Below are 55,482 nucleotides of genomic sequence, written 5' to 3' on the forward strand. Positions count from 1 at the left end.
AACGCGCCGAGCTGCCGCCACCGCCCGCCGGTCGTCGCTCCCCCGGCGCCCGCCCCCTGGGTCCAGCCGGGCGGCTGACGCCCCGGCGGGGAGGCGCGGCGGCCGCGGCCCGGACCCGCCCGGGCCGCGACCGAATTCGCCTTCTCACGGCACCACCACCTCGGTACGGTCGTGCGGTGCTCTGCCTCGGACCGGACGACGACGTCGTCGCGCGCCTCGGGCACGTGCCGCGGCGGATCGCCGTGGCCGGGGTCTCGGGATCGGGCAAGACGACCCTCGCGCGCCGGCTCGGCGCGCGCCTGGGGCTCCCGTACACCGAGCTCGACGCGCTCCACCACGGCCCCGGCTGGACGCCGCGGCCGGACTTCCTCGACGACGTCCGCGCGCTCGTCGCGCAGGACACGTTCGTCACCGAGTGGCAGTACCGGGCGGCGCGACCGCTCGTCCTCGCGCGGGCGGAGGTCCTCGTCTGGCTCGACCTGCCGACGCACGTGACGATGCGCCAGGTCGTCGTGCGGACCGTGCGTCGGTCGGTCCGGCGCGAGGTGCTGTGGAACGGCAACGTCGAGCCGCCTCTGTGGCGCACGTGGTACCGGGCACCGGACGAGAACATCGTCCGGTGGGCCTGGACGACCCGGCACGCGTACCGCGACCTGCCCGCGCAGGTGGCCCACACCGCGCCGCACGTCACCGTGGTCAGGCTCCGGTCGCGCCGCGAGACCGCGCGCTGGCTCGCCGCCCTCCCGGCGGCCGACAGCGCCTGACGGGACGACGCGGCGTCAGACGGCCTCGGCCGCGACCTGCCGCGCGAGCTCCTCGACGATCCGGACGTCGGCGTCGAGCCAGTCCACGTCGAGCCAGGACCCGGCGTCGAGCCAGGTCAGCTCGTCGTGCTCGACGAGCGGCAGCGGCTCCCCGGCCGTGATCCGGGCGAACCACAGCCGCATGACGTGCCGGTCCGTGATGATCCACGTCCCGTGGTCGGGCCCCACGAGCTCGTCCCCGAGCTCGACGGTCACGCCCAGCTCCTCGCGCAGCTCCCGGTGCAGCGCCTGCGTCGGGGTCTCGCCGGGGTCGACCTTGCCCCCGGGGAACTCCCAGCGTCCGGCGAGGTGCGCCGGGCGCGACCTGCGCGCGCTCAGCAGGAACCGCGGAGCGACGAGGTCGTCGACGATCGCCGCGGCCACCACCAGTCTGCGCAGAGTCATACGCGGAGTGTCGCACGGCGACGTGACCCGCGGGTGACGGCGGCAGACCGTGGAACCGGCCGGGACGGCCGGCCCGGCGCGTCAGCGCAGGCCGGCGGCCCGTGCCCAGGCGACGGCCTCGGCACGCGTCGAGACGCCGAGCTTGCGGTACAGACTGCGGACCTGCGACTTGACCGTGTTGCGCGTGACGAAGAGCTTGGTGGCGATCTGCTCGAGCGTGACGTCCTCAGACAGGTTGGACAGGACGACCCGCTCACGACGGGTCAGCGGAGCGATCGGTGCGGCGATCGCGTCCGACGGGGCCGCAGCAGGGCGGACCAGCTCGATGGTGCTCATGTTCTCCTCCAGGTGCTCTCCGGTCACGTCATCCCCACGTGGCGAGTTCCGGTGTGTTGCTACAAGAAGAGACGGACCAAGGTCCCGTTCATGACGCGAGTTTTCACCCGAGGTTCAGGAGCACTTCAGCGGGCGCGTTCCGGCGGCGTGCGGTATGGCATCGTCGCAGGTCAGAGGCGTACACCGCACGAGAACGACCGGCGCCGGACGGCGTCGAGCGGGTGCCCGACACGCCGTCCAGCGCCGGTCGTTGAGTGTGATCTAGGTCACACTTTGACGGTCAGATCAGCTGGCGACGTGCGCCGCGTACTCCTCGGCGGAGAGCAGGTCGCCCGTGTCCGCGACGTCGACCTTGAAGAGCCAGCCGTCCGTGTAGGGGTCGGAGTTGACGACCGCCGGGTCGTCGATCGCGGCCTGGTTCACCTCGACGACCGTCCCCGTGACCGGCGAGAAGAGCTCGGACACCGACTTGGTCGACTCGACCTCGCCGACGACGCTCCCGGCCGTCACCTCCGTGCCGACCTCGGGCAGCTCCAGGTACACGATGTCCCCGAGCGCTTCGGCGGCCGTCGCGGTGATGCCGACGACGGCCGGGCTCGACCCGTCGATCCACTCGTGCTCCGCCGTGTACTGCAGGTGGGCCGGGAACTGGGCCTCGGTCATGGGGTTCTCCTTCGGGTCTTCGGGACGACTGCGCGGGTCAGGACTGCTGGGGACGACGGTAGAACGGGAGGGGCACGACCACCACGGGCTCGGCGCGGCCACGCACGTCGACCGCGAGGCGCGTGCCCTCGGCCGAGAGCTCGGGCGTCACGTACGCGAGCGCGATCGGGTGCCCGAGCGTGGGCGACGGCGCACCCGACGTCACGGTGCCCACGCGGCGCGCGGACTCCCCCACCGCTCCCCCGGGCTCGGCGTCGGGCAGCACGACGGCGTAACCCGCCCGGGCGGGACGGCGCCCCAGGCCCTGAAGGCCGACGAGCACGCGCGCGGGCTCCGACGTGCGTCGCGCCGCGAGCGCGGCGCGGCCGACGAACTCGAGCGGCGAGCCGTCGGCCTCGACCTTGTCGAGCTTCACGACGCGGCCGAGCCCCGCCTCGTACGGCGTCGTCGTCGTGTCGAGCTCGTGCCCGTACAGCGGCATGCCCGCCTCGAGGCGCAGCGAGTCGCGCGCGGACAGGCCCGCCGGGACGAGGCCGAGCGGCGCACCGGCGGCGAGCGTCGTGCGCCACAGGTCGGCGGCACGGTCCGCGGGCACGAACAGCTCGAAGCCGTCCTCCCCCGTGTACCCCGTGCGCGCGACGAGCGCGTCCACCGGGCCGGTGTCCGTCCGCAGCGCGAGCGGCACCGCCGCGTAGTACCTGAGGTCCCGGACCGCCTGCGCGGCCGCAGGGTCCGCCGGGTCCGTCAGACCCGCGACGATCTCCTCCGCCCGCGGGCCCTGCACCGCGACGAGCGCCGTCTCGGCGCCCTGGTCCGTCACCGTCGCGTCGAAGCCCTCCGCGCGCGCGACGAGCTCGCGCGCCACGAGGTCCGCGTTGCCCGCGTTCGCGACCACGAGGAACCGCTCCTGCGCGAGCCGGTACACGACGAGGTCGTCGAGGACCGCACCGTCCTCCTGGCAGATCATCGTGTAGCGCGCCCGGCCCGGCGCGACCGCCGAGAGGTTCCCGACGAGCGCGTGGTCCAGCGCCGCCGCCGCCTGCGGCCCCGCGACCTCGATCTCCCCCATGTGGGACAGGTCGAACAGCCCCGCGGCCTCGCGCACCGCGCGGTGCTCCGCGAGGTCCGACGTGTACCGCAGCGGCATGAGCCAGCCGCCGAACGTCGTGAGGTTCGCGCCGAGCGCGACGTGCTCGTCGTGCAGCGGGCTGCGGCGCCCGGCGTCGTCGCCGGCCGCGGCGCCGGTCTGCTGGTCGGTCATGCGAGGTCTCCTGTCACGTAGGACTCCAGGGGCGGGCACGAGCACACGAGGTTGCGGTCCCCGCGCGCTCCGTCGATGCGGCGCACCGGCGGCCAGTACTTGCCCGAGCGCAGGCTCGCGACCGGGTAGGCCGCGAGCTCGCGCGAGTACGGCTTGTCCCAGGTCTCCGCGACGAGCGCCGCCGCGGTGTGCGGCGCGCCGCGCAGCGGCGACTCCTCGACCGACCAGCGCCCCGAGGCGACCGCGTCGATCTCGCCGCGGATCGCGACGAGCGCGTCGACGAACCGGTCGAGCTCCGCGAGGTCCTCGCTCTCGGTCGGCTCCACCATGAGCGTGCCCGCGACGGGGAAGGACAGCGTCGGCGCGTGGAACCCGTAGTCCATGAGGCGCTTCGCCACGTCCTCGGCCGTCACGCCCGTCTCCGCGGTGATGCCCCGCAGGTCGAGGATGCACTCGTGCGCGACGAGCCCGTTCGGCCCCGTGTACAGGACCGGGTAGTGGTCGGCCAGGCGGCTCGCGACGTAGTTCGCCGTGAGGACCGCCGTCTTCGTCGCCTCCGTCAGCCCGTCCGGGCCCATGAGCGCGACGTACGCGTACGAGATGGGCAGGATCCCGGCCGACCCGTACCGCGTCGCCGACACGGGGGTGCCGCCGGTGGGGGTGGTCCCGGCCCCCGCGCCGGCCGCGTGCGCCGCTGCGCCCAGGGGGTCGCCCGGGAGGAACGGCACGAGGTGCTCGGCGACGGCGACGGGGCCGACGCCGGGCCCTCCCCCGCCGTGCGGGATGCAGAAGGTCTTGTGCAGGTTGAGGTGCGAGACGTCGCCCCCGAACTCGCCCGGCCGCGCGAGGCCGACGAGCGCGTTGAGGTTCGCCCCGTCGATGTACACCTGACCACCAGCCTCATGTACGAGGTCGCACACCTCGCGCACGTACTCCTCGTAGACACCGTGCGTCGACGGGTACGTGATCATGATCGCCGCGACGCGCGCGCCGTGGTCGGCGAGCTTCGCGCGCAGGTCGTCGAGGTCCACCTCGCCGCTCTCGGCCGTCTTCACGACGTCGACCCTGAGCCCGGCGAGCGCCGCCGACGCGGCGTTCGTGCCGTGCGCCGACGCCGGGATGAGGCACACGTCGCGCTCCGTGTCCCCGCGCGACACGTGGTAGTCGCGGATCGCCAGGAGGCCCGCGAACTCGCCCTGCGAGCCCGCGTTCGGCTGGACCGAGACTCCCGCGTACCCGGTGATCTCCGCCAGCGCCGACTCCAGCCCGCCGATGAGCTCCTCGTAGCCCCGGGCCTGGTCAGCGGGCACGAACGGGTGGACGTCCGCGAACTGCGGCCACGAGATGGCCTCCATCTCCGCCGTCGCGTTGAGCTTCATCGTGCACGAGCCCAGCGGGATCATCGTGCGGTCCAGGGCGAGGTCCTTGTCCGCGAGGCGGCGCAGGTAGCGCAGCATCGAGGTCTCGGAGCGGTGCAGGTGGAAGATCGGGTGCTGGAGGTAGCCGGTCTCGCGTCGGAGCTCGGCCGGCAGGGCGTCCACGGCTCCTGCCGCGGTGGCCGGCCCGTCGGCGGCGACGCCGAACGCGCTCAGCACGTCGGCGACGGTAGCGGGGGTCGTGGTCTCGTCGCAGGCGATCTGTACATGGTCCAAGTCCGGGTTGTACAGGTTGATGCCGGCGTCGGCGGCGGCCGCGACGATCGCGGCGGCGCGGCCCGGGACGACCGCGCGCACGGTGTCGAAGAAGGTGTCGTGCTCGACGGTGACGCCGCCGGCGCGGAGCGCCCACGCGAGCGTGCTCGCGTGGGCGTGGGTGCGCTCGGCGATCGCGCGCAGGCCGTCCGGGCCGTGGTACACCGCGTACATCGACGCGACGATCGCGAGGAGCGCCTGCGCGGTGCAGATGTTGCTCGTCGCCTTCTCGCGGCGGATGTGCTGCTCGCGCGTCTGGAGGGCGAGGCGGTAGGCGACGTCGCCGTCCGCGTCGACCGAGACGCCCACGAGGCGGCCCGGGAGCGACCGCTCGAGGCCCTTGCGGACCGCCATGAACGCGGCGTGCGGACCGCCGTAGAACAGGGGGACGCCGAACCGCTGGGCGGAGCCCACGGACACGTCCGCGCCGAGCTCGCCGGGGGAGACGAGCAGGGTCAGCGCGAGCAGGTCGCTCGCGACCGTGACCAGCGCGCCCGCGTCCTTCGCCTCCGCGACGACCGGACGCCAGTCCACGACGCGCCCCGACGCCCCGGACTGCTGGACGACGACGCCCACGAGCTGCGCGTCGTCGTCCAACCCGGCGGGGAAGGCCCCAGCGGCGCGGGCCGCCGCGAGCCCCGCGTCCAGGCCGCCCGACAGGTCGGCCACCACCACGGGCAGGCCGACGGCGTGCGCGCGACCGAGCGTCACCGCGAGCGTCTGGGGGAAGAGGTCGGCGTCGAGGGCCACGTAGCCGCTCTTCGCGCGCGACGCCCGCCACATGAGGGCGACGGCCTCGGCCACCGCGGTCGCCTCGTCGAGGAGCGACGCGTTCGCGACGTCCAGGCCCGTGAGGTCCTCGACGACCTGCTGGAAGTTGAGGAGCGCCTCCAGACGACCCTGCGAGATCTCCGGCTGGTACGGCGTGTACGCGGTGTACCAGGCGGGGGACTCGAGGACGTTGCGGCGGATCACCGGGGGAGTGACCGTGCCGTAGTAGCCGAGCCCGATCATCTGCGTCTTGACGACGTTCTTGCCGGCCAGCGCGCGCAGGTGCTCCAGCACCTCGGCCTCGGTGCGCGCCGCGGGCAGGTCGAGCGGACGCTCGGAGCGGATCGACGCCGGGACGGCCGCGTCGACGAGCGCGTCGAGCGAGGCGTAGCCGAGCTGGTCGAGCATCGCCCCGACCTCCCGCCCGCGAGGGCCGAGGTGGCGCGGCGCGAACGCGCCGAACGCGGCGTTGTGCCGTGAGCTGGGGTCGAAGGACTGCTGGGTCACGAGGGACTCCCGGTGGAGGGGACGACGGCGGGTCCCTCCCCGCTCTGTCATCGGACGCACGCGTCGACCTGAGAGTTTTGCCGGTCCGCCGTGCCACGAGGGCCGGGGCGCGCCGACTTGCACCGTCGGTGGGTCGTCCGCCCGGCGCCCGCGAGAGCACCGGCCGCACGACCGCTTTCCAGAGTTGCCTCACCCCGACGGTACGTGAGCCTGAGAGATTCCCGGGGAGGAGTTGCTCCTTCGGCGCCGGCGCCCGGTCGTGAGGACCGTGGTGCCGAGCTCTCCCGTCGTGGTTCGGGCGGCACGGCGGCCCCGTCGCCGACGACGGCGCGCAGGACCACCGGTGAAGCGTGAAGTTGTGAGGCTCATCGTACCGGTCGCCGACCTGAGCCAGCACCGCGTGGTCGTGGTCCTGCGGGTCGCGGAGCCTCGCCGTACATTCGGACGATGGGAGAGCGTCGCACGGTCGTCGTCACCGGTGCAGCAGGCCCGGCGGGGCGAGCCCTGGGGGCCCAGCTCGCCCGGCGGCCCGACGTGCGCGCCGTCGGCGTGGACCTCACGCCCCGAGCCGTCCCCGGCTTCGAGCGCGTCGACCCCGTCCCCGCCGCGGGCGAACCCGCCTACGATCGTGCGACCCTCGAGCTCGTCCGGCGGCACGAGGCCGACCTCCTCGTCCCGTCGGTCTCCGAGGAGCTGGCGCACCTCGCCGTGCTCGCCGAGGCTGCCGGCCTGACGGGCACGGTCGTCGTGGCCGGACCTGGCCCGACGGCGACCGCCGCCGACAAGCTCCTGACGATGCTCGCTCTCGACCGACAGGGTGTCGAGGTGCCCCGTCACGCCGCCGCGGACGCCCTGGGCTCCGCCGCCCAGGCTCTGGACTGGGCGGCGGGCCCGGTGGTCGTCAAGCCGCGGGTCGCGCGCGGAGGGCGGGGCGTCCACGTCGTGGAGGACGCGCGCGACCCGGTGTGGGCGACGCTCGACGCCTCGTGGATCGTCCAGTCGTTCGCGCCGGGACCGGAGTACTGCCCCCAGGTGTACCAGTCCCCGACGACCGGCGAGACACAGGTCGTCGTCCTCGAGAAGACCGGCCGCAAGCAGGGTCGGGTCGGCAACGCGACGACCGTCACGCGCCTCCCGGAGGGCGACGCCGCCGACGTCGCCGACGTCGCGCGCGCCGCGACCGAGGCACTCGGGCTCGTCGGGCCGCTCGACATGGACGTTCGTCGGCTGGGGGACGGGACGCCGGTCGTCCTGGAGGTGAACGCGCGCTTCGGCGCGGTGTCCGCGTCCGCGCCCGAGCTGCTCGACGCGGTGCTCGGCGAGTGGCCGGCCTGAGGGATGCCGACCGTCGTCACCGGTGTCGCCACCGCACTGGTGCTCGTCCTCGGCGCGACGCTCCTGGTCGTCGGGCTCGTCCGCCTCGTCCTCGTCCCGTTCGCGCTCGTCTTCGAGGCACGCCGCCGTCGCGAGGTGCCGGGCCCCGCCGGTCTGGGTCCCACGTGGCGCGAGCCCCCGCTCGTGTCCGTCGTGGTGCCCGCGTTCGACGAGGCCGTCGTCATCGACAACTGCATCCGCTCGTTGCTGCGGAGCGACTACCCCCGCTTCGAGGTCGTGTGCGTCGACGACGGGTCCCGCGACGACACGTACGACAGGATGCGGCGGCTGGCCGAGGCGCACGAACGCGTGCGCGCCGTGCGGCAGGAGAACGCGGGCAAGGGCGCCGCCCTCAACAGGGGCATCGCGCTCGCGCGCGGAGAGGTCGTGCTCCTCGTCGACGCCGACGGCGTCTTCCGCCCCGACACGATCACCCGGTTGCTGCGCGGGTTCCGCGGCCCGACCGTCGGCGCCGTCTGCGGGAACGACCGACCCGTCAACCTCGACCACGTGCTGACCCGGTTCCTCGCCCTCGTCAGCCATGTCGGCACCGGGCTCATGCGGCGTGCGCTCGACGTGGTCGACTGCCTCCCGGTCGTGTCGGGGAACGTGGGTGCCTTCCGCCGAGAGGTGCTCGAGCGCACGGGCCCCCTGCGGACCGACACCCTGGGGGAGGACCTCGAGCTGACGTGGCGCGTGCACGGGGCGGGCTACCGCGTGACCTTCGCACCCGACGCCCTCGTCCACGCCGAGTCGCCGTCGACCGTGCGCGGGCTGTGGCGACAGCGCGTGCGGTGGGCACGCGGCCTGCTCCAGGTGTCGGCGCTGCACCGGCGGATGATCGGCAACCTCCGGTACGGGCGCTTCGGGGCGTACCTCCTCTACAACACCGTCGCGCAGGTGTCGGGCCCCTTCCTCCAGATCCTCGCCCTGCTCGCGCTCTGCGTCCTGGTCGTGGTCGAGGGCACAGGCTGGCTGCCCCCGTCGTGGTGGGAGTGGATCCTGTTCCTGGGGATCCCGCTGTCCTTGGCGCTCCTGCTGCTCGCGGTCCTCCTCGACCGCGCACCACGGGACCTCCGGTACCTGTGGACGGTGCCGCTCTGGCCGATCTACTCCTCGCTGATGACACTGGTCATGATGGAGGCGACGCGCCTCGAGGCGTCCGACGCGGAGGGACGATGGGACAAGCTGGAGAGGACCGGCACCGTGTCGGTCCCCGGGCTGCGCGCCGACGACGACCCTGGCTCGTGCTGATCGCGGTCCCGGTGGTCGCGGTGCTCGTGCTCGCGGTGGTCCTGGCGCGCCCGTGGGAGGCGTCCGTCCCGCCGATGCGAGCCGCGGTCCCGCCCGAGGACCTGCGTTCGGTCAGCGTCGACTTCGGCATCGTCGCCGACCCGGACACGGACTGGTCGTCGATCGACCAGCACCTCGACCGAGCCGGCGTGAACGCCGTCGAGCTCAACGCCGGCCGGGTGGAGTACACCGCGTTCGACTGGGACGACCACCCGGACGCTGCGGCCGAGCCGGGCACGGACCACCTCGCGGTGGCTGCACGCGCCCTGGGGCAGGGTCCTGACGGAGCGCGCCGGGACGTCGGCCTCATCGTCGACGCGTACGTCCCGCGCTGGCTCGAGCAGGACCCGTCGCTCGCGGGCAGGTCGCCGGACGGCCAGCCGGCGGAGTACCAGGCCTCGGCGAGCGCTCTCGCGAAGGGACCCGTGGGTGACAGGCTCGTCGACTACGTCGTCGAGCTGGGGCGGCGGTACGAGCCCGCGCAGATCTCCGTGACCGAGCTCTTCCTCGACCGTTACACCTTCGGGGACGACGACCTGGCGCTCTACCGCGAGATGACCGGAGCGCAGGACTGGCCTCGCGACGAGTCGGGAGCGGTCGAGGAGGACGCGCCGGCGCTCGGGAGCTGGAGGTCCGACGTGCTCGCCGGGCTCCTGACGCGCATGCGGACGGGGCTCGACGAGGTCCAGCGAGGCGACACGGCACGGGTCGCGCTCTCCATGGAGGTCCGCGTCGACTGGGACGACCTCGCCCGCGGCGTCCCGAGCAGCGGACACGACTACGAGGTGCTGCTGACGGCCGTCGACCGGCTGACCGTCTGGGCGTACTTCCAGCCCAGCGGGCGGGACGTCAGCAGCGTCGAGGCGTTGACCGCGGCGCTCGCGGGAGCCGGGTTCGACATGTCACGCATCACGGTGTCGGTCGGCCTGTGGGCGGGGAGCTCCGCGAGCACCGCGCGCATCTCGCCGGAGGTCATGGCGCGAGCCGCCACGCTCGCGGCCACGAACGGGGTGCGGGCGGTCAACGTGACCCCGCTGTCCTTCATGACGGACGAGCACTGGAGCGCGCTGGCCTCGGTCTGGCACCCGGACGCGGGCGAGGACGAGACGCCGTAGCGCCTCCTACGGCGCATCCGGTCCCGGCGGAAGGTCCGGCAGGAGCACGTCCACCTGGGTCCCGCGGCCCGGCTCGCTGGCGATGGTCAGGCTGCCGCCGTGCTCGTCGACGACGGTCTGCACGAGGGACAGGCCGAGACCCACGCCGCGCACGCGGCGGCGGACCGTGTCCCGCGTCCGGTAGAAGCGCTCGGTGAGGTGCGCGAGCTCGTCCGCCGGGATGCCCGTCCCGTGGTCGACGACCCGGACGCGGGCGCGGCGGGTGGGTCCGTCGTCGTGCTCGCGCGTGACGCTCACGCGCACCTGGCTACCGGGCGGGCTGTGCTTCACGGCGTTGGTGAGCAGGTTCTCCACGACCTGCCCCAGCCGGCGCGCGTCGGACCGCAGGGGGACCTCGGGGTCGCCGTCCGCGACGATCTCGACCTCCGCCTGGTCCGCGACGGGCCGGTCGGCCACGACGACGTCACGGACCACGCGGACCACGTCCAGCTCCGTGGGCAGGAGGGAGAAGGCTCCGGAGACCACCTGTGCGCTGGTGAGCAGGTCCTCGACCAGCGTCTGGAGCTGGTGGGCGTTGCGCCCGACGACCTGGAGGTAGCGCTGCTGCTCGTCGTCCAGGGCCTCGGGACGCATGCCGAGCAGCTCGACGTACCCGAGGATCGACGCCAGCGGCGTCCGCAGCTCGTGGCTGACCAGGCCGATGAACGCGTCCTGCTCCTGCTCCGACTCGTAGCGCCGCGTGATGTCCGTCGCGACGAACAGGTAGCCCGCCGGGAGCTCGGGCGCGGCACCCGCGAGCGCCGGCCTCCGGGTCACGACCACCTCGAGCCGACGACGTGCGCCGTCGGGCAGCGTGTAGTCGCGCTCGTGCACCTCGGTACCGCCGTGCACGGCGGCACCGACGGTCGTCGCGAGAACCGGTGGTGCGGCGCCGTCCGGGGCCCCGCCCCCGCTCGTCGCGGCCGGTTCCGCGCCGAGGAGGCCGACGACGTCCCGCCCGACGAGCGTGCTCGCACCCAGGCCGAGGATGCGCTCGGCGCCCGTGTTGGCGGACACCACCCGTCCCGCGACGTCGGTGGCGAGGAAGGCCTGCTCGGTCGCAGCGGCGAGGATCCCGGCCAGGGTGTCACGCGAGTCGCGGAGCCGCTCTGCCGTCGCGACCAGGTCGTCCCGGGCGTGCGCCAGCTGGACGGCCTGGCCCCGCGCGAGCGTCACGATGCCGTGGATGCCGAGCGCGAGCGTCGCGAGGATGAGGAACGTGACGACGGCGTGCAGGACCGGCTGCACCCGGCCGATGTCCGCGACGACCGGCACGAGGAGGACCACGGCGGCGCCCGCGAGCCCGATGGTGGGGCCGACCGATCCGAGCCGGAGCGCCAGGCTCGCGAGGGGGAGGACGAGCAGGATGTCGAGGGTCGCCGCCGGCAACCCGGCCCCGGCGTCGAGCAGGGCGATCGCGAGCATCTGGGCGAGCGAGCACGCGAAGCGCCACGAGACGGGCCACGTCTCCCAGCGACCGAGCGCCGCGACCACGAGCACCCCGGCCGAGAGCACGACCGCCGCGACCAGCAGCGCCGGGCGGGCCGGCTCCACCATCCACCACAGCGCCACGGCGGCGATCACCACGGAGAGCGTGATCGGCAGCTGGCGCAGCGCGACGGCGTCCTCGTCCGCCCAGCCGAGCCGCAGGACCGGGTACCTCTCGCCGAGCTCCGTGGGCGGCGCGCTCACCGTCCGCCGCCCACCCCATGACCCGAGTCGGCCCCCTGCCCGTCGACCGCCGGTGCGGCGTGGACCGCGTCAGGGTGCGCGAGCGTCTCGCTGGCGCGGACGGTCTCGAGCGGCTCTGCGTCGCGGGCCGGGCTGAACCTCGACCAGTACCGCGCGGTGGCCCGCACCACGTCCGGCTGCATGTACTCGCGGTGCGACTGGGACGCGAACGCGGCCAGCATCTCCAGCTTCGTGTCGACGAACCCGTCGACGTCGACGAAGCGGTTGGGTGCGAACTCGACCGTCGAGGAGGGGATCTGGAAGCACCACAGCCCCGGGACCGCTCGCGCGGCGATCTGGACCGCCTCGTGCACGGCCCGGTGGTCCTGGTGGCGGTCGTGGATGCCGTGGGTGTAGATCCGGGTCGGGCTGACGTCACGGACGACGTCCTCGATCGCGGTGATCATCCCGGCCGCGGGGTCGAGCCTCGTGTCCGGGAAGTCGAGGTGCACGAGGCGCGCACCGACGACGGCGGCCGCCGCGGCCGCCTCGGAGCGCCGAGCCGAGGTCTCGCCGCCGACCGCGCCGCCGGAGAGGACGAGGGTCACGATCTGGTCGCCCGCGGCGGCGTGCGCGGCGAGCGTGGCCCCCACCCCGATCTCGACGTCGTCCGGGTGCGCTCCGACGGCCAGGACGCGTTGCCGGGTCGCGGAGCGCAGGGCCCGGGCCTGCTGCGCGAGCCGGGTCGCACGCGAGACGAGCTCCTCCGTGACCACGGGCTTCACGAGGAAGTCGTCCGCGGACTCGCGCAGCGCGCTGATCGCGTGGTCGACGGTGGGGTAGGCGGTGACGATCATGACGCGCATCGCCGGGTCGATCGCCCGGGCCTCGGGCAGGAGGTCGAGCCCGGAACGGCCCGGCAGCTGGATGTCGCTGACGAGCACGTCGTAGCGCTGCCGCCGTAGCGCCTCGACGGCCTCGTCGACCGAATCGACGGAGTCCGCCGACATCTTGCCGTAGCGCTCGAGCGCGATCCGCAGGAACTCCGCCGTGTCGCGGTCGTCCTCGAGGATGAGCACGCGGTACTGGTCTTCGGACACGCTTCCCCCTCTGCCGTGGCGGCCTTCCGTCGACGCTACGCGTCAATCGGCGGCGTCGCTCGCCACGGTCCCGGCCGAGCGCGGGGGCCGTCAGCGGCGCGCGGGAGGGTCTGACGGCTCCACGACGACGCAGCGCACCGTCGCGAGGCGCCGGACGGCGCGCTCAAGGGCCCGCGTGCGGCGCGGCGTCGCACGGAACGTCACGACGATCCGGCCGGCCCGGCCGTCGCCGTCCACGGGTCCGGTCGCCAGCGAGTCGAAGCTCACGCCGCGCGTCGAGAACACGCCCGTGAGCGCGGTGAGCGTGCCCGGCTGGTCGAGCCCGTGCACGGTCGCGACCCACGACGTCTCCGCGCCCCGGACCCCGCCCGACGCCGCCCGGTCGCGCGGGTCCGTCCGGTCGGCCCGGTCCGTCCCGTCGCCCGCGTCGTCCCCGTCCCCCGAGCCGCCCTGCGGACCGTCGAGTCGTGCCGACGGCACAGGCACGGCGCTCCGCGCCGACCCGGACGCGGCGACGGTCGCAGCGATGCCGTCCGCCGCCTGCGCGAGGCGGCGCGCCTCGTCGTCGGGCAGCTCGTCGAGGAGGACCCGCGTCCAGCCGCCGGGGCCGAGCACGACGGGGACGCCGAGCACGCCGCGGTGCGGGTCGCCGTCAGGACCCGAGCGCGTCCCGTCGAGCCGTCCGTCGAGCTCGCCGTCGAGGGCCACCTGCCCGGCGACGACGATCTCGCGCCCGTCGAGGATGACCTCGAGCAGGTCGACGGTCGCGCTGGCCGTCCCGGCAGGCGTCTTGGCGCCCGACTGGTGCGTCATCCAGGGCCGCGTGACGAGCCGTAGGTCCGCAGGCCACGTGTCGATGAGGTCGAACGCGGCACCCATGTCCGCCGCGGCGACGCGTGCGAGCTCGTCCTTCGCGGCCGCGATCTCGGCGGGCAGCGCGTCGAGCGTGCGACCCCTCCGCAGCGCCGCGACGGCGCGGGCCCGCTCGTCGGCGTCCAGACCGCTCACGCGGACCGTCGACCACAGCGGCACGGCGTCCTCGCCGTGCTGACCCCCGACGAACCCGCCGACGCGGTGCCGCCGCACGCCCAGCTCGACCGCGAGCTCGCGCCGGAACCGCAACGTGTCGAGCCACGCGCCCATCCCGAGCACACGGTGCCGCCCGAGACGCTCCGCCATGACGGCGACGCCGAGCTCCACGGGGTTGGTCACCACGACGACCACCTCGTGCCCCGACCCGTGGCGCGCGATGGCGTCGGCGTACTCCGCGAGCACGGCGCCGTTCGTGGCGGCGAGGACCCGGCGGTCGGGGTCGGCTCCCGTCCGGGCCGGGGGCGTGAGGCCCGCGGCGACGACGATCACGTCGGCCGTGACGTCCTCGGGGGAGTGCGCGACGTCGAGCAGGGGCGCGTGCTCGTCGTACGCGTCGACGAGGTCGGCGCGCAGCCCGTGCACGGCCCGTCCGGACGCCCCGCCCGCGCGTCCCACGAGCTGGAGCCGCGCCGTCGGCGGGAGCACCCGTCGCTCGACGATCTGCGTGCACACCTGCCGGCCGACGTCTCCCGTCGCCCCCACCACCGCTACGTCCACCCCGGCAGGCTACGTCCGGACCGACGAGCCCGGGAGATCTTCCTGTGCTCGGGCGAGGGCGCGCGCAAGAACCGCAACCTCGGCGTCAGGCGAAGGCGATGTCCGCCGCGGCGGCGACCATCTCGTCGAGGACCGCGGAGACGACCGGACGGGGCTCGTGGCGGGTCGCGCGGTGGCGCGCGACGAGGCGACGTGATCCGAGGCCGGGCAGTCCGACGACCGTGACGCCGGCGGGCACGTCGTCGGACGCGCCGCCCTCGACCGCGAGCGCCGGGAGCATCGCGACCCCGAGGCCCGCCGCGACGAGCGAGAGCGCGACGTCGAAGTCGTAGTAGTTGTGCCGCGTGCGCAGCGACCCGCCGAGGCCGCGCGCGAGCCGGCGCAGGGCGCGCGCCGCGGCGGTGCCGGGCTCGGGTCCCAGCCAGACGGCGTCGCGCACGTCGTCGAGCCGGGCGGGCGTCGGCATGCTCGCGGGGACGACGAGGCGCCACGGCTCGTCGAGCAGCACGATCTCGCGCGTGCCGCGGGGGGCGGGGGAGTCGGCCTCGTAGTCGCGCTCGAGGAGCACGACGTCGAGCTCGCCCGCGCGCAGGAGGCGCAGGGCCTCGGTGGGCTCGCGCTCCTGCACGTCGAGCTCGATCCCGGGCGCGGTCTCGGCGAGCCTGCCCGCGACGGGCGCGACGACGGCGCGGATCGCCGTCTGGAACGACCCCACCGCGACGCGCCCGCTCACCTCGTCGCCGAGGGCCGCGAGCGCCTTGCGCGCCTCGACGAGCTCGGCCTCGATGCGCTCGGCCGTCTCCGCGAGGACGCGGCCCGCGGGCGTGAGGGTCACGCCGCGCGGTCCGCGGTCGAGCACGGCCACGCCCTCCTCGGCCTCCAGCCTCTGGATCTGCTGGGAGACCGCGGACGGGGTGACGTGCAGAAGGTCCGCTGCCGCGAGAATGCCCCCGCCGCGGTGCACGGCAAGGAGGAAACCAAGCCTGCGTGGGTCCGTCGCCATGTAGGGATATTAAACGACCGGTGCAGAATCCTTCGATTGTGCTGAACCTCGAAAGGCCTCACACTTGTCGAGGCGCCGGTCGGTTCACCTCCTCCTCCTGACGGGTCGGCGCCCGAGCTTCGCACCACCCGCGCCACCAGCCATCGGCCCGGAGCGCACAGCCACCGCAGCGTCGCGGTACCCCCCTCCACCCCTTCTTCGTCACCGGAGTACCGCTGTGCCCGTCACCCTCGACGCGATCGTCATGTTCCTCGGATGGATCGGCGCCGCCGCCGGCGTCGTCGCCTACGCCATGGTCAGCCGCGGCCGCTGGGCCGCGTCGTCCGCGCCGTTCCAGCTCACCAACCTCACCGCCGCCGGCCTCATGGGCATGGTCGCCGCCGCGAACGGCGTCTGGCCGTCGGTGGCCGCCAACCTCGTGTGGATCGTCATCGGCACCCAGGCGATCGTCGTGCTCGTGCGGGCGCGGGCGCGCCGCCGCACCGCGGCCGAGGCGGTCGCGGCCGTGACGCCGACGGTCGCCGCGGTGGCGCCCGCGGTCGCGGTGGGCACGGTCACCGCGCCGGCACCCGCCCCCGAGGCCGTCCTGGCCGACGCCGACACGTCGCCGCGCGAGGTCGGGCTCGCCGCCTGACGCCGGGACGCCCCCGGGGTGAGGTCTGTGGGCGTCGCCGTCAGACGCCGGCGGGCGTGATGAGGCCGATCAGCAGGCCCATGACGACAAGGGTCACCAGCTCGTGCACCACGTTGAGCACGGTGAGGCCGGCGGGCCGGCCCTCGAACGCGTCGTGCGTGACGAAGCGGGCCGCGGTGAACCCCGCCCACAGCACGAGGGCCGTCAGGAGCGCGTTGCTCAGGTAGCCGCCGCCGTAGAACGACCAGGACAGGTACGTCGCGCCGGCGAGCACCCACGCGGTGACGAAGCTGACCACGAGCGTGAGCACGATCGGGCGGACGGCGTCGCGCGCCTCGCCGGACGGGTCGACATTCGCGACGCGCATCCAGTACGTCCCGAACACCTTCGGGGTGTGCCAGACCGAGCCCACGACCATGCTCGACACGGTGGCCGCGAGCACCGCCCAGTAGTTGATCTCCGGAACCATCGGACCGCTCCTTCGCGTCGACGCCGTTGCTCGGAGCGTAGCGCTCAGGCGCCCCGGAGGGTCGGAGGGTCGACGACGACGTCCACGACGACCGCGCGGTGGTCCGACAGGCCCGTGTCGACGGCGGTCGCCGGGCCGAGCGCACGCACCCGCGCACCGCCCGGCCGTGCGTCGGCCAGGACGTGGTCGATCTGCCGCACGGGCCGGTCGGACGGGTGCGTGAGCACGTCGGCGAGGGACGCGAAGCCGGTGATCTCCGCGGGCTCGGGCGCGCGCAGGTTGAGGTCGCCCAGCAGCACGAGCGGCCGGGGGAGCCCCGCGCACGACCGCACGAAGGACCGGAGCTGTTCGGCGGTGAACTCGGGGCGCGACGTCGTATGGGTCGTCACGACCGTGAGGGGCCCCCAGGGCGTGGTCACGGCCGCGGCGAGCGCCGCGCGCGGCTCGTCGGGCACCACGCGGAACGGGACGAGGCGCGCCGCGCCCGTCGCCGCACCCGGCGCGCGCCGCCGCACGCGCGACCGCCACGGCATGCGGTCGAGCTCGAGCCGCGACCAGCGCGTGACGGGGAACCTGCTGACGATCCCGATCCCGTAGGACGCGACGCCACGCACGCGGCGCACGCCGGAGCCCGGCCGGGCCGCGCGGACCCACGCGCCCCCGACGCCGTGCAGCGTGGGGGACAGGTGCCGGTGCTCGGCGCGCAGCGCCTCCGCCGCGACGGCGACGAGGTCGGCGCGACCCGAGCGTGGCGAGTCGCGCTCGACCTCCTGGAGCGCGAGCACGTCCGCGTCGAGGTGCGCGACGGCGCGCGCGAACCGCTCGACGTCGACCGTCCCGTCGAGCGCGGCGCCGTGCAGCGTGTTGAACGTCGCGAGGCGCAGCGCGCCCTCGGGCCGTGGCGGGGAGGGGGAGGGGGAGGCGGCGGTGTCGGTCGGCACCGCACGATCCTCGCGCGGCCCGCCCGGCGTCGCGACCAGGGACGCCGTCCGTGGGGCCGACCGGTGCCGGCGCGACCGGAGCCGGCGCGACCGCCACCCGAGCGCGAGGCGTCAGGCGTGCGGCGTCAGAGCGTGCGGCGCCAGGCGACGATCCGCTCGACCGCCTCCGCGACGGTCGCGGGCGCGGCCGCGAACGACAGGCGCACCCAGTCGCCGCCGTGCACCCCGTCGAAGTCCGTGCCCGGGGTGAGCGCGACGCCCGCCTCGGCGAGCAGCCGCTCGCACCACGTGACCGAGTCGAGGCCGTCCGCGGAGACGTCGGCGTAGACGTAGAACGCGCCGTCGGCGGGGGCCACGCGCGACCACCCGAGGTCGTCGAGGCGGGACAGCACGAGCTCGCGCGACGCGGCGTACCGCGCCACGTTCTCGGCGGCCGCGGCGTACCCCTCGGGCGAGAACGCCGCGACGCCCGCGTGCTGCGCGAGCGCGGGCGGCGAGAGCGCGACGTTCCCGGCGAGCGCGTCGACGGGGCCGACGAGCTCGTCGGGCAGCACGAGCCACCCCAGGCGCCAGCCCGTCATGGCCCAGTACTTGGAGAACGAGTTCACGACGACGGCCCCGTCGCCGACGTGCCGCGCCGCCGTCGGCAGGGGCGCGGGCGCGCCGTCCGCCGGGTCGCCGTAGACGATGCCGTGATAGATCTCGTCGCTGACGAGACGCACGTCGTGGTCCGCGCACCACGTCGCGACGGCGTCGAGCTCGGCCGGGAGGATCATCGTCCCCGTGGGGTTGGCGGGGCTCGCGACGACGAGCCCGTCGAGGCCGCCGTCGTAGTACGCCTCCATGAGCTGGGAGACCGTGGGCTGGTACCGGGTCTCGGGCCCGCAGTCGAGCTCGACGACCTCGCAGCCCAGCGCGCGCAGGATGTTCTTGTACGCCGGGTAGCCGGGGCGGGCGAGCGCGACGCGGTCGCCCACGTCGAACGCGGCGAGGAACGCGAGCACGAACCCGCCCGACGACCCCGTCGTCACGGCGACGCGCGCGGGGTCGAGCTCGACGCCGTACCAGCGGTCGTAGTGCTCGGCGATCGCGCGGCGCAGGGCCGGGACGCCGAGGGACTCGGTGTAGCCGAGGTCGCCGTGCTCGAGGAGCTCGATCGCGCGGCGCCGCACGACGTCGGACGCGCCGGTGGACGGCTCGCCCGCGCACAGGTTGAGCACGGACGCGCCCGCGTCGCGCAGGCGGTTCGCCTCCGCGAGGACCTCCATCACCGCGAACGGCGGCACGTGCGAGCGGCGCGAGACCTTCATCGACCCAGACATGGGGCCATCATGCCGGGTCGGGCACGGGCCGGGTCATCCGTTCGAGGGACGTCCACCTCGCACGCGGCGCAGCGTCGGTCGTCCGGCCGACGCGCGGGTCGCGCGACCCGGGTTGCGATGGGGTCATGACCGACGACGTGTGGGACGAGGGGGCCGACCGGAGCGCGGGGGACGGCCGCGCGGGCGACGGCCGGGCGGACGGCGCCGCGTTCCGGCCCGTGCGGGGCTGGGACGTGCTGTGGCGCAGCGCGTTCGTGCTGCACCACGGCGGGCACGAGTACGTCGTGGGCGTCGACTTCCTCGACTGGGACGAGCGCATCCGCCTCTACCGCGACCGCCGCCTCGTCGACGAGCAGCGGTCCCGGGCCCGCTTCGACCTCGGCGGCGCTGTCCTGGAGGCGCGCATGAGCCTCTACGGGATGCGCTACGTGCGCGTCGTCGACGCCGTGGGCGACGTCCGGGACGTCCCGCCGATGCGCGGGACGGCCGAGGCGTGGCGCGACCGCATGGACCGCGAGCACCCGACGGCCAGCCGCGTCGTCGGCGTCGCCGCGTGGGTCGTGCTCGCGGTCGCGCTCGTCACGCAGGTGCCGCAGCTCCTCGACCTCGTCTCCGGGCTCACGGGCTGGTCGCCGCCGTTCGTGCCCGACCTCCCCGCGCCCGTCAACACCGTGCTGTCCGTCGCGGGCGGCCTGGCCGCCCTCGACCGCGCACTGCGCCGGCGCTACCACCCGCTCCTCGACGGCTGACGGCCGACCGCTCGATCCGCCGCGTCCCGTCTGCCTAGGGTGGACGGACCGGCGACGAAGGAGGCACTCGTGTTCCGACGACGTTCGCGCACCCCGGACGTGGACCCCGTCCGCCGTGCCGCGCAGTACCGGGTCGACCGCGAGATCGCGCGCGAGGAGGCGGAGCGCCAGGACGCCGAGCGCGGCGACGGGCCCGACGCGAGCCGGGCGGACCTGCCGGGCGTCGGGGACGAGGCCCGCGCGGACGGGCGCCGGTCGGACGAGCGCGAGCCGGACGAGGGCGAGCCGGACGAGGGCGACGCGCTGCGGGGCCCGCGCCGTGTACGACAGGAGGACCGCGCGATGTACGTCGACACGGTGATCGACCAGGCCATCCGGCGCGGCGAGTTCGACGACCTCCCGCTCGCGGGCAAGCCCATCCCCGGCCTGACGGGCACGCACGACCCGGACTGGTGGCTCAAGTCCGTCATCGAGCGCGAACGGCTCACCGGCCTCGGCCCTCCCGCGATGCTGCTCAAGCAGGAGGACCGCGAGCTCGACGACCGCCTCGACCGGGAGCTCGACGAGCAGGCCGTGCGCGAGATCCTCGCCGACTTCAACGCACGCGTCGTCGACGCCCGGCGCCAGCTCCTCGGCGGGCCGCCCGTCGTCACCCCGACGCGCGACGTCGAGCGCGAGGTCGCACGCTGGCGGGCGCGCCGCGCCGCCCGTTGACACCCGCCCGGGACGCACCCGCGCCCGCACCGTGCGCGGCGCCGCCCGCGCGCACGCGGCGCCGCGCGCCTATCGTCGCGGCATGGCCGCGTGGGAGCCCGACGTGCTCGGGGACGACTACGAGCAGCTGACGCTGCCCCTCGCGCCCGACGCCGAGGGCGACGTCGTCGCGACGCTCGTGCGCCGCCGTCGGGCCGGCGACGACCCGTACCTCGACGTGCTCTACGTCCACGGCTGGTCCGACTACTTCTTCCAGACCGACCTGGCGGACTTCTGGGAGGCGCACGGCGCGCGGTTCCACGCGCTCGACCTGCGCAAGTACGGTCGCAGCCTGCGCCCCGGGCAGACGCCGGGCTACGTCACGGACCTGTCCACGTACGACGAGGACATCGAGGCCGCGCTCGCCGCGATGGGGCACGACGGCGCCGAGGGCTCCGGACGCGCGCTCGTGCTCATGGGGCACTCCACGGGCGGGCTCACGCTGAGCCTGTGGCTCGCGCGGCACCCGGGACGGGCCGCGGCGCTCGTGCTCAACAGCCCCTGGCTGGAGTTCCAGACGCGCGAGGTCGGGCGGCTCCTGCTCGAACCCGTCATCGGGGCCCGCGCCCGCCTCACGCCGACCCGCCGGCTGCCGAGCGTCGACCTCGGCTTCTACACGCGCTCCGTGAGCAAGGACTTCGGCGGCGAGTGGACCTACGACCTCGCGTGGCGACCGCAGCACGGCTTCCCGACGACGCCCGCGTGGCTCGCCGCGATCTTCCGCGGGCAGCAGACCGTGGCCCTCGGCCTGTCGCTCGGCGCCCCCGTGCTCGTGCTGCTCTCCGCGCGGAGCACGCTCCTGCCCCGGTGGTCGCCCGAGATGCTGCGCACGGACACGGCGATCGACGTCGACGGCGTCGCGCGACGGTGCGTCCAGCTCGGCGACCTCGTCACCCTCGCGCGCCTCGACGGCGCGCTCCACGACGTGCTGCTCTCCGCACGGCCCGTCCGCGCGCTCGCGTACGGGCGGATCGCGCAGTGGGCCGCGGCGTACCTGCCCCGCCCCGCACCCGCCGTCGAGCCGGACCCGCGGGCGCGCCGCTGAGCCGGCTCAGCCGCCGAGCTCGGCGCGCACGACGTCGACGATCCCGTCGGCCGCGGCCTCGACCTCCGCGAGGCACTCCTCGAAGTCCTGCCGGCCCCCGTACCAGGGGTCGGCGATGTCGAGCACGTGCTCGGACCCGCCTGCCTCGACGCGCGGCGCCGCCGGGTCGAACGACCGGTACATCCGCACGGGCGCCTCCGGGTCGAGGCGCCGCAGGGCGCGCGCGTGCTGGGCCGTCATCGCGAGCACGAGGTCGCGCGCGGCGAGGTCGCGCGCCGTGACCTGGCGAGCGCGGTGCGTCCCGTCGACGACGTACCCGTGCTCCGCGAGCACGGCGCCCGCCCGGCGGTCGATCGGGTTGCCGCGCTCCTCGTCGCTCACGCCGGTCGAGTCCACGACGACGCGGTCGCCGAGGCCCGCCGCCTCGAAGCGGTCGCGCAGCACGATCTCGGCCATGGGGGAGCGGCAGATGTTGCCGGTGCAGACGGTCATGACGCGGTAGGGGCCCGGGCGGGTCTCGGCACTGGTCATGGGCCCATTCTCGCCGGATCCGCAGCGCGGAGCGGACGTCGTCCGCCGCCGGGCGGCGCGTGGTCGGCGCGTCTACCGTGAGGACATGATGATCGGGGCGAGGTCGGGGCGCGTCGCCGTGACGGGCGCGAGCGGTCTGCTGGGGTCGAAGCTCGCGTTCCGCCTCGCCGCCGAGGGCGCTCCGCAGCGCCTCGTCGTGCGCGACGCCGCGCGTGCCCCCCGCCTCGGCGACGACCCGCTCCCGGAGTCGGACGTCGCCGTCGTCGGCGGGTACACGGACACGCGCGGCATGGTCGAGGCCTTCACGGGGGTCGACACCGTCGTGCTCGTCTCGGCGCGCGAGAGCGCCGACCGCGTCGCGCAGCACCGCGCCGCGGTGGACGCCGCGATCGCGGCGGGCGTCGGGCACCTCGTCTACGTCTCGTTCGTCGGCGCCGCTCCGGACGCCACGTTCACGTTCGCGCGCGACCACTGGCGCACCGAGGAGTACATCCGCGCGACGGGCGTGCGGCACACGTTCCTGCGCGACAACCTCTACCACCGGGGCCTCGCGCTCATGGTCGGGGAGGACGGCGTGATCCGCGGGCCGGCGGGCGACGGGCGGGTCGCGTCCGTGTCGCACGACGACATCGCCGACGTCGCGAGCGTCGTCCTGCTCGACACCGACCCGGGCCGGCACGACGGCGTGACGTACGACGTCACGGGCCCCGAGGCCCTCACGCTCGCCGAGGTCGCGGACGTGCTGTCCGCGGTCACGGGCCGCGAGATCGCGTACCACCCCGAGACGCTCGAGGAGGCGTACGCCTCGCGCGAGCGCTTCAGGGCGCCGCGGTTCGAGGTCGACGGCTGGGTGTCGTCGTACACGGCGATCGCCGCGGGCGAGCTCGCTCGCGTGAGCGACACCGTGCCCCGGCTCGTCGAGCGCCCCGCGCAGTCGTTCGCCGCGTGGCTCGACGACTACCCCGAGGAGTGGGCGCACCTGCGACCCGCGTGACGACCCGCCCCGGCGCCACGCCGTGGGCGAAAAGCCCTGGCGCCGTGGTCGCGGGCGGACGTACCGTCGTCGTACACGCGAAAGGAGGTGGTCCTGGAAGTGAATACTCTTCGGACTCGTGAGGTGGCTGCGCGCTAGTCGTCGCGCAACCGATCCAGCAACGGACCGGATGCGGTGAGCCCGTTCATCGGGCGGGGTCTCCCGAGGGGAGGCGCCCGACGACGAGCGAGTACCACGCAGCCACCGGAGCCCGCGGGTGTCGTGCCCTCGTCCAGCACGACAGGAGGAGATCTCCAGCCCGCGGGCTTCTCGCTGCCCGCCCTCAGGCGTCGAGCGTCGCGGGGGCCGGCGCCGGCTCGGCCCGCGGGGTCGTGGCGGCCTCGGCCGGCGGGGCCGTGGCGGCCTCGGGAGCCGTCGGGCCCGACGACGACGCCCGGCCCGGACGCCGCGTCCCCATCGCCACCGCGGCGAGGGCGAACGCCGCGACCGGCACCCACAGCGCCGTGTGGAACGCGCGCAGCCCCGCCTCCGGGCCGGTCGCGTCCCCGAGCGCCAGGACGCTCACCGCCGTCGCCGCGGAGATGCCCAGCGCCGCCCCGAGCTGGAACCCCGTGTTGAGCACCCCGCCCGCCACGCCCTGCTCCGCGTCGCCCACGCCCGTCGTGGCGGCGATCGCGAGCGGGCCGTAGACCAGCGCGAACGCGACCCCGACCAGCGCGAGACCCGGCACCATGAGCGCGTACGTCCAGCCGAGCCCCGACGCGAGGAACCACCCGGCCGCCGCGGTCGCCGCGACGAGACCGCCGACGATGACGCGCGGCACCCCGAAGCGCTCGACGAGGCGGGGCGTGAGCGCGGGCGCGAGCACCACGTCGATCGCCATGACGAGCATCGCGAGACCCGTCTGCCACGGCGTCCACCCCAGCAGTTCCTGCAGGTAGAGCGTGAGCAGCACCTGGAAGCCGTAGAACCCGCCCGCGAACAGCACCGCCGAGACGTTCGCGCGCACGAGCGCACGCGAGCGGAAGAGGCGCAGCGGCAGGAGCGGGTGGGCCACGCGACGCTGCCGCGCGACGAACGCCACGAGCAGGACGGCGCCGCCCACGAGCGCGGCGACCGTCCACACGGTCCCGACGCCCGGGTGCTCGAGGCGCACGACGCCCGTCGCGAGCAGCACCATCGCGGACGTCGCGAGCACGGCGCCCACGACGTCGAGCGCGCCGCGGACGCGCGTCGTCACGTCGCGCGGGATCGTCGAGAGCGCGAGGACGAGGAGCACGACGGCGAGCATGACGGGCGCGAAGAAGACCCACCGCCAGCCGATCGCGGCGAGCAGGCCGCCGACGACGAGCCCGAGCGAGAAGCCGGCCGCTCCCGCGGCGCCGTAGACGACGAGCGCGCGGTTGCGCCGCGGCCCCTCGGCGAACGACGTCGTGATGAGCGACATCCCGGCCGGCGTGAGGAACCCGGCGGCCACGCCGGTGACGAACCGCGAGACGAGGAGCATCCAGCCCTCCGTCGCGAACCCGCCGAGACCCGAGAAGAGGAGGAAGACGAGGAGCCAGACGACGAACATCCGGCGCCGCCCGTACAGGTCGGCGGCCCGACCGCCGAGCAGCATGAACCCGCCGTACCCGACGACGTACGCCGTCACGACCCCGCCGAGCTCGCCCGTGGCGAGCCCGAGGTCGGCCCGGATGCCGGGGAGCGCGACCGAGAGCATCGCGATGTCGCTGCCCTCGAGGAAGATCGCGCCGCACAGCACGAGCAGCAGCGCCGCGTCACGGAGCGTCAGGCGCCCCTCCCGGGCGGCACTCCCGCCGCCCTTCCTGGTCCCGTCGGTCATCGCGTCCCCTTCCCTCCTGCGCACCCACCGGTACTCGGTTACCTCTTGATACCGAGCCCATCGTGGGTCAGGATCGGGAGGCATGGAAGACGGCACATCCGACGTACCTGGTATCACCGCGGATACCACGACGGCGCGGGCCCCGGGCCCCGAGGCGCAGGACTGCGACACGCGGTCACGGTGGGAGTGCGACGCCGAGGTCTGGCAGTGGGACGCGCGCGAGGACTGCGAGGTGCGCCAGATCCTCGACCGGATCGCGGACAAGTGGTCGCTGCTCGCCATCGCGCTGCTCGACCGGCGCGTCATGCGCTTCACCGAGCTCAAGCGCGAGATCGACGGGATCAGCCAGCGCATGCTGTCCCGCACGCTGCGCCAGCTCGAGCGCGACGGCATCGTCGAGCGCACCGTCCACCCGACCGTGCCCCCGCGCGTCGACTACGCGCTCACCGAGATGGGGCGGTCGCTGCACGCGACGACCAAGGCGCTCGTCGTGTGGACCGAGGCGCACCAGGAGCGCATCGCCGCCGCGCGCAGCGCGTACGACGAGCGCGAGGCGGCGCTCCGGGAGCTCTGAGAGGCCGGCCCCGGGTCAGGCGACCGCGGTCGCGAGCACCGCGAACGTCGGGTCGGGCGTGATCGGCGACGGCGTGGGCTCCTCGCCCGCGGGACCGCTCGTCATCTCCCACGTCCCGTCGCCCTCGACGCGCACGGCCGCGGTCCGGGCGCCCGACGCGTCGACGACCTTGATGCTGCCGCCGAACGGGCGGCCCGGGAGCTGCGCGAACGCCGCCCGGACGAACCGCGAGGCCGCGTCCGCGAGCGGGTCGCCCATCTGGAGCGGGCGCACGTGCCAGATGCCGAACGGCCGGGGCTCGAGCACGACCGCGCCGCCCTGCGCGCCCACGAGCAGCGCCGCGTTGGTGCGCTCGTCCGCGATCGCGGCGGCCTCGACCCACTCCGTCGCGGTCGTGAGGACGCGCGTCAGCGGGACGACGTTCCCGACCGGCGCGAGGTTCTCCCCCTCGACGGCCGCGAGCCGGCGCACGACGAGCGAGCTCACGCCCGCCGCGAGCAGCGGCGAGTCGGCGGGGAGGTCGGGCAGGCGCAGGCTCTCGCGCGTGCGCGTCGCCGCCGGGCCCTCGTTGAGGGAGAGGAGCACGAGCAGCTCCGGCCCCGTGAGCTCGATGAGCCCGTCGTCCGGACGGTTCGCCGTCTCGGTCTGCGTGGTCATCGGTCGTCCCTCTCCTCGTGCGGCGTGCTGCCGCGGTCGTGCGTGCGCGCCGTGGTCACCACGGCCAGGCCTTCTTCAGCGTCTCGGTCGCCCCGTCGAGGAAGTCCCCGCCCGCGTCCCAGACGTCGCTCGCGACGCTGGCGGCGCCGGACGCGAGGTCGCCCCCACGATCCCACAGCCAGCCCGCGCCGTCGGCGATGCGCTTGGTCACCGGGACGTCACCGGACAGGAGGGTCGCGATGCCCCACACGGCACCCGCGCCCGCGATCGCCCAGCCCACGGGATTGCTCGCGAGGAAGATCGCCGCGCCGATGCCCGCGGCGCCGAGACCGGCCGTGATGACGCCGTCGGTGCCCTTGAAGCCGTCACCCTCCGCGAAGCCCTCCCAGGCCTGCATCGTGCCGCTGTACACCGAGTAGCCGTCGAACAGGAACCCGGCGCCCTTGAGCACCTTCCCGGCGGAGGCCAGGTTGTCGGCGAGCCCGAGCGCGTTGAGCGGGTCGTCGAGCTTGTTCATCGTGGCCCAGGCGTCGACGCCCTCGGACGCGATCCAGTTGAGCACGCCGCCCTGCGTCATGTCGGTCGACAGCCACGACGGCGGGACGAGCCAGTCCGGGGGACCGCCGTCGCCCGACTGGCTCGTCGGGTCGCCGGGGCCGCCGGGAGAACCGGGGCCGCCGGGGGAGCCCGGACCCCCGGGACCGCCCGGGCCGCCGGGACCTCCCGGTCCGCCGTCGCGGCTCGCGGAGTCCTGCTGGTCGGCGTTGCCGCGCAGGAGGTCGGCCGCGTCGGTGAGGAGCGCGGCGGTGCCGGTCAGGCTCGGCCGGAGGGTCGACGTCCACGCGGAGCGGAACTCCGCGGCGTCCGACCCCTCCCAGCGCGCCCCGCCGACCGCCGTCTCGATCGCGGACGCGGCCAGCTCGAGCGCCTGCGCGCCGTCCGCCACCCTGCCCGCGAGCGAGCGCAGGGCCTCGACGTCGGCCCCGTACATCCCGCTGCTCATGTGTCGCCTCTCCGCGTCCTCGCCCACGTCCGCCCGGTCGGGACGGCTCGGCGGCCCCACCCGCCCGGCGCCGCCCACAGCGTACGGACCCGGTCCGGGGGCCGTCGATGGTGACCGCTCCCCATGCCCCTCAGGACGGTCGCACGCCGCGACGGCGGTCGTCGGCGACGAGCTCGCGGTACCGGCGCCACTGCCGGACGGCGAAGCGGGCGAGGAACGCGCAGCCGAGCACGCCCACGGCGACCCACCCCCACGGGAACGGGTCCCCCACGTGGTAGCTGCGCAGGCTGTCGGTCCAGCCGTACACCTGGGCGCGGTACCAGCCGAGCACGAACACCGCGACGACGGCCGGCGGCACGGCGGCCGCGAACGTGAGGAACCACGCGTACGTGCGCGCCTGCTGGGTGTCGCCCGCGAACCGCGTGCGCGGTGCCCCGCTCATCCTGTCCACCTCCGTGCTCCGAGCCTCCGGGGCACCCTACCCGGCGCCGGCGCGCCGCCCCGCGCGCCGGCGACCGGTCGTCAGGGCGCCAGGTAGGGCTCGACGAGCTCGACGTAGCGGCGTGCGAGCGTCGCGACGACGTCGGCGCCCGGCGCGGCCCACACGTCGGCGTGGAAGATCTCGACCTCGACGTCGCCCGTGTAGCCCGCCGCGGCGACGGACCGCGTGAACGCCGGGAAGTCGACGTGCCCGTCGCCCATCATCCCGCGCCCGAGCAGGGTGTCCGCGGGGAGCGGGGTGATCCAGTCGCACACCTGGTAGCTGACGATGCGGCCCGCGGCGCCCGCGCGCGCGATCTGCTCGTGCACCTTGGGCTCCCACCACACGTGGTACGTGTCGACGACGACGCCCACCTCCGCGGGCGCGAACGGCTCGGCGAGGTCGAGGGCCTGCTCGAGCGTCGAGACCACGCCCCGGTCGGCCGCGAAGATCGGGTTCATGGGCTCGATCCCGAGCGTCACGCCCGCGTCGCGCGCCGCCGGGACGAGCGCCGCGATCGCCTCCGCCGCGCGCTCGCGCGCCCCGACGAGGTCGCGGTCGCCGTCCGGCAGCCCGCCCGGGACGAGCACGAGCGTCGGGGCGCCGAGCGCGGCGGTCTCCGCGATCGCCGCGAGGTTGCTCGCGTGGGCTGCCGCGCGCGCGTCCGGGTCGCTCGCGGTGAAGAAGCCGCCGCGGCACACGGACGAGACGCGCAGCCCGGCGTCGCGCACCCAGCGCACCGCCGTGTCGAGCCCGACCTCGGCCACGGGCTCGCGCCACACGCCGATCGCCGGGAGCCCCGCGGCGACGCACCCGTCGACCGCCTCGCGCAGCGACCAGCCCGCCGTCGTGCGCTGGTTGAGCGAGAGGCGAGCGAGCCGCGGGTCCCCGGGCTGCGGCGTCGGGACCCGCGCGGGGAGCCCGCTCGGCACGTCCACCTCCCCGCCGACCATGCGGTCGTCTCCCGTCCCGAGCCCCGGACGGTCTACAGCCGCATGCTCGGCTGGCCCCGGGCTCGACGGGAACTCCGAGATCTCGGTGCTCATGCGACCCCCTGCCCGACGGCGACCGGCACGTCCGCGCTGGCGCCCGCCTCGAACCCCGCCGCCGCGAGCACGAGCCCGAGGCGGTGCGCGGCGAGGTCCGGGTCGGGCAGGAGCCGCGCCTCGTTCGCGAGCTCGAACGCGCGCGCGAGGTGCACGACGCTCCGAGCGGACTGCAGCCCGCCGACCATCGTGAACCCGGGCTGGTGGCCCGAGAGCCACGCGAGGAACGCGATGCCGGTCTTGTAGTAGTACGTCGGCGCCTCGAACACGTGCCGCGAGAGCGCGAGCGTCGGCGCCATCTCGGCGTCGTACCGGTCGAGGTCGCCGTCGTCGAGCGCGGCGAGCGCCGCGGAGGCGGCAGGGGCGACGGCCGCGAACGCGCCGAGGAGCGCGTCCGAGTGCCGTTCGCCGTCGCCCCGGATCAGCTCGGGGTAGTGGAAGTCGTCGCCCGTGTACAACCGGACACCCTCGGGAAGTACAGCGCGCAGACCGACCTCGTGCGATGCCGACAGCAGCGACACCTTGACCCCGTCGACCTTCGCCGCGTGCGCGCGCACGAGGTCGACGAACGTCGCCGTCGCCGCGGCGACGTCCGTCGAGCCCCAGTACCCGCGCAGGTTCGGGTCGAACGCCTCACCGAGCCAGTGCAGGACCACCGGCTCACCCACCTGGGACAGGATCGCGTCGTAGACGCGCAGGTAGTCGTCCGCCGACGTCGCGACGCGCGCGAGGTGCCGCGACGCCATGAGGATCACCTGCGACCCGGTGCCCTCGACGAACGCGACCTGCTCCGCGTACGCGGCGACCACGTCGTCCACGGTCCGCAGCTCGTCCGGGCCGCGGTGGTCGGTCCCGGCGCCCGACGCGATGCGCGCGCCGACCTCGCGGGCCTGCGCGGCGCTGCGCGACACGAGCTCCTGCACCGCGGGCCAGTCGAGGCCCATGTTGCGCTGCGCGGTGTCCATGGCCTCCGCGACGCCGAGCCCGTACCGGAACAGGTGCCGCCGGAACGCGAGCGTCGAGTCCCAGTCGACGACGGCCGGCGCGCCCGGCACGTTCTCGCCGCGCGGGTCGGCCACGACGTGCGCCGCGGCGAACGCGACGCGCGACGCGTACGGCCCGGGGTGGTCCGCCCACTCGCGGGGCGGGTGGAGCTCGACGAGCCGGGTCCCGCCGTCGGCGAGCGGGATCCGCACCCCGCGCGCGCCGCTCACGCGCCCGTCCCGTCGGCCGGCCGGCCGGTCAGCTCCACGCGGCGCCCCTCGCGCGACGACGCGTAGCCCGCGTCCACGAGCCGCAGCCCGCGCACCCCGGCGTCGAAGTCGTACGGGTGCGGGCGGCCGGCGTGCACGTCGCGCAGGAACTCCTCCCACTGCGCGCGGAAGCCGTTGACGAACTCCTGGTTGTCCGGCACCTGCTCCCACTGGGCGCGGAAGTCCTGGTCCGTCGGCAGGTCCGGGTTCCACACCGGCTTGGGCGTGCGGGCGCGCGGCTGGATGCGGCACCCGAACAGCCCCGCGACCGCCGAGCCGTGCGTCCCGTCGACCTGGAACTCGACGAGCTCGCCCCGGTCCACGCGCACCGCCCACGAGGAGTTGATCTGCGCGAGGACCGGGCCGTCCGCGCCGGCGAGCTCGAAGATCCCGTAGGCGGCGTCGTCGGCCGTCGCGGTGTACGGCCGGCCGTGCTCGTCCCACCGCCGGGGGATGTGGGTCACGGCCTTCGCCATGACCGCCTCGACCGGGCCGAACAGGTTCTCGAGCACGTAGTTCCAGTGGCAGAACATGTCGAGCACCATCCCGCCGCCGTCCTCGGCGCGGTAGTTCCAGCTCGGCCGCTGCGCCGGCTGCCAGTCGCCCTCGAACACCCAGTACCCGAACTCGCCGCGCACCGACAGGATGCGGCCGAAGAAGCCGCCGTCGATCAGCCGCTTGAGCTTGAGCAGGCCCGGGAGGTAGAGCTTGTCGTGCACGACGCCGTGGATCACCCCCGCGGCGCGCGCCGCGTCCGCGAGCTCCTCGCCGTCCGCGACGGACTCCGCGATCGGCTTCTCCGTGTACACGTGCTTGCCCGCCGCGATCGCCTTGAGGATCGCCTTGGTGCGCTCCGACGTCACCTGGGCGTCGAAGTAGACCGTGGCGGTCGGGTCCGCGAGCGCCGCGTCGAGGTCGGTCGTGAACTCGGCGACGTCGTGGCGCGCGGCGAGCTCGGCGAGCTTCGCGCGGTTGCGGCCCACGAGCACGGGCTCCACCTGGAGGCGTGTGCCGTCGTCGAGCTCCACCCCGCCGGCGTCCCGGATGGCGAGGATCGAGCGCACGAGGTGCTGGCGGTACCCCATGCGTCCGGTGACGCCGTTCATGACGATGCGGACGGTGTGGTCGGGCGCGAGCGCGCCGGTGGTCTGGCTGGTCATGCTGCGGGTCATCCGTTCTGCGAGAGCGAGCGCTCGGCGGGGCGGCCGCCGAGGTAGAGCTCGGAGAGCTGGGGGTCGGCGAGGAGCTCGGGCGCGGGCCCGGTGATGTGCACGCGCCCGAGGTCGAGCACGCAGCCGATGTCGGCCGTCTCGAGCGCGCGGCGCGCGTTCTGCTCGACGAGCAGGACCGCGACGCCCGCGTCGCGCATGCGCACGACCTGCTCGAACACGGTCGACGTCGTCTTGGGGTCGAGGCCCATCGACGGCTCGTCGAGCAGCACGACGTCCGGGCTCACCATGAGCGAGCGCGCGAACTCGACCTGCTTCTGCTGCCCGCCGGACAGCAGGCCCGCGAGCTGCTTCCACCGCTCGCCCACGATGGGGAAGAGGTTCTGCACGAACGCGACGCGCTCCGCGACCTTCTGCTTGTCGCGCAGGGTGTACGCGCCGAGGAGCACGTTCTCCGCGACGGTCATCTCGCGGAACACGCTGTGGCCCTGGAGCACGTGCGCGAGGCCGGACTGCAGCATCTCCTGCGGCCCCTGGCCCGTGACGTCGCGCCCGCCGACGAGGATGCGGCCCGAGCGCGGCTTGAGCAGCCCGCTCGCGACCTTGAGCACCGTCGACTTGCCGGCGCCGTTCGGCCCGACGAGGCACACGACCGTCGCGGCCGGCACGCGGATCGTCAGGCCGCGCAGCACCATCGCCGCGCGTCCGTACCCGGCCTGGACGTCGTCCAGCTCGAGGAGGTACTCCTGCGTCGCCCCCGCTCCGGGGGTCGGGTCAGACACCAAGGTAAGCCTCCAGGACTCGCGGGTCGGACTGCACGACGGCGGGGGTCCCCTCGGCGATCGGCCGGCCCCGGTCGAACACGATGACGTGGTGGGACAGGCTCATGACCATGTCCATGTTGTGCTCGACGACGAGGAACGTGCGCCCCTCCGCGTTGAGCTCCTGCACGAGCGTCCCGATGCGCCCGATGAGGGCGGGGTTCACGCCGCCCGCGGGCTCGTCGAGCATGATCGTGTCCGGGTCGCCCATGAGCACGCCCGCGAGCTCGAGCAGCTTCTGCTGCCCGTAGGACAGGTTGCGCGCCTCGACGTTCTCGAGGTGGTCGATGCCGACGCGCACGAGCAGCGCGCGCGCCTTGTCGATCTCCTCCGGGTTGCGCGCCCCGGCGAGCAGCTCGCGCACCTTCGTGCGCCGGACCGCGACGAGCATGTTCTCGAGCACGGTCATGCGGGGGAACACGCGGCAGAGCTGGAAGCTCCGCCCGATCCCGGCGCGCGCGATCTTGTGGGGCGCCCGGCGCGTGATGTCCTCGCCGCGGAACGTGACCGTGCCGGAGTCCGGCTTGATCATGCCCGTCACACAGTTGAAGAAGGTCGTCTTGCCCGAGCCGTTCGGCCCGATGAGCGCGTTGATCTTGCCGTGCTGGAACGTGACCGTCGCGTCGCGGACGGCGTGGACGCCGCCGAACGACTTGGTGAGGCCGACCGTCTCCAGGTTGCGCGTCGTCTGGTGCATGGTCGTGGTCATCGGTCCTCCTCCGGGCCCGTCCGAGGACGAGGGGCCGCGTCTTCCATCCGCTCGCTCGTTCCTCGCGAGCTCCCGCCAGGCCCGCCACGACGCGGCCCCTCGTCCTCTCCCGGGCCCTCGGTGGCGGCGGCACCTTCGCGCGTCTCCTGCCCGACGGCGGTCGTTCGCTCCGCGGTCGGGTCGCCGGCGCGTCGTCCCGAGGGGCCGCCGGCGTCGGTGGTCGCCTCGGCCGGCGCGGTCGTGGCGGGGGCGGCGGCGCGGTTGCGCTCGAGGAGCTCGGCCGCGGTCATCTCGCGGATCGAGGAGTCCTGCGGGCCGAAGCGCTTCACGAGCGCCTGGGCCGCGGGGATGATGCCGTCGGGCATGAAGAGGACCACGACGCCGAGCAGCAGGGCGGTGGCGACGAGGTGGAACTGGGTGTCGCCGAACTCGAGCTTGAAGTACTCGAGGCCGGTGCCGACGATGACCGCGCCGAGGAGCGGGCCGAACAGGTGGCGCACGCCGCCGAGCAGGGCCATGAGGACCATGTAGGCGCCGAGCATGATGGAGAACTGGAAGATCGGGTCCAGGTCGCCGAACCACAGCGCGTACATGCCGCCCGCGAGGCCGGTGAAGGTCGCGGAGACGACGTAGGCGACGAGCTTGTAGTTGCGCGTCGGGACGCCGAGCGCCTGGGCCTTGTCCTCGTCCTCGCGCACGGCCTTGAGGCCGGTGCCGAACCGCGAGCGGTCGATCGCCCACCACGCGAGCAGCATGACCGCGAGGAGCCCGGCGAACAGGTAGAAGAACGTGCGGTGGTGCTCCGGCCGCAGCATGTCCGGGAACGGGCGCGGCACGACGAGGCCGTCGGAGCCGCCCGTGAACGTGCCCCACGCCTGGAACACGAGCAGCAGGATGAGGACGAACGAGATCGACACGATGACGAACGACGCGCCGCGCACGCGCAGCGCGGCGATCCCGACGGGGATCGTCACGAGCAGCACGATCGCACCGGCCGCGAGCCACGCGACGAAGCTCGGGAGCCCGAGGTCGCGGATGAGCAGGCCCGTCCCGTAGGCGCCGAGCCCGAAGAACGCGGCGTGGCCGAGCGAGACGTAGCCGGTGAACCCGCCCATGAAGTTCCAGGCGGTCGCGGTGCACGCGTAGCTGAGCACGACGATGCCGGCGGACAGGATGTAGGCGTTGGGCGCCGCGGTCGGGAAGGCCAGGACCACGACGGCCAGGACGACGAGCGCCGCGAGGCGGGCCACGCGGCCCCACGGGCGCCGTGCGGGAGGCGCGGCGGGAGCGGCGGCCGTGCCTGCGCCGTCGGGCACCGGGCGGGCGGCCGCGCGGCGGCTCGCGGGTCGGGTGTCAGAAGCGTTGGGCAAGGCGACCTCCGAAGAATCCCTGGGGCCGCAGCATCAGCGTCGCGAACAGCGCGACGTAGAAGATGGTCTGCGCCCACGTGGTGCCGAGCGGCACCTGGAGCAGGCTCTGGCCGATGCCGAGCACCATGGCGGCGATCGCGGCGCCCGGGATGGACCCCAGGCCGCCGACGACGATGATCGCCATGAGCGGGCCGATCCAGTGCCAGTGCAGCGACGGGTAGATCGTCGCGTCGAGCGACAGCGCGGTCCCGCCGATCGCGGCGGTCGCGAGGCCGAGGCCGAAGCCGTACCCGGCGACGCGGTCGGTCTTGATGCCGACGAGCTGCGCGGCCTCGCGGTGCTGGATCGTGGCGCGCAGCGCCTGCCCGAACCGGCTGTGCTTCATGAGCAGGTAGAGCAGCGCGAGCGAGAGCGCCGCGAGGCCGAACGCGACGAGCTTGACGACGGCGATCCGCGCCCCGAAGAACTCGATGCTCGCGCCCGAGTACGGGAGCTGGATGCGCCGCTGCGTGCCGCTCCAGACGAAGCCGATCATGCCCTCGATGAAGAGCGCGACGGCGAACGTCAGCAGGACGGACATCATCGTCAGGGTCGCGGGCCGCAGGCGCGTGATGAGCAGGCGCTGCATGCCCACGCCGACGAGGAAGAACAGCGGCACGGTGATGACGAGCGACAGCAGCGGGTCCATCCCGGTCTGCTGGTTGAAGAACCAGGCGAGGTACGCGGCGAGGATGAGGAACGCCGAGTGGGCGATCATCACGACGCGCATCACGCCGAAGTACAGGGTGAGGCCCGCTGCCAGGAGGGCGTAGAGCCCTCCCAGCAGCACGCCGAGCACGAGGCTCTGGAAGAGGAGCGTTCCCGTCACGAGGCGATCACCACGCCGGCTTGGGGAAGACGAACTCGGCCTCCTGGGCGTCCTCCGGCAGGACGATCTGGATCTCGCCGTCCACGTACTGCTGGATGAGGTGGGCGCCCTGGGGCTTGCCCGTCTCGTCCCAGGTCAGCGGGCCGACGACGGTCTCGACCTCGTTGGAGCGCAGCCAGTCGACGAGCTCCTGCTGGCACTCGCCCTGCTCGGCGCAGCCCACGGCCTCGACGGCGGCGGCGACGACCTGGCCGGTCGTGTACGCGTTGGCCTCGTCCTCGCCGGGCGGGTTGCCGTGGAGCTCGGTGTAGCGCTCGACGAACTCGACGTTGGACGGCCAGCTCGCGGTCTCGGTGTACCCGGTGGGCGACAGGATGCCCTCGGTCTTCGAGCCGATCGCCGCGGCGAACTCGGGGTTGGTCGGCGCGGTCGAGAACGCGGCGAGCGTGGGCTGGTAGTCGAGCTGCTGCAGCGCCACGATGAGGTTGACCGCGTCCTGGTACTGCGTGCCGCCGATGACCATGTCCGCGCCGGAGTCGCTGATCTTCGCGGCGATGGACGAGAAGTCGGTCGTGTTGGGCGGGTAGACCTCGTCGACGACGACGTCGAGCCCGGCGTCGGCGAGCTTGTCGCGCAGGCCGTAGGCGGTGCCCTGCGCGAACGGGTCGTCCATCGCGGCGACGGCGACCGTCTGCGGGCGCTCGCCCTCGGGCATCGCGAGGATGTGGTCGGCGAGGTAGTTGTAGTGGTCGTCCGCGACCGCGGGGGCCGCGTAGAAGAGGTTGTCGAAGCCCTGCTCGAACACCTCGGCGGCGGCGCCGGCCGGCTCGACGAAGAGCATCCCGTACTCCTGCGCGACGCGGGCGCTGGGGACGACGAGGCGCGTGGAGAACGGCCCGAACACGAGGTCGACCTCGTCCTGGGCGATGAGCGCCTCGTAGTCCTGCACGACGCGGTCGGCGTTGGACTGGTCGTCGAGGATCTTGAGCTCGACCTGCCGTCCGAGGAGGCCGCCGTCCTCGTTGACGAACTGCGCCCAGGCCTCGTAGCCGCGCTGGACGCCCTTGCCGGGCTCGGAGAAGTCGCCGGTGAGCGGGAGGGAGATGCCGATGACGATCGGGTCGTCGGACCCGCCGCCCCCGCCCTCGCCGTCGGACCCTCCGGAGCACGCCGTGAGGACGAGCGCGGTCGCGGTCACCCCGGCCGCGAGCGCGAGCGCACGCCGGGACGGGGTGCGGGTGGACATCCGTGGAGTCGACCGAGAATGCATGGACGTGACTCTCCCTACTTCGTCGTAGTGAAGACCTGAGGTCGTACTGCTCCGTACGAGACCGCTGCTTTGCGAAAGCGCTTTCGTAAGCGCTTCCGCTAGAGTACGGTGCGGACAGCGGATGTGGCAAGCGTCACGTCGGGGAGGGCTCTCGGGCCGCCGACCGGGCGACGCACGAAGGAGTGGAGCACGGGTGCGTCGAGAGGGCCGGACCACGAGGGGGCGCAGCGCGCTGCGCCTGGTCGACGTCGCCGAGCGGGCCGGCGTCTCGCTCGCCACCGCGTCGCGCGCGCTGTCGGGCAGCGACGGCGTCTCGGAGGTGCTCGCCGAGCACGTGCGCGAGGTCGCGGCCGAGATGGGCTACATCGCCAACCCGCACGCGCGCACGCTCGCCGGCGGCACCACGTCCGTCGCGGGCCTGCTCGTCTACGAGATCGGCGACCCGTACTTCTCCGAGATCGCGAGCGGCGTCGTGCGCGTCGCGACCGAGCACGGGTGGAGCGTGCAGATCAGCCACACCGAGCGCGAGCCCAGCGCCGAGGTCACGCAGATCCGCCTCATGCGCGCGCACCGCGTCGGCGCGATCCTCGTCGCCGGGTCCGGGTACGTCGAGCCCGCGATGGAGGCCGACGCCGCGCGCGAGCTCGAGGCGTTCCAGGAGTCGGGCGGGCGCGTCGCCGTCATCGGACGCCACCACCTGCACAGCGACGCCGTGCTCCCCGACAACGAGGCCGCCGCCGCGAGCATCACCGCGCACGTCCTGGCGCTCGGGCACCGCCGTCTCGCCGTCGCGGCGGGCCCCGAGCGCCTGACGACCGTCGCCGACCGCACGGCGGGCGTGCGCAGCGCCGTCGCCGCGCACGGGCTCGACCCCGACGACCTCCTCGTGGTGCACGCGCCGTTCACGCGCGAGGGCGGTCGCGACGCCACCGCGCGCATCCTCGCGGAGCGACCCGAGACGACGGCGATCCTCGCGCTCAACGACGCGATGGCCACGGGCGTGCTGTCGCTGCTGCGCGAGCGCGGCGTCGTCGTCCCGCGCGACCTGTCCGTCACGGGGTTCGACGACATCCAGGTCGCGCAGGACCTCGCGCCGGCCCTCACCACGGTGCGGCTGCCGATGAGCGAGATGGGTGCGGCGGCGTTCGAGATGGCGCTGCGGCCGCCGTCGGCGCGTCCGCGGCGCCGGCGCACCGACCACGAGCTCGTGGTCCGCGACTCGACCGCGCCGCCCCGCGCCTGATTCCGCCCGCCCCGCCCGGCGCCGACACGACGCCGGCGCGACCGGGTCGCCCCGCCGAGCGGGCGGCCCGGTCAGAAGGGCTTGCGCGCCACGACGAGGAAGCGCGGCGCCTCGTCGACGAACTCGTGGCCCGCCGCGAGGTGCAGGTGCAGCGCGCGCAGCGGCGCCTCGTACCGCGCGACCGCCTCGGGGGACAGGGACGCGAGGTCGGGCACCTGCCACGCGACGAGCCTGAGGTACCAGAGCGCGGAGGACAGGTCCCGGAAGCGGCGCAGCCCCTCGTGCTCGCGCGCGACGTCGACGACGAACCCGGCGTCGCGCAGCACCTCGACGGCGGCGCCGAGCGTCACGGAGTCCGGGTCCCACGGCAGCGGGGCGCCGAGCGCCGTGCTGAGGCGCACCCCGTCGCGCGAGTCGGCCTGCTCGGTGAGGAACACCCCGCCCGGCTCGAGCACGCGCAGGACCTCGTCCGGGTCGAACTCCTCGTGCCGGTCGAGCACGACCGCGAACTGCCCGTCGAAGAACGGCAGGAGCTGCTCGTCGTCGTCGCTCTCGACCGGGCGCACGTCCACGCCCAGGGGCTCGAGCCGACGCCGGGCCACCGGCAGGTTGGACGGGCGCCCCTCGGTCGCGGCCGAGCCCGCCGGGAACGGCGCGAGGGTCGACAGGAGCTCGCCGCCGCCCGTCCCCAGGTCGAGCACCGGACCGCGCCCGCTCGCGACGAGCTCGCGCGCGAGCGCGGCGTAGTCCCACGGCAGCGGGTCCTCGACGACGCGGCCCTCGACGGGCGCCAGGTCGAGACCCACGACGGGCACCGAGCGCGCCCACGCCACGTGCTCCTCGAACGGCGCGTCCCGCGCGGGGACGGGCACGGCGGCCGTCCGGTCGGACGTGGCGGGGGTGTCGGGTACCGCGGCAGGCATGCGTCGATTGTCACCCGCCGGGGCGCCGACCTCGACCGCGCGCGCCGCGACCGCCGGGCCGGGACGGGAAGTGCTCCCCATCGCTCGCGCGACGGCCCGCGCGGTAGCCTCCCGGATGCCCGAACCGTGCGTCGTCGACGACGCCGGCCGGGGCAGGGGACTTCGAGGGACGAGGGGACGGCACACGGCGTGAGCGGTATGTGGGGCGCGGACGTCACCGAGCTGAGGAGGCTGGCGCGGTCGCTGCAGTCCGCGTCGGACCAGCTCGTGAGCACGACGTCCGAGGTGAGCGGGCTCGTGGAGGCGGCCGGGCGCTGGCAGGGCGGCGACGCCGACCAGTTCCGCAGCGAGTGGACGGGCACGTCGGTCGCGCTGCTGCGCGGGGTGAGCCAGACGCTCTCCCAGGCGTCCGAGGCGGTGCTGCGCAACGCCGACGAGCAGTTCATGACGAGCACCGAGGGCGGCAGCATCCCGTCGCCCGGCGTGCCCGGCCCGGGCGTGCCCACGGGTCCCGGGGGCGGACCGCTCGGCCGCGACGACCCGCTCGACGGCTCGATCTGGGACGTCGGCGAGACCGCGTGGAGCGCGATCTCGTTCGGCCTCGCCGGGTGGAAGACGTGGAAGGTGGGCCAGTCGCTCACCGCGTTCCTCCAGGCCAGCCGCCTCGCCGACCTGTCCGACGCCGCGGCGAGCGCGTCGGTCTTCGCGCGTGGCATGGTGCTCGACGACGCGATGGGACTGCTCGGGGGCCTCGGCACCGCGGGACGCATCGCGGGCGGCGTCGGCGGGCTGTTCGGCGTCATCGGCGGCGTCAACCAGATGTTCAACACCCAGTACGACGGCTGGCGCGGGGGCGTCGACCGCGTCATGGGCGGCCTGTCGGTCGTCGGCGGCGCGGGGACGATGCTCATGATGGCCGGCATGCTCACCAACCCCGTGGGGATCGGCATCGTCGTCGGCGCGGGCGTCGTCGCGGGCGCGTGGGCGCTCGGGAACCTCGTCGTCGACAACTGGGACTCGATCACGGGCTTCGTCTCGAACCCGGGTCCGTACCTCGCGGACGGCTGGGGGCACGTCACCGACTTCGCGAGCAGCGCGGCCGATACGATCGGGAACGCCGTGTCCGACGTCGGGGACGCGATCGGCGACGGGCTCTCCGCCGCCGGTGACTTCATCGGAGGGCTCTTCTCGTGACCCAGGAGACCATGCGCTGGTCCGCGTCCGACATCGCCGCGGCGGAGCGCACGCTGGAGCGCGCGACCGCGGGGGAGGTCACCCACGTCGTGACGCTCACGGACGAGGAGATCGTCATCCTCGACGGGCTCCAGAACCCGCAGATCGTCGCCGTGCCGTGGCTCGACGCGCAGGAGGGCGCCGACCGCGCGCTCGTGGGCCGCGTCGCGCTCCGCTCGCTGCTCGCGCGCGGCCTCGTCGTGCCCGCCGAGAACACGGGCGGCGAGCCCGCGGCCGCCGGCTCCGGCGACGAGCGCCCGGCCGTCGGCATCGAGGCGGTCCCCGAGATCACCGGACCGCTCGTGCTGCGTCGCACCGCGACCGCCATCCTCTCCGCGGAGCGCACCACGGCCCTCGGCCGGCACTGGGTCTACGTCTACCTCCACGAGGACGACCGCGTGCTCGAGGAGGAGGTCGCGCCGAGCGGCCACCACGCCTTCAGCGTCTACCCGCTCGCCGAGCTCGCCGGGCGGCTCGCGGTGTTCCTCGACCCGGGCGGCAAGGCGCTCCTGGACGGCCGCACGCAGACGTTCACGACCGAGGAGTTCTCCGCCCGGGCGCCCGAGCTGCCCGAGCTCGCCGGGGCCCTCGCCGTGACGACGCTCGGCGCGGTGCACGCCGGTTCCGACGTGCTCGTGCAGGTCAGCGTGTACGCGACGCCCGACGGCGTCTACGTGGTCCGGGGCGGCGAGCACGGTGCCGACGGCGCCCCGACGACGCTCACGCTCTCCGAGGTCGGGGCGGCCACCGTGCGCCGGCTCCCGGTCGAGCTCCTGGGTCGATGAGCGGCGCGGCGGCTCCCGCGGCGCCGACGGGCGCGCGCGCCACGCGCAAGGTGCGCCACCACGCGGCGGCGTCGGGCCTCGGGGCGGTGCGCCACGTGTCGGCCTCGACGCCCAACGCGCCCGCGTGGACGGTCGTCGTCGTCCTCGTGCTCGTGTTCTCGGTGGGCCCCGCGCTCGTGGGCAACGCCGGCGTCGGCGCGATCGGGTACCTGCTGCCGTCGTTCGTGGCGATCGCCGCCCTGATCCTGTGGTTCCTCGCGTCGGAGAAGCTCGTCGTGCTGGACCACGGGATCCTCGTCGGGTCGTTCGCCCCGTTCCAGCGCCCGGTGGCGGTGCCGTTCGCCGCGCTCGACGTGACGTCGGTGCGGGCCGTCGTCGCGAGCCAGCGCACCCTCGGCCTCCTGCTCGCGGACCGCGGCGTCTCCACGGCGTCGCGCACCGTGCTGTGGTCGCGGCGCGCGGTGACGTTCGTCGGCGTGGCGCCGCGAGCCCTTCGGCAGGCCCGGGCGCGGGGCGAGCACGTCGACCTCGCGACGGCGTCGGCCGTGGACCTCTGGGTGTTCTCCGCGCGCGACCCGCGCCGTCAGGAGCAGGTCGTCCGCGCGCTCGGCGACGCGGCGCGTGCGGCCGGGGTGCCCGGGGCGGAGCACGTCGAGGCGCTCGCGCTGCCCGCGCAGCCCGTGCCGGTCTCGCCGCAAGGGGCGGACCGCCTCGCGATCCCCGAGCGCTTCCGCAGCGCGCGCGCCCGGCAGTCGGCACGCTGACCCGCCCTGCGGGTCCGCGGGGGACGACGGTGCCGGGTCGCCCCGGCGTCAGACCGTCGCGGTCCCGAACGCCGCGGCCAGACGGGCCGTCGCCCCGCCGCCCGCGGACGTGGCGCCCGCGAGCGCCCCGACCTGCAGCACCATCCACGGGCTGAACGCCCACGGGGTCGCGGCGACCGAGCGCGCGACGTCCTGCGGGTCGGCCCACGCGACCTCGACGACCTCGTCGGGGTTCGGCTCGACCGGTCCCGCGGCGCGCGCGGTGTAGACGGGGCAGATCTCGTTCTCGACGACGCCGGACGCGTCCACCGCGCGGTACCGGAACCCGGGCACGGCGACCTCGAGGTCGGCGATCTCCAGGCCGAGCTCGTGGCGCCCGTGCCGGACGATCGACTCCTCGGTCGTCTCCGTCCACCGCGGGTGCCCGCAGAACGAGTTGGTCCACACGCCCGGCCACGTGCGCTTGACGAGCGCGCGCCGCGTGAGGAGCAGGCGCCCGGCGTCGTCGAGCACGTAGCAGGAGAAGGCGAGGTGCAGCGGCGTCTCGGTCGTGTGGACCGCGGCGCGCTCGAAGGTGCCGGTCCGGCGTCCCTCGTCGTCGACGGTGACGACGTGGTCGGCGGCCACGGGAACGTGCGAGGTCATGCGGCCACTCTCGCACACGGCGGTCCCGGACGGGCAACCCCCGCGGGCGCCACGTATAAGGTGAGGGTTGCCTCACCACGCCCTCCGGGCGATCGCCCCTCGACCAGATCCGAGCACCATGACCCCGTCCGCGACCGCCGACGCACCGGCCCGTACCGCCGACGGCGTGACCGGCCGCGACGACCACCCGGCAGGGGTCGCGCGCACGAACGCGCGGCGCGGCCTCGGGCTCGTCGTCGCCCTCGTGGCCCTCGTCCTCGCGGTCGTGCTGAGCCTCGTGGTCGGGTCGAAGCCGGTCCCGCTCGGCACGGTGTGGGACGCCCTCACCGCGTACGACGGGTCGAGCGACCACGTGGTCGTGCGCGACCTGCGCGTGCCGCGCACGCTCGTCGGTCTGCTCGTGGGCACGGCGCTCGGCGTCGCCGGTGCGCTCATCCAGGCGATGACGCGCAACCCGCTCGCGGACCCGGGCATCCTCGGCGTCAACGCCGGCGCCGCGTTCGCCGTCGTGCTCGCCGTCGCGCTGCTCGGGCTCACCGACGTCGGGTCGTTCGTCTGGTTCGCGTTCCTGGGCGCAGTCGTCGCGACGGTCGCGGTGTACGCGATCGGGTCGCAGGGGCGCGGGGGAGCGACGCCCGTGCGCCTCACGCTCGCCGGCGTCGCGCTCGGCGCCGTGCTCACCGGGCTGTCGCAGGGCGTCACCCTGCTCGACCCGGCCGCGTTCGACCGCCTGCGCTTCTGGACCTCCGGCTCGCTCGCGGGCCGCACCACGGAGACGGCCGCGACGATCGCGCCGTTCGTCCTCGCCGGGCTCGTCCTCGCCCTGGTCGTCGCGCGCCCCCTCAACAGCGTCGCGCTCGGCGACGACCTCGCGCGCTCGCTCGGGGCCCACGTGGGGCGCACGCGCGTGCTCGTCGGGGTCGCCGTGATGCTCCTGTGCGGCGCGGCGACCGCGGCGGCGGGGCCGATCGCGTTCGTCGGCCTCATGGTGCCGCACGTCGCGCGGTGGGCCGTCGGGCCCGACCAGCGCTGGATCCTGCCGTACGCGGCGGTGCTCGCGCCCGTCCTGCTGCTCGTGTCCGACGTCGTCGGGCGGGTGGTCGTCTCGCCGGGCGAGCTGCAGGTCGGCATCGTCACGGCGTTCGTCGGCGCCCCCGTGCTCGTCGCGCTCGTGCGCCGCTCCTCGGCGAGCGGGCTGTGAGCGCGCCCGTCCGGGACCCGGTGCCCACGAGCCCGGGCGTGCCCGACGGCGGAGGGCACCGCCGCGGCTTCGGCCGCCCCACGCGCGTCGTCCGGGCGCTCGGCGGGCGCGTGAGCCTCCGGCTCGACGTGCGGACGCTCGCGGTGTGCGCGGCGCTCGCGCTCGTCGGGCTCGCGCTCGGCGTCGTCGCGCTGACGACGGGCGACTACCCGCTCAGCGTGCCGCAGGTGCTCGACGCGCTCGTGGGCGCCGCGGACGGACCGGTGCGCCTCGTCGTCGTGGAGTGGCGCCTGCCGCGCGCCCTCCTCGCTCTCGTGCTCGGCGCGGCGCTCGGCACGAGCGGCGCGATCTTCCAGTCGATCACCCGCAACCCGCTCGGCAGCCCCGACGTCATCGGGTTCAGCACCGGCGCCTACACGGGCGCGCTCGTCGTGATCCTCGTGGTCGGCGGCGGGTACGCGGGCGTCGCGGCGGGCGCGCTCGTCGGGGGCGTCCTCACCGCCGCCGCCGTGTACCTGCTCGCGTACCGGCGCGGGGTCCAGGGGTTCCGCCTCGTCGTCGTGGGCATCGCCGTGTCCGCGATGCTCGCGTCCGTCAACCAGTGGCTCGTCGTCACGGCCGACCTCGAGACCGCGATGGCGGCCGCGGTGTGGGGCGCCGGGTCGCTCCACGGCGCGACGTGGGCGCAGGCGGCGCCCGCGAGCGTGCTCGCCGTCCTCCTCGTGCTCCCGCTCGCGTGGCTCGCGCCGCGCATGGGGCTGCTCGAGCTCGGGGACGACGCCGCGACCGCCCTCGGCCTGCGCACCGAGCGGGTGCGGCTCGCGCTCGTCGTCGTCGGCGTCGCGCTCACGGCCCTCGCCACGGCCGCGGCCGGACCCATCGCGTTCGTCGCGCTCGCCGCGCCGCAGCTCGCGCGACGCCTCACGGGCGCGCCGGGCGTGCGCCTCCTCCCCGCCGCCGTCATGGGAGCCGTGCTGCTCGCCGCGAGCGACCTCGTCGCGCAGCGCGCGTTCGCGCCCACCCAGCTCCCCGTGGGCGTCGTCACCGTGAGCCTCGGCGGCGTCTACCTCGTGTGGCTCCTCGTGCGCGAGGCCCGGACGTGACCACGAACCCGCAGACCGGAAGGACCCCGGTGCCACCCAGCTCCCTCGCGGGGACGCCCGCCGACGTCCCCGTCACCGACGCCGCCCCGCGCGCCGACCGCCTGCACGCGGACGGCATCACCGTCGGCTACGACGACCGCGTCATCGCGCGCGACCTCGACGTGAGCGTCCCCGACGGCTCGTTCACCGTGATCGTCGGGCCGAACGCGTGCGGCAAGTCGACGCTCCTGCGCGCGCTGTCGCGCCTGCTCAAGCCGTCGCGCGGCCAGGTCGTGCTCGACGGCCGCTCGATCTCGTCGATCCCCGCGAAGGAGGTCGCGCGGCGCCTGGGGCTCCTGCCGCAGTCGTCGATCGCGCCCGAGGGCATCACCGTCGCGGACCTCGTGGCCCGCGGGCGCTACCCGCACCAGACGCTGCTGCGGCAGTGGTCGCGCGAGGACGAGGCCGCCGTGCTCGGCGCGCTCGCGGCGACGGGGACGACCGGGCTCGCGGACCGCCTCGTGGACGAGCTGTCCGGCGGGCAGCGCCAGCGCGTGTGGGTCGCGATGGTGCTCGCCCAGGAGACGCCGATCCTCCTGCTCGACGAGCCGACGACGTTCCTCGACATCGCGCACCAGATCGAGCTGCTCGAGCTGTGCGCGGACCTCAACCGCGACCGCGGGCACACGCTCGTCGCCGTGCTGCACGACCTCAACCACGCGTGCCGGTACGCGACGCACCTCATCGCGATGAAGGACGGCGCGATCGTCGCCGAGGGCGCGCCGGGCGACGTCGTGACGGCCGCGCTCGTCGAGGACGTGTTCGGGCTCCCGTGCCGGATCATCCCCGACCCGGTGACGGGCACGCCGCTCGTCGTGCCCGAGGGGCGGCCGCGCCGCGCCTGACGACGCGGCCGCGGCACGCGCTTCTCAGACGAAGCCGAACACGGGCGGGAAGACGACGGCGACGAGGACCGCCCACCCGGCGTAGGCGGGCAGGAACCGGGTCTGCCACGCGACGAGGTCGGCGAGCGGGCGCCGTCCGCGCAGGAACGCCGTCGCGAGGACGGCCGACCACGCGAGGTGGACGAGCAGGAGCAGGTTGAGCCCGAGCGCCGCGGTCTTGTTGGGGCTCAGCCCGAACTCCGCGATGCGCGTGAGCATCGCCGTGAGCGCGACCGCGTCGACCGCGAGCGCCGCGACGACGAGCAGCACCTGGAGGCCGTCGAAGAACGACGGCGGCGCGAGCGGGTCGCGCGCCGACACCGAGTACAGGAGCAGGCACAGGACGAGCACGAGGATCGCGTCCATGAGGATGAGCAGCTCGCGGTCGACGTCCGCGAGGTCGCCCGCGGTCGCGAGGACGACGAACGCGGCGAGCAGCATGACGAGCGTCAGCGGGGTGAACACGCGCGTGAGGACGGGCGCGATGTTCTCGACGACGTTCTGCTTGGCCTCGACGAGCCACGCGGCCACGATGAGCGCGGCCGGGACGCACAGGGGCAGGATCCAGGTGTCTAGGTAGGGCTCGAGGTCGACGCCGGCGAGCGAGAAGGTCACGGTCGTCAGGCCGAGCAGGACGCCGCCCCCGATCGCGATGAGCGTGTAGTACACGGCGAGCTCGCCCGTGAACCGCACGAAGTCCATGCGTCGCGCGTCCGAGCGCCACCGCCCGCCCACGTACGCGACACCGACGACGGCCCACACCACGGCGGGCGCCGCGAGGACCGCGAGGACGAGGGTCGAGCCCGTGGGCTCGAACGGGTAGAGGTTGAGGACGAGGCCCAGCGCGACGAACGGCGCGACGAGCGCCCCGACCACGCGCGCCGTGACCTGGCGCTTCCACGCGAGGTAGGCCGTGAGGAACGGCAGCACGAGGAGCGCCGCGTTGAGCGCCACGACGTCCTCGTCGAGGACGCTCGTCGCGATCTTCGTCGCGACGCCGGCGCCCGCGGCGAGCCCGAGCACGACGGCGAGCTCGCGCCACGAGCGCGTGCGGCCCGGCTGCTCGCCCACGAGCACGAGCTGCTTCCACAGCCGCTCGGAGTGCTCCTGCGCGAACTCGCGCGACAGGTCGTCGAGCGTGCCCATGCGCTTCACGGCGACGAGGAACGCCTCGTCGTCGTCGAGGCCCGTCGCGCGCAGGTCCTCGACGCGCTCGCGCAGGTGGTCCTCCATCTCGTCGACGTCCGACGCGGAGATCGCCTCACGGCGGCGGACGTACCCGCGCCACTGGTCGATCTGCGCCTCGAGCGCGGCGTGCGGGCCGGGGCTCGCGGCGTCGGGCGCCGTCGTGCCGGGCGCCATCAGGCCCACCCCTCCGCGACGCGCGGCGGGTTCTGCAGCCCGTCCTGGGCGGAGCGCCACACCTGCTGGAGCGCGTGCGCGACGACGTCCCACTGGGCCTGGCGCTCGACGAGCGCCTCGCGCCCCGCGGCCGTGATCGCGTAGTGCTTGCGCCGTCGGCCGACGTCGGACGTGCCCCACGACGCCTCGACGAGCCCGAGCCGCTCCAGCCGGTGCAGCAGCGGGTAGAGCATGCCGTCGGTCCACTGCATGCGGCCGCCCGAGAGCTCGTCCACGCGCTTGAGGATCGCGTAGCCGTACGACTCGCCGTCCGCGAGGATCCCGAGCACGAGCGGCGTGGCCGACGCGGCCACGAGGTCCTTGTCGATACGCATGGCACTCCTATGCCTAGTTGTTCTAGGGGTACCGACCCTAGCAGATCTAGGGTTGGATGCGAACGACGACGGGGCGGGCCATGGCACGACGACGGGCTTACAAGCGGGACTGGGGGACGACGGTCGTCTCCGTCCTCGCCGCGCTGCTCGGGGCCGCCGCGCTGGTCACCCCGCAGATCCTGCGGCTCCATGACCGCGCCGCGCTCACCGTGGCGAGCCTCCTGTGGACCGGCGCCGCGGTCGTCGCCACGGTCATCGTCGTAGGGGTCGTCGTGCGGTCACGGATCCGACGCGAGCTCGGCCGGGCCGTCGCCGCCAACCCTGGAGCGACGGTCGCCCGCGTCCTCCCGGTCCGTCGCTCCAGGGCTCTGCTCGAACAGATCCCGCCGAAGCAGCGCGAGCGGCACATGCCGTGCCTACTCGTCGTCCGCCGTGACGAGGTGGATCTCTGGAGCACCGCGGACCCACCGACCCTTCTCCTCCGGATGGAGCGCGAGGACCTCGCCGTCGAGCTCGTGGCCCTCGACCTCCACGACGTGGAGGAGCTGTTGACGCTCCGGCTCACGCGCGGTGACGCCCACCTCGAAGTCGCCGTCCAGGGGCTCGTGGGCTCACGCGCGTGGGGTCACCGCGGTGCTCTCGAAGGGCTCGACGAGGTGCTCCGCAGCCTCGGCTACGCGATCCGGCCCGCGACCGACGCGAATCCGGGTCGTCCGGGCCGCGTCGCGGAGCAGGCTCAGGGCTAGCGTGGTCCACGGACGGGCTTCGCCCGATCGGCCCGCGGAACGACGGGGAGGGCTCGGCTCATGCCTCGCACGTACCTCTTCGCCCTGACCGACGGCGGAGGGACGGTCCCGCCGGAGGTGGGGGCCGCCCGTCGGCTCGTGGAGCGGGGGCACCGCGCCCGGGTGCTCGCCGAGGACTCGATGGCTCCCGAGGTGCGCGCCACGGGCGCGACGTTCGTGCCGTGGCCCACCGCGCCGAACCGGCCCGACCGCGACCCCGCGAACGACCCCCTGCGGGACTGGGAGGCGCCGAGCCTGCTCGCGCAGGCACGCGACTTGGGCGACCGCCTGATCGCCGGGCCCGCACCCCGCTACGCCCGCGACGTGCTCGCGGCCGTCGACGACGAGCGGCCCGACCTCGTCGTCACGTCGGTCTTCGCGTTCGGCGCCATGGCCGCGGCGCAGTCGCGCGGCATCCCGTTCGACGTGCTCGTCCCCAACGTCTACGCGCTGCCCGCACCGGGCCGGACGCCGTTCGGGGCCGGGCTGAAGCCCGCCCGCGGACCCCTCGGCCGTGTGCGCGACCGGGCGGTCACCGCGCTGTCGACGCGCGTGTTCGACCGGTACACGCGCGACGGTCTCAACGCCCTCCGCGCCGACCTCGGGCTCGCGCCCCTCGACCGGTCGTGGGAGCAGCTCGGCGCCGCGCGCCGCCAGCTCGTCATGACGAGCCCCGCGTTCGACCTCCCCGGCCCGCTCCCGCCGAACGCACGCTACGTGGGGCCGGTGCTCGACGACCCCGCCTGGGCCGACGACGCCCCGTGGACCGCGCCCCCGGGCGACGACCCGCTCGTCCTCGTCGCGCTGTCGTCCACGTTCCAGGACCAGGCCGCGCTCCTGCGGCGCGTCGTCGCCGCGCTCGCGACGCTCCCCGTCCGCGGCGTCGTCACGACCGGGCCGAGCCTCGACCCCGGCGCCGTGCCGGGCGCGCCGAACGTCTCCGTCGTCGCGTCCGCGCCGCACCGCGCCGTGCTGCGCGAGGCGGCGCTCGTCGTCACGCACGGCGGGCACGGGACGCTCCTCAAGGCCCTCGCCGCGGACGTGCCCGTCGTCGTGCTGCCGCACGGGCGCGACCAGGGGGACAACGCCGTGCGCGTCACCCTGCGCGGCGCGGGCGTCGCGCTCCGGCGCACGGCCTCGACCGACCAGGTCGCACGCGCGGTCCGCCGCGTGCTCGAGGACCCCGCCTACGCGCGACGCGCCGCGGTGCTCGGCGCCGCCGTCCGGCACGACGCCGAGCACAGCACGCTCGTCGCGGAGCTCGAGGCGGTCGAGGGCTGACCCGGGCGACGCCGCGCCCGACCGCCCCGACGACGCCGGGCACCGCGTCAGGCGACCGCGGTCGCCTCGAGCTCGACCATCTGCCCGGCGATCGCCAGGCGCGTCACGCCCAGCATCGTCGTCGGCGGGGCCGCGCCCGCCCCTCCCAGCCGCGCCGCGAGCACCCCGTAGTGCCGGAGCAGCTCGTCGACGTCGGTGGTGTAGACCGTGAGCCGGACGACGTCCGCCCACGTCGTGCCCGCCTCGCCGAGCACGGCCTCCACGTTGTCGAGGCTCAGCGCGAGCTGCGCCGCCATGTCGCCGTCGTGCCGAGGTGCTCCGTCGGGTCCCGTCGCCGTCTGCCCCGAGCACCACACGGTCCGGGTGTGCCCGGACACGACCACCCCCTGGTGGAAGCCCAGGTCCAGGGACCAGGTCACCGGGTCGACCGCCGTTCGTTCGACTGCCACGTCGTCTCCTTCGTGTCGTCCTTCCCGCGCGCCCGTCGGATCGTCCGCCGACGTCCTCGACGCCCGTGCCGACGAGCCTGGCGACGAATCACGACACCGAGTGTCATGTATCCGATACGTTCCTCCGGTGCGCGCCGACCGCCTCGTCTCGCTCGTCCTGCTGCTGCGCCAGCGCGGCCGGACGTCCGCCGCGACGCTCGCCCGCGAGCTCGAGGTCTCCACGCGCACCGTGCTGCGCGACGTCGAGGCCCTGTCCGCCGCCGGCGTCCCGGTCTACGCGGAACGCGGGCGTCACGGCGGGTTCGCGCTGCTCCCCGGGTTCCGGACGGAGCTCACCGGCCTCACCCACGACGAGGCGCTGGCCGTGCTGACTGCCGCGGCCGCGCGCGACGCCCGGGCGTTCGGCCTCGGGCCCGCCCTCGCGTCCGCCGTGCGCAAGGTGGCCGACGCCCTGCCCGAGACCCACCGCACCGCCGCGAGCGACGCCGCCCGGCGCATCCTCGTCGAACCGGACTCCGACCTGCTCTCGCGCCGCGAGGTCGTGGAGGAGGTCCCCGCGGACGTCATGGCGGAGGTCCGGCGTGCGGTCCTCGACGGGCGTCGCCTGCGGCTGCGCTACGCCGCGGCCGGACGCGACCCGTCGTGGCGCACGGTCGACCCCCTCGGCCTCGTCACGGTGCGCGGCACCGGCTACCTCCTCGCGACCGCGTCGGGCGCGGACCGCACCTACCGGCTCTCGCGCGTCCTCGCCGCCGAGGCGCTGCCCGACCCCGCCGAGCGGCCGGACGGCGTCGACCTCGAGCACCTCTGGCGCGAGCGCAGCGCCCGGTTCCGGGCGAGCGGCGACCAAGTGACCGCGCGGGTCGTGCTGCGCGCGGACCGCCGCGAGGAGCTCGTCAGCACCGCGCTCGCCGTCCTCGCCGAGGAGGCGGCCGACGACGGCCGGATCCTCGTCGAGGCGACCTTCCAGGACCTGCGGCACGCCGTGTGGGCGGTGTGGCAGCACGGGACGGACGCCGAGGCCCTCGCACCGCCGGAGCTGCGGGACGCGCTGCGCGAGCGTGCCGTCGCACTCGCGTCCCGCTACGGGCCGGCCCGCCCGCCGTCGAGTCGCGAGAGCGCGGCTCGGCCGCGACGGTAGCGGCCACGACGTGACCACTACCGGTGCGACCGTGGCCGGCGACCCATCGACCGACCTCAGGAGGGCATCATGCCGACCCCGAGCACTCCCGCAGTCCCGCCCGCGCCCGCCGGCTCGAACACCGTCAACCCGTTCGTCTGCACCCACGACGCCGTCGGGCTCCTGGCGTTCCTCGTCGACGTGCTCGACGCGCACGAGGTGCACGAGGCGCGCACGCTCGACGCCGACGGCCTCGTCCTGCACTCCGAGCTGCTCGTCGGTGACTCGACGCTGACCGTCGCGGACCGCAAGCCCGGGTGGCGTGGACGCCGGCGCTCACCCGCGTCTACGTGCACGACGCCGCGGCGACGATCGACCGCGCCCGCGCCTGCGGCGCCCGGGTCGTCACGGAGCCCACCGACTTCTTCGGCGACATCCTCGCGCGCTTCGCCGACCCGTTCGGGAATCTGTGGTGGGTGTACCAGCACGACCCGGCGAGCACGGTGTGGGGCGACGGCGACGACACCGGCTCAGCCGACCACGACGCCGGCGGGACGACGGCGGAGGAGTCGTGGGAGACGTTCACGACCCCCGCGCTCGAGTACGTCCACGCGACCCTCGTCGCCGCGATGGAAGGGCTGCGCGACCCGCGCGCGTGGCCTCGGACGCGCGAGAGCCCCGGTCAGGATCACCTGACCGGGGCTCTCTTCACGTGCGCGAGGGGGGAGTTGAACCCCCACGCCCTTTCGGGCACACGGACCTGAACCGTGCGCGTCTGCCTATTCCGCCACTCGCGCGTGCCGCAGAAGACTAGCACGGCGCCCGGCGCCCCCTGGAATCGCAGGAGCCCGGCACCACGGCGCCGGACGCCCGACGTTCACACGCTCCGCGCGGAACGCGCCACATCCGTCCGGAGATCGTGCGACGAATCGGGCCTGCTGCGCAGACGTGGTCGATACGATCTAGGTAGTCTGCCCGGACGCGCCCGCGTCCGAGGAGGTCGCCGGGGAGCACGGCCCGGCGAGGCGGACGAGACCAGCACGGCACGAGCCGGCACGAGCGAGCACGAGGGAGGAGGTGGCATGGGAGTCCTGGACCGCTTCGAGAAGGGCGTCGAGCGCGTCGTGAACAACGCCTTCGCCAAGGTGGGACGCAGCGAGGTCAAGCCCGTCGAGCTCGCGAGCGCGCTGCGGCGCGAGGTCGACGACCGCGCCGCCGTCGTCGACCGCGAGCGCACGGTCGTGCCCAACGAGTTCACCATCGAGCTGTCGGTGGACGACTTCGGCCAGGTCGAGGGGTGGGGCGCCGAGACGCTCGCCGACGAGCTGGCGTCGAACGTCACCCAGTACGCGGCGTCGCAGCACTACGCGTTCGTCGGTCCCGTGAGCGTGAGCTTCGAGCAGAACGACGCGCTCGACGTGGGCCGCTTCCAGCTCCGCTCGGCGAGCGTGCGCGGCAACGTCGCGCCCGCGACGTCCGCGTCCCCGAGCACGCGCCACCCGCTCGTCGACATCGACGGCCAGCGCTACCTCCTCACCGGACCGGTCACCGTCATCGGCCGCGGCTCGGAGGCCGACATCGTCGTCGACGACCCGGGCGTCTCCCGCCGCCACCTGGAGATCCGCGTGACCCCCGAGGGCGTCATCGCGACCGACCTCGGCTCGACCAACGGCCTGTTCGTCGAGGGGCACCAGGTGCCCGCCGCGACGCTGCTCGACGGCAACTCCCTGACGATCGGCCGTACCCGCATCATGTTCTGGACCGGCGCGTCCGACAACGAGGAGTGGTGATCCGGCCCGCATGACCGACCTCACGTTCACCCTGCTGCGGCTGGGCTACCTGGTGCTGCTCTGGGTGTTCGTGCTCTCCGCGATCGGGGTGCTGCGTCGGGACCTCTACGGCACCAAGATCACGCCGCGCAAGGGTCGCAAGGGCGCGAGCACGCCGGCTGCGCGCCCGTCCGCCGGCGCCGCCGCCCCCGCGCCCGAGCCGGCCCGGCCGGCCGCCCCTGCGGGGCCGTCGCGGCTCGTCGTGACGGCGGGCCCGCTCACGGGCACGACGATCCCGCTCACGACGTCGTCGATCCTCATCGGCCGCGCGCCGAGCTGCACCCTCGTCCTCGACGACGACTACTCGTCGTCGCGGCACGCGCGCATCTTCCCGCAGCACGGGACGTGGTTCGTCGAGGACCTCGGCTCCACGAACGGCACCTACGTCGAGGACCAGCGCATCGGCCAGGTGACGCCGCTGAGCATCGGGACGCGGGTGCGGATCGGTCAGTCCGTCGTCGAGCTGCAGAGGTAGCCCGCAGTGAACATCGCCCTGCGCTACGCCGCGCGCTCCGACGTGGGCCTCGTGCGCTCCAACAACCAGGACTCCGGCTACGCGGGCCCGCACCTGCTCGTCGTCGCCGACGGCATGGGCGGCCACGCGGGCGGTGACGTCGCCTCGTCGATCGCGATCGCCGCGCTCGCGCCGCTCGACGGCGAGTCGCACGGCCCGGACGACGCGCTGGCCGAGCTCGAGCGCTCGATCGACCACGCGCGCCAGGACCTCGTGGACCGCAGCGTGTCCGACCCCGAGCTCGTCGGCATGGGCACGACGGTCACGGCGATCCTGCGCGCTGGCAACAAGCTCGCGATGGCGCACCTCGGCGACTCGCGCGCGTACCTGCTGCGCGACGGCGACCTCACCCAGGTCACGACGGACCACACGTTCGTCCAGCACCTCGTCGACACGGGTCGCATCTCGGCGGACGAGGCGGAGACGCACCCGCAGCGCAACGTCGTCATGCGCGTGCTCGGCGACTTCGACATCGACCTCACGCCGGACATGTCGGTGCGCGAGGCGAAGCCGGGGGACCGCTGGCTCCTGTGCTCGGACGGCCTGTCCGGGTTCGTCAGCCCCGAGACGATCGCGCAGACGCTCCTGGAGACCCCGGACGTCGACGAGTGCGCCGACCACCTGCTCCAGCTCGCGCTGCGCGCGGGCAGCACCGACAACGTCACGGTCGTCGTGGCGGACGTCGTCGACGTCGACGCGCTGCCCGACGGCGGCGCGCCCGCCACGGGCGCCCAGGTCGTGGGCTCGGCCGCGATCGACCGCGACGCGCCGACCTCGGCCGCGGACGGGCCCGCCGCGCGCGCTGCGGCGCTCGTGGCCAGCGCCAACGCGGCGTCGGGGACCGAGGGGGACGCCGCGGACGGCGCCGCCGACGCGGAGGGCGAGACGGGCGAGGGGTCCGGCGACGACGAGGACGTGCGCCCCGGGCGCAGGCCGCGCCGCTGGGTCACGGTCGTCGCGGTCCTGCTCGTCGTCGCGGGTCTCGGCGTGGCGGCGTGGGCCGGCTACCGCTGGACGCAGACGCAGTACTACGTCGGCGTGGCCGACGGCCAGGTCGCCGTGTTCCGCGGCATCCCGGAGAAGGCCGGCCCCGTCACGCTGTCCACGCCGATCGAGCTCACGGGGACGCGCGTCGCGGAGCTGCCGGGCTACGTCGTCGACCGCCTCGAGACGACGATCCCCGCGCAGTCGCTCGACGACGCGCGCGCCCGCGCGGAGCGGCTCGTCGCCGACGCGCAGGACGAGACGACCACGGACGCGCCCACGACGGACGGGACCGAGGCGCCGACCGAGGGGACCGCGGGGACCCCGGAGGCGGGGGCCCCGGACGTGACCCCGGCACCGCCCGCCGACGGCGACGGCTCGGGGGCCTGATGGCCACGGTGGAGACCACCGAGGTGCGCCCCGGCCGGGGCGCGGAGCTCGGTCTGCTCGTCCTCGCGCTCACGCTCGGCATCGGCGCGTACGCGCTCGTCGGCCTGCAGCTCACGGGAGAGCTCCCGGGCCGCTTCTACGTGTACAGCATCGGCACGGTCGTGCTCGCGGCCGTCGCCCACGTGCTGCTGCGCCTGCGCGCGCCGTACGCCGACCCGGTGATCCTGCCGGTCGCCGTCGCGCTCAACGGCATCGGGCTCGCGATGATCTTCCGCCTCGACCTCGGGTCGCAGGTGACGGGCGGCACGCAGGACCTGGCCCCGCGCCAGCTCCAGTGGACGGCGCTGGGCATCCTCTGCGCGTTCGCGCTGGTCTGGTTCCTGCGCGACCACCGCACGCTGCGCCGCTACACGTACACGGCGATGATCGCGGGCATCGTGCTCGTCGCGCTCCCGCTCGTGCCCGGTCTGGGCGCGCGCATCAACGGCGCGCAGATCTGGATCAACCTGTTCGGCTTCTCGCTCCAGCCGGCGGAGTTCGCGAAGATCGCGTTCGCGATCTTCTTCGCGGGCTACCTCGTCACCAACCGCGACACGCTCGCCCTCGCCGGGCCCAAGGTGCTCGGCCTCCAGCTCCCGCGCCTGCGCGACCTCGGCCCGATCATCATCGTGTGGCTCGTCTCGCTCGCGATCCTCGTGTTCGAGCGCGACCTCGGGACGTCGCTGCTGTTCTTCGGGCTGTTCGTCGCGATGCTCTACATCGCGACCGAGCGCGTGAGCTGGGTCGTCATCGGTCTGCTGCTCATCGCGGTCGGCGCGGTCCTCGCCGCGTCGACGTTCGGGCACGTCCAGGCGCGCGTCGACGTGTGGCTGCACCCGTTCGACCCGGAGATCTACGGGCGCAACCCCGGCGGGTCCGGGCAGATCGTGGGCGGCCTCTTCTCGCTCGGGAACGGCGGGCTGTTCGGCACGGGCTGGGGCGCGGGCTACCCGCGCACGGTCCCGTACGCGTTCTCCGACTTCATCTACGCCTCGCTCGGCGAGGAGCTCGGCCTCACGGGACTCATCGGCATCCTGCTGCTGTACCTCGTGCTCGCCGAGCGCGGCCTGCGCACCGCGATCGGCGTGCGCGACGGGTTCGGCAAGCTGCTCGCGGGCGGCCTCGCGTTCGTCATGGCGTGGCAGCTCTTCGTCGTCGTCGGCGGCATCACGCGGATCATCCCGCTCACCGGCCTGACCATGCCGTTCGTCGCGCAGGGCGGCTCGTCGCTCCTCGCGAACTGGCTCGTCGTCGGGCTGCTCCTGCGCATCTCCGACGACGCACGACGGCCGTCGTCGCTGCCCGTGCGCGGCCAGGTCGCGCCCGGCGGCGCGCGGACCCGCACCGACTCCGACCCGGTCGAGGTCGTCGGCGGCGGGTCGCCCGCCGTCGGCGCAGCGCCCGACGA

The 55,482-nt window shown here is 74.7% G+C and carries 54 protein-coding genes, 1 tRNA gene, 1 pseudogene and 1 riboswitch (1 of these 57 only partly in view); of the genes and pseudogenes, 25 read left to right on the forward strand and 31 right to left on the reverse strand.

Translation table 11 applies throughout. From position 1 onward, the window contains the following. Positions 1-176: 176 nt before the first annotated feature. Positions 177-764 carry a P-loop NTPase family protein gene (locus tag GYH36_RS03610; RefSeq protein ID WP_312028490.1) on the forward strand — a complete coding sequence of 196 codons (588 nt, stop codon included), beginning with the start codon at positions 177-179 and terminating at the stop codon, positions 762-764. Between the two features lie 15 nt (positions 765-779). On the opposite strand, the gene GYH36_RS03615 is transcribed toward GYH36_RS03610, so the two are convergent. From GYH36_RS03615 to gcvP, 5 genes are all read right to left on the reverse strand, one after another. Further along, positions 780-1,208, reverse strand: a complete 429-nt coding sequence (locus tag GYH36_RS03615) for a (deoxy)nucleoside triphosphate pyrophosphohydrolase (RefSeq protein WP_155098434.1) — start codon at positions 1,206-1,208, stop codon at positions 780-782. A gap of 81 nt (positions 1,209-1,289) precedes the next feature. Next, positions 1,290-1,544, reverse strand: coding sequence for a helix-turn-helix domain-containing protein (locus tag GYH36_RS03620; RefSeq protein WP_024842355.1), 255 nt, complete (start codon positions 1,542-1,544; stop codon positions 1,290-1,292). A gap of 285 nt (positions 1,545-1,829) precedes the next feature. Continuing rightward, positions 1,830-2,207, reverse strand: a complete 378-nt coding sequence (gcvH, locus tag GYH36_RS03625; RefSeq protein WP_024842354.1) for a glycine cleavage system protein GcvH — start codon at positions 2,205-2,207, stop codon at positions 1,830-1,832. 37 nt (positions 2,208-2,244) lie between these two features. After that, entirely contained in the window at positions 2,245-3,468 is a 1,224-nt protein-coding gene (gcvT, locus tag GYH36_RS03630; RefSeq protein WP_155098435.1) for a glycine cleavage system aminomethyltransferase GcvT, read from the reverse strand. Beyond that, positions 3,465-6,437 carry an aminomethyl-transferring glycine dehydrogenase gene (gcvP, locus tag GYH36_RS03635; RefSeq protein ID WP_312028491.1) on the reverse strand — a complete coding sequence of 991 codons (2,973 nt, stop codon included), beginning with the start codon at positions 6,435-6,437 and terminating at the stop codon, positions 3,465-3,467. The genes gcvT and gcvP overlap by 4 nt, the downstream gene beginning before the upstream one ends. Before the next feature lie 188 nt (positions 6,438-6,625). Further along, positions 6,626-6,734: riboswitch (glycine riboswitch) on the reverse strand. Between the two features lie 150 nt (positions 6,735-6,884). On the opposite strand from gcvP, the gene GYH36_RS03640 reads away from it, so the two are divergent. The 3 genes from GYH36_RS03640 to GYH36_RS03650 are packed head-to-tail and all read left to right on the forward strand — an operon-like array spanning position 6,885 to position 10,219. Beyond that, positions 6,885-7,772 carry an ATP-grasp domain-containing protein gene (locus GYH36_RS03640; RefSeq protein ID WP_162289137.1) on the forward strand — a complete coding sequence of 296 codons (888 nt, stop codon included), beginning with the start codon at positions 6,885-6,887 and terminating at the stop codon, positions 7,770-7,772. Between the two features lie 3 nt (positions 7,773-7,775). Next, positions 7,776-9,065 (forward strand): glycosyltransferase family 2 protein, encoded by a 1,290-nt coding sequence (locus GYH36_RS03645; RefSeq protein WP_162289138.1) that lies wholly within the window; start codon positions 7,776-7,778, stop codon positions 9,063-9,065. Further along, on the forward strand, positions 9,059-10,219 hold the full coding sequence (locus GYH36_RS03650; RefSeq protein ID WP_312028492.1) for a hypothetical protein: 1,161 nt from the start codon (positions 9,059-9,061) through the stop codon (positions 10,217-10,219). Before GYH36_RS03645 ends, GYH36_RS03650 begins: the two co-directional genes overlap by 7 nt. Before the next feature lie 6 nt (positions 10,220-10,225). On the opposite strand, the gene GYH36_RS03655 is transcribed toward GYH36_RS03650, so the two are convergent. The 4 genes from GYH36_RS03655 to GYH36_RS03670 all read right to left on the reverse strand — a co-directional run bounded on the left by GYH36_RS03655 (position 10,226) and on the right by GYH36_RS03670 (position 15,622). Next, on the reverse strand, positions 10,226-11,950 hold the full coding sequence (locus GYH36_RS03655; RefSeq protein ID WP_162289139.1) for a sensor histidine kinase: 1,725 nt from the start codon (positions 11,948-11,950) through the stop codon (positions 10,226-10,228). Further along, on the reverse strand, positions 11,947-13,029 hold the full coding sequence (locus GYH36_RS20230; RefSeq protein ID WP_162289140.1) for a PIG-L family deacetylase: 1,083 nt from the start codon (positions 13,027-13,029) through the stop codon (positions 11,947-11,949). The genes GYH36_RS03655 and GYH36_RS20230 overlap by 4 nt, the downstream gene beginning before the upstream one ends. 90 nt (positions 13,030-13,119) lie before the next feature. Then, entirely contained in the window at positions 13,120-14,619 is a 1,500-nt protein-coding gene (locus tag GYH36_RS03665; protein WP_162289141.1) for a lactate/malate family dehydrogenase, read from the reverse strand. An 85-nt stretch (positions 14,620-14,704) separates the two neighbouring features. Then, positions 14,705-15,622 carry a LysR family transcriptional regulator gene (locus GYH36_RS03670; RefSeq protein WP_162289142.1) on the reverse strand — a complete coding sequence of 306 codons (918 nt, stop codon included), beginning with the start codon at positions 15,620-15,622 and terminating at the stop codon, positions 14,705-14,707. A gap of 217 nt (positions 15,623-15,839) precedes the next feature. Here GYH36_RS03670 and GYH36_RS03675 point away from each other — a divergent pair, with 217 nt between their 5' ends. Next, positions 15,840-16,256 carry a CBU_0592 family membrane protein gene (locus tag GYH36_RS03675; RefSeq protein ID WP_024842348.1) on the forward strand — a complete coding sequence of 139 codons (417 nt, stop codon included), beginning with the start codon at positions 15,840-15,842 and terminating at the stop codon, positions 16,254-16,256. A 40-nt stretch (positions 16,257-16,296) separates the two neighbouring features. On the opposite strand, the gene GYH36_RS03680 is transcribed toward GYH36_RS03675, so the two are convergent. The 3 genes from GYH36_RS03680 to GYH36_RS03690 all read right to left on the reverse strand — a co-directional run bounded on the left by GYH36_RS03680 (position 16,297) and on the right by GYH36_RS03690 (position 18,976). Then, the gene (locus GYH36_RS03680) at positions 16,297-16,725 is read right to left on the reverse strand and encodes a DUF1761 domain-containing protein (protein WP_162289143.1); all 429 of its coding nucleotides are present in this window, start codon (positions 16,723-16,725) and stop codon (positions 16,297-16,299) included. Between the two features lie 44 nt (positions 16,726-16,769). Continuing rightward, positions 16,770-17,666, reverse strand: coding sequence for an endonuclease/exonuclease/phosphatase family protein (locus GYH36_RS03685; RefSeq protein ID WP_312028493.1), 897 nt, complete (start codon positions 17,664-17,666; stop codon positions 16,770-16,772). A gap of 125 nt (positions 17,667-17,791) precedes the next feature. Then, positions 17,792-18,976, reverse strand: coding sequence for a pyridoxal phosphate-dependent aminotransferase (locus tag GYH36_RS03690; RefSeq protein WP_115941563.1), 1,185 nt, complete (start codon positions 18,974-18,976; stop codon positions 17,792-17,794). 137 nt (positions 18,977-19,113) lie between these two features. On the opposite strand from GYH36_RS03690, the gene GYH36_RS03695 reads away from it, so the two are divergent. The 3 genes from GYH36_RS03695 to GYH36_RS03705 all read left to right on the forward strand — a co-directional run bounded on the left by GYH36_RS03695 (position 19,114) and on the right by GYH36_RS03705 (position 21,535). After that, positions 19,114-19,737 carry a hypothetical protein gene (locus GYH36_RS03695; protein ID WP_155098438.1) on the forward strand — a complete coding sequence of 208 codons (624 nt, stop codon included), beginning with the start codon at positions 19,114-19,116 and terminating at the stop codon, positions 19,735-19,737. A 69-nt stretch (positions 19,738-19,806) separates the two neighbouring features. Further along, positions 19,807-20,451: a DnaJ family domain-containing protein gene (locus GYH36_RS03700; protein ID WP_312028494.1), complete on the forward strand. Its 645-nt coding sequence runs from the start codon at positions 19,807-19,809 to the stop codon at positions 20,449-20,451. A gap of 82 nt (positions 20,452-20,533) precedes the next feature. Then, positions 20,534-21,535: an alpha/beta hydrolase gene (locus GYH36_RS03705; RefSeq protein ID WP_162289144.1), complete on the forward strand. Its 1,002-nt coding sequence runs from the start codon at positions 20,534-20,536 to the stop codon at positions 21,533-21,535. Positions 21,536-21,541: 6 nt separating this feature from the next. On the opposite strand, the gene GYH36_RS03710 is transcribed toward GYH36_RS03705, so the two are convergent. After that, the gene (locus tag GYH36_RS03710) at positions 21,542-22,066 is read right to left on the reverse strand and encodes a low molecular weight protein-tyrosine-phosphatase (RefSeq protein ID WP_225873097.1); all 525 of its coding nucleotides are present in this window, start codon (positions 22,064-22,066) and stop codon (positions 21,542-21,544) included. Positions 22,067-22,151: 85 nt separating this feature from the next. Here GYH36_RS03710 and GYH36_RS03715 point away from each other — a divergent pair, with 85 nt between their 5' ends. Next, entirely contained in the window at positions 22,152-23,060 is a 909-nt protein-coding gene (locus GYH36_RS03715; protein WP_203231544.1) for an SDR family oxidoreductase, read from the forward strand. Positions 23,061-23,382: 322 nt separating this feature from the next. Here GYH36_RS03715 and GYH36_RS03720 read toward each other — a convergent pair whose 3' ends face one another. Beyond that, a complete protein-coding gene (locus GYH36_RS03720; RefSeq protein WP_162289145.1) occupies positions 23,383-24,906 on the reverse strand; it encodes an MFS transporter in 1,524 nt (507 codons plus the stop codon). Positions 24,907-24,988: 82 nt separating this feature from the next. Between GYH36_RS03720 and GYH36_RS03725 the strand changes: the two genes are divergently transcribed. After that, complete coding sequence (locus GYH36_RS03725; RefSeq protein WP_024841636.1) at positions 24,989-25,480, forward strand: winged helix-turn-helix transcriptional regulator; 492 nt, start codon at positions 24,989-24,991, stop codon at positions 25,478-25,480. A 15-nt stretch (positions 25,481-25,495) separates the two neighbouring features. On the opposite strand, the gene GYH36_RS03730 is transcribed toward GYH36_RS03725, so the two are convergent. The 11 genes from GYH36_RS03730 to GYH36_RS03780 all read right to left on the reverse strand — a co-directional run bounded on the left by GYH36_RS03730 (position 25,496) and on the right by GYH36_RS03780 (position 36,103). Continuing rightward, on the reverse strand, positions 25,496-26,137 hold the full coding sequence (locus tag GYH36_RS03730) for a hypothetical protein (protein ID WP_024841635.1): 642 nt from the start codon (positions 26,135-26,137) through the stop codon (positions 25,496-25,498). A 55-nt stretch (positions 26,138-26,192) separates the two neighbouring features. Beyond that, positions 26,193-27,140 carry a WXG100 family type VII secretion target gene (locus GYH36_RS19225; RefSeq protein WP_203231545.1) on the reverse strand — a complete coding sequence of 316 codons (948 nt, stop codon included), beginning with the start codon at positions 27,138-27,140 and terminating at the stop codon, positions 26,193-26,195. 130 nt (positions 27,141-27,270) lie between these two features. Next, the gene (locus GYH36_RS03740) at positions 27,271-27,582 is read right to left on the reverse strand and encodes a hypothetical protein (protein WP_024841633.1); all 312 of its coding nucleotides are present in this window, start codon (positions 27,580-27,582) and stop codon (positions 27,271-27,273) included. An 80-nt stretch (positions 27,583-27,662) separates the two neighbouring features. Further along, a complete protein-coding gene (locus tag GYH36_RS03745) occupies positions 27,663-28,667 on the reverse strand; it encodes a sugar phosphate isomerase/epimerase family protein (protein ID WP_246209161.1) in 1,005 nt (334 codons plus the stop codon). Next, positions 28,664-29,881, reverse strand: a complete 1,218-nt coding sequence (locus tag GYH36_RS03750; protein WP_024841631.1) for a dihydrodipicolinate synthase family protein — start codon at positions 29,879-29,881, stop codon at positions 28,664-28,666. The genes GYH36_RS03745 and GYH36_RS03750 overlap by 4 nt, the downstream gene beginning before the upstream one ends. Then, entirely contained in the window at positions 29,878-31,080 is a 1,203-nt protein-coding gene (locus GYH36_RS03755) for a Gfo/Idh/MocA family protein (RefSeq protein WP_203231546.1), read from the reverse strand. Before GYH36_RS03755 ends, GYH36_RS03750 begins: the two co-directional genes overlap by 4 nt. An 8-nt stretch (positions 31,081-31,088) precedes the next feature. Continuing rightward, on the reverse strand, positions 31,089-31,871 hold the full coding sequence (locus tag GYH36_RS03760; protein ID WP_312028495.1) for an ABC transporter ATP-binding protein: 783 nt from the start codon (positions 31,869-31,871) through the stop codon (positions 31,089-31,091). After that, positions 31,864-32,619 carry an ABC transporter ATP-binding protein gene (locus GYH36_RS03765; RefSeq protein ID WP_024841628.1) on the reverse strand — a complete coding sequence of 252 codons (756 nt, stop codon included), beginning with the start codon at positions 32,617-32,619 and terminating at the stop codon, positions 31,864-31,866. Before GYH36_RS03765 ends, GYH36_RS03760 begins: the two co-directional genes overlap by 8 nt. Beyond that, positions 32,616-33,989: a branched-chain amino acid ABC transporter permease gene (locus GYH36_RS03770; RefSeq protein WP_231492883.1), complete on the reverse strand. Its 1,374-nt coding sequence runs from the start codon at positions 33,987-33,989 to the stop codon at positions 32,616-32,618. Before GYH36_RS03770 ends, GYH36_RS03765 begins: the two co-directional genes overlap by 4 nt. Further along, a complete protein-coding gene (locus GYH36_RS03775) occupies positions 33,973-34,857 on the reverse strand; it encodes a branched-chain amino acid ABC transporter permease (RefSeq protein ID WP_024841626.1) in 885 nt (294 codons plus the stop codon). The genes GYH36_RS03770 and GYH36_RS03775 overlap by 17 nt, the downstream gene beginning before the upstream one ends. 7 nt (positions 34,858-34,864) lie before the next feature. Continuing rightward, the gene (locus GYH36_RS03780; protein WP_203231547.1) at positions 34,865-36,103 is read right to left on the reverse strand and encodes an amino acid ABC transporter substrate-binding protein; all 1,239 of its coding nucleotides are present in this window, start codon (positions 36,101-36,103) and stop codon (positions 34,865-34,867) included. A 217-nt stretch (positions 36,104-36,320) separates the two neighbouring features. On the opposite strand from GYH36_RS03780, the gene GYH36_RS03785 reads away from it, so the two are divergent. After that, the gene (locus tag GYH36_RS03785) at positions 36,321-37,370 is read left to right on the forward strand and encodes a LacI family DNA-binding transcriptional regulator (protein ID WP_024841624.1); all 1,050 of its coding nucleotides are present in this window, start codon (positions 36,321-36,323) and stop codon (positions 37,368-37,370) included. Positions 37,371-37,441: 71 nt separating this feature from the next. Here the strand turns inward: GYH36_RS03785 and GYH36_RS03790 are convergent, their stop codons facing one another. Then, entirely contained in the window at positions 37,442-38,293 is an 852-nt protein-coding gene (locus GYH36_RS03790; protein ID WP_115941555.1) for a class I SAM-dependent methyltransferase, read from the reverse strand. Between the two features lie 189 nt (positions 38,294-38,482). Between GYH36_RS03790 and GYH36_RS03795 the strand changes: the two genes are divergently transcribed. Genes GYH36_RS03795 through GYH36_RS03805 form a run of 3 tightly spaced genes read left to right on the forward strand, consistent with a single transcriptional unit; the run spans position 38,483 to position 41,075 of the window. Then, positions 38,483-39,487 carry a WXG100 family type VII secretion target gene (locus GYH36_RS03795; protein WP_162289146.1) on the forward strand — a complete coding sequence of 335 codons (1,005 nt, stop codon included), beginning with the start codon at positions 38,483-38,485 and terminating at the stop codon, positions 39,485-39,487. Then, positions 39,484-40,311 carry a hypothetical protein gene (locus tag GYH36_RS03800; protein WP_155098445.1) on the forward strand — a complete coding sequence of 276 codons (828 nt, stop codon included), beginning with the start codon at positions 39,484-39,486 and terminating at the stop codon, positions 40,309-40,311. Before GYH36_RS03795 ends, GYH36_RS03800 begins: the two co-directional genes overlap by 4 nt. Continuing rightward, a complete protein-coding gene (locus GYH36_RS03805) occupies positions 40,308-41,075 on the forward strand; it encodes a hypothetical protein (protein ID WP_162289147.1) in 768 nt (255 codons plus the stop codon). The genes GYH36_RS03800 and GYH36_RS03805 overlap by 4 nt, the downstream gene beginning before the upstream one ends. 48 nt (positions 41,076-41,123) lie before the next feature. Here the strand turns inward: GYH36_RS03805 and idi are convergent, their stop codons facing one another. Then, positions 41,124-41,720 carry an isopentenyl-diphosphate Delta-isomerase gene (idi, locus tag GYH36_RS03810; protein WP_115941553.1) on the reverse strand — a complete coding sequence of 199 codons (597 nt, stop codon included), beginning with the start codon at positions 41,718-41,720 and terminating at the stop codon, positions 41,124-41,126. 118 nt (positions 41,721-41,838) lie between these two features. Between idi and GYH36_RS03815 the strand changes: the two genes are divergently transcribed. Genes GYH36_RS03815 through GYH36_RS03825 form a run of 3 tightly spaced genes read left to right on the forward strand, consistent with a single transcriptional unit; the run spans position 41,839 to position 44,908 of the window. Further along, positions 41,839-42,921, forward strand: coding sequence for an iron chelate uptake ABC transporter family permease subunit (locus GYH36_RS03815; RefSeq protein WP_162289148.1), 1,083 nt, complete (start codon positions 41,839-41,841; stop codon positions 42,919-42,921). After that, positions 42,918-44,024 (forward strand): FecCD family ABC transporter permease, encoded by a 1,107-nt coding sequence (locus GYH36_RS03820; protein ID WP_376739802.1) that lies wholly within the window; start codon positions 42,918-42,920, stop codon positions 44,022-44,024. Before GYH36_RS03815 ends, GYH36_RS03820 begins: the two co-directional genes overlap by 4 nt. A 29-nt stretch (positions 44,025-44,053) precedes the next feature. Continuing rightward, on the forward strand, positions 44,054-44,908 hold the full coding sequence (locus GYH36_RS03825; RefSeq protein WP_162289149.1) for an ABC transporter ATP-binding protein: 855 nt from the start codon (positions 44,054-44,056) through the stop codon (positions 44,906-44,908). 24 nt (positions 44,909-44,932) lie between these two features. Here the strand turns inward: GYH36_RS03825 and GYH36_RS03830 are convergent, their stop codons facing one another. Beyond that, positions 44,933-46,309, reverse strand: a complete 1,377-nt coding sequence (locus tag GYH36_RS03830) for a permease prefix domain 1-containing protein (RefSeq protein ID WP_162289150.1) — start codon at positions 46,307-46,309, stop codon at positions 44,933-44,935. Further along, on the reverse strand, positions 46,309-46,683 hold the full coding sequence (locus tag GYH36_RS03835) for a PadR family transcriptional regulator (protein WP_115941550.1): 375 nt from the start codon (positions 46,681-46,683) through the stop codon (positions 46,309-46,311). The genes GYH36_RS03830 and GYH36_RS03835 overlap by 1 nt, the downstream gene beginning before the upstream one ends. Positions 46,684-46,763: 80 nt before the next feature. Between GYH36_RS03835 and GYH36_RS03840 the strand changes: the two genes are divergently transcribed. Next, positions 46,764-47,429 carry a hypothetical protein gene (locus tag GYH36_RS03840; protein ID WP_162289151.1) on the forward strand — a complete coding sequence of 222 codons (666 nt, stop codon included), beginning with the start codon at positions 46,764-46,766 and terminating at the stop codon, positions 47,427-47,429. Between the two features lie 60 nt (positions 47,430-47,489). Beyond that, on the forward strand, positions 47,490-48,749 hold the full coding sequence (locus tag GYH36_RS03845; RefSeq protein WP_162289152.1) for a glycosyltransferase: 1,260 nt from the start codon (positions 47,490-47,492) through the stop codon (positions 48,747-48,749). A gap of 47 nt (positions 48,750-48,796) precedes the next feature. Here the strand turns inward: GYH36_RS03845 and GYH36_RS03850 are convergent, their stop codons facing one another. Then, on the reverse strand, positions 48,797-49,198 hold the full coding sequence (locus GYH36_RS03850) for a RidA family protein (protein WP_115941548.1): 402 nt from the start codon (positions 49,196-49,198) through the stop codon (positions 48,797-48,799). Positions 49,199-49,325: 127 nt separating this feature from the next. On the opposite strand from GYH36_RS03850, the gene GYH36_RS03855 reads away from it, so the two are divergent. Then, entirely contained in the window at positions 49,326-50,339 is a 1,014-nt protein-coding gene (locus GYH36_RS03855; protein ID WP_162289153.1) for a helix-turn-helix transcriptional regulator, read from the forward strand. A 329-nt stretch (positions 50,340-50,668) separates the two neighbouring features. Next, a pseudogene (locus GYH36_RS20235) lies at positions 50,669-50,737 on the forward strand (hypothetical protein); the annotation flags it as partial. Positions 50,738-51,031: 294 nt separating this feature from the next. Here GYH36_RS20235 and GYH36_RS03865 read toward each other — a convergent pair. Beyond that, positions 51,032-51,115, reverse strand: a tRNA-Leu gene (locus GYH36_RS03865). Between the two features lie 285 nt (positions 51,116-51,400). Here GYH36_RS03865 and GYH36_RS03870 point away from each other — a divergent pair. The 4 genes in view from GYH36_RS03870 to GYH36_RS03885 are tightly spaced (at most 10 nt apart) and all read left to right on the forward strand, a layout consistent with a single transcriptional unit that may run on beyond the window. Continuing rightward, complete coding sequence (locus GYH36_RS03870) at positions 51,401-52,108, forward strand: FHA domain-containing protein (RefSeq protein ID WP_024841610.1); 708 nt, start codon at positions 51,401-51,403, stop codon at positions 52,106-52,108. Between the two features lie 10 nt (positions 52,109-52,118). Next, positions 52,119-52,622 carry an FHA domain-containing protein FhaB/FipA gene (locus GYH36_RS03875; protein ID WP_115941545.1) on the forward strand — a complete coding sequence of 168 codons (504 nt, stop codon included), beginning with the start codon at positions 52,119-52,121 and terminating at the stop codon, positions 52,620-52,622. Between the two features lie 6 nt (positions 52,623-52,628). Further along, entirely contained in the window at positions 52,629-54,035 is a 1,407-nt protein-coding gene (locus GYH36_RS03880; RefSeq protein ID WP_162289154.1) for a Stp1/IreP family PP2C-type Ser/Thr phosphatase, read from the forward strand. Then, positions 54,035-55,482, forward strand: partial view of an FtsW/RodA/SpoVE family cell cycle protein gene (locus GYH36_RS03885; RefSeq protein ID WP_024841607.1) — the 5' portion only. It continues 202 nt past the right edge of the window; 1,448 of the gene's 1,650 nt are visible here — the first part of the coding sequence; the start codon lies at positions 54,035-54,037; its stop codon lies off the right edge, out of view. Before GYH36_RS03880 ends, GYH36_RS03885 begins: the two co-directional genes overlap by 1 nt.

The organism is Cellulosimicrobium composti, assembly GCF_010287905.1.
Taxonomy (GTDB): domain Bacteria; phylum Actinomycetota; class Actinomycetes; order Actinomycetales; family Cellulomonadaceae; genus Cellulosimicrobium; species Cellulosimicrobium composti.

What these genes read in the sequence shown, in the direction of transcription:
- GYH36_RS03615 (WP_155098434.1), bottom strand. Translation starts at nt 1,208, where the DNA reads ATGACTCTGCGCAGACTGGTGGTGGCCGCGGCGATCGTCGACGACCTC.
- GYH36_RS03620 (WP_024842355.1), bottom strand. Translation starts at nt 1,544, where the DNA reads ATGAGCACCATCGAGCTGGTCCGCCCTGCTGCGGCCCCGTCGGACGCG.
- gcvH (WP_024842354.1), bottom strand. Translation starts at nt 2,207, where the DNA reads ATGACCGAGGCCCAGTTCCCGGCCCACCTGCAGTACACGGCGGAGCAC.
- gcvT (WP_155098435.1), bottom strand. Translation starts at nt 3,468, where the DNA reads ATGACCGACCAGCAGACCGGCGCCGCGGCCGGCGACGACGCCGGGCGC.
- GYH36_RS03640 (WP_162289137.1), top strand. Translation starts at nt 6,885, where the DNA reads ATGGGAGAGCGTCGCACGGTCGTCGTCACCGGTGCAGCAGGCCCGGCG.
- GYH36_RS03645 (WP_162289138.1), top strand. Translation starts at nt 7,776, where the DNA reads ATGCCGACCGTCGTCACCGGTGTCGCCACCGCACTGGTGCTCGTCCTC.
- GYH36_RS03670 (WP_162289142.1), bottom strand. Translation starts at nt 15,622, where the DNA reads ATGGCGACGGACCCACGCAGGCTTGGTTTCCTCCTTGCCGTGCACCGC.
- GYH36_RS03680 (WP_162289143.1), bottom strand. Translation starts at nt 16,725, where the DNA reads ATGGTTCCGGAGATCAACTACTGGGCGGTGCTCGCGGCCACCGTGTCG.
- GYH36_RS03690 (WP_115941563.1), bottom strand. Translation starts at nt 18,976, where the DNA reads ATGAAGGTCTCGCGCCGCTCGCACGTGCCGCCGTTCGCGGTGATGGAG.
- GYH36_RS03695 (WP_155098438.1), top strand. Translation starts at nt 19,114, where the DNA reads ATGACCGACGACGTGTGGGACGAGGGGGCCGACCGGAGCGCGGGGGAC.
- GYH36_RS03705 (WP_162289144.1), top strand. Translation starts at nt 20,534, where the DNA reads ATGGCCGCGTGGGAGCCCGACGTGCTCGGGGACGACTACGAGCAGCTG.
- GYH36_RS03710 (WP_225873097.1), bottom strand. Translation starts at nt 22,066, where the DNA reads ATGACCAGTGCCGAGACCCGCCCGGGCCCCTACCGCGTCATGACCGTC.
- GYH36_RS03715 (WP_203231544.1), top strand. Translation starts at nt 22,152, where the DNA reads ATGATGATCGGGGCGAGGTCGGGGCGCGTCGCCGTGACGGGCGCGAGC.
- GYH36_RS03720 (WP_162289145.1), bottom strand. Translation starts at nt 24,906, where the DNA reads ATGACCGACGGGACCAGGAAGGGCGGCGGGAGTGCCGCCCGGGAGGGG.
- GYH36_RS03725 (WP_024841636.1), top strand. Translation starts at nt 24,989, where the DNA reads ATGGAAGACGGCACATCCGACGTACCTGGTATCACCGCGGATACCACG.
- GYH36_RS03730 (WP_024841635.1), bottom strand. Translation starts at nt 26,137, where the DNA reads ATGACCACGCAGACCGAGACGGCGAACCGTCCGGACGACGGGCTCATC.
- GYH36_RS19225 (WP_203231545.1), bottom strand. Translation starts at nt 27,140, where the DNA reads ATGAGCAGCGGGATGTACGGGGCCGACGTCGAGGCCCTGCGCTCGCTC.
- GYH36_RS03740 (WP_024841633.1), bottom strand. Translation starts at nt 27,582, where the DNA reads ATGAGCGGGGCACCGCGCACGCGGTTCGCGGGCGACACCCAGCAGGCG.
- GYH36_RS03745 (WP_246209161.1), bottom strand. Translation starts at nt 28,667, where the DNA reads ATGAGCACCGAGATCTCGGAGTTCCCGTCGAGCCCGGGGCCAGCCGAG.
- GYH36_RS03755 (WP_203231546.1), bottom strand. Translation starts at nt 31,080, where the DNA reads ATGACCAGCCAGACCACCGGCGCGCTCGCGCCCGACCACACCGTCCGC.
- GYH36_RS03765 (WP_024841628.1), bottom strand. Translation starts at nt 32,619, where the DNA reads ATGACCACGACCATGCACCAGACGACGCGCAACCTGGAGACGGTCGGC.
- GYH36_RS03780 (WP_203231547.1), bottom strand. Translation starts at nt 36,103, where the DNA reads ATGTCCACCCGCACCCCGTCCCGGCGTGCGCTCGCGCTCGCGGCCGGG.
- GYH36_RS03790 (WP_115941555.1), bottom strand. Translation starts at nt 38,293, where the DNA reads ATGCCTGCCGCGGTACCCGACACCCCCGCCACGTCCGACCGGACGGCC.
- GYH36_RS03805 (WP_162289147.1), top strand. Translation starts at nt 40,308, where the DNA reads ATGAGCGGCGCGGCGGCTCCCGCGGCGCCGACGGGCGCGCGCGCCACG.
- idi (WP_115941553.1), bottom strand. Translation starts at nt 41,720, where the DNA reads ATGACCTCGCACGTTCCCGTGGCCGCCGACCACGTCGTCACCGTCGAC.
- GYH36_RS03815 (WP_162289148.1), top strand. Translation starts at nt 41,839, where the DNA reads ATGACCCCGTCCGCGACCGCCGACGCACCGGCCCGTACCGCCGACGGC.
- GYH36_RS03830 (WP_162289150.1), bottom strand. Translation starts at nt 46,309, where the DNA reads ATGGCGCCCGGCACGACGGCGCCCGACGCCGCGAGCCCCGGCCCGCAC.
- GYH36_RS03835 (WP_115941550.1), bottom strand. Translation starts at nt 46,683, where the DNA reads ATGCGTATCGACAAGGACCTCGTGGCCGCGTCGGCCACGCCGCTCGTG.
- GYH36_RS03840 (WP_162289151.1), top strand. Translation starts at nt 46,764, where the DNA reads ATGGCACGACGACGGGCTTACAAGCGGGACTGGGGGACGACGGTCGTC.
- GYH36_RS03845 (WP_162289152.1), top strand. Translation starts at nt 47,490, where the DNA reads ATGCCTCGCACGTACCTCTTCGCCCTGACCGACGGCGGAGGGACGGTC.
- GYH36_RS03870 (WP_024841610.1), top strand. Translation starts at nt 51,401, where the DNA reads ATGGGAGTCCTGGACCGCTTCGAGAAGGGCGTCGAGCGCGTCGTGAAC.
- GYH36_RS03875 (WP_115941545.1), top strand. Translation starts at nt 52,119, where the DNA reads ATGACCGACCTCACGTTCACCCTGCTGCGGCTGGGCTACCTGGTGCTG.